Raw genomic sequence first — 57,671 nt, 5'->3', positions numbered from 1 at the left:
CGGGTCGGAGAAGGCCCGGACGACCTGGCAGATCGCCGAGGCGTCCCGGATGTTGGCCAGGAAGGCGTTGCCCCGGCCCTGCCCCTTCGACGCGCCACGGACCAGGCCGGCGATGTCGACGAACGACACCGGGGCCGGCAGCACCTTCTGCGAGGCGAAGATCTCGGCCAGCTTGTCCAGCCGCTCGTCGGGCAGCCCGACCACGCCGACGTTGGGCTCGATGGTGGCGAACGGGTAGTTCGCCGCCAGCACGTCGTTCTTGGTCAACGCGTTGAAAAGCGTGCTCTTGCCGACGTTGGGCAGGCCGACGATGCCGATGGTGAGACTCACGACGGGCCAGCTTACGCCGGTCCCGGCCGGGCCGGTCCAGGCGGCTCCGATTCGGGCGCCGCGCCGGCGACAGGCGGCCGGGAGGCGTGACGCTCAGCCGAGCAGGCGCGGGGCGATGACCGCCTCCCGGACGCTGCCGTCCGCGCCCCGGCTGACCTCGTACGCCGAGACGCCTTCGCGGTCCGCGATGGCCTCGACCAGTCGGGTGCCCCGGTAGACCAGGCCGACCCCGTCGTCGGTGCAGTGGCTGGTGGGGAGGGTGCCGTCGCCGACCAGTTGGTGCATGAGCGGGCGGCGCTGGGCCTCGCTGTCGTAGTGCACCCCGTTGCCGTACGGCAACCAGGCCAAGCCGTCGGTGAAGCCGCGCAGTTGGGGGCCGAAGCTGTCGGTGGCACCGCCGACGTGCCAACAGATCGAGCCGGCGGAGACGCCGGCCAGCACCACGCCGGCCTGCCAGCACTCGCGCAGGATCTCGTCGAGCCCGTGCACCCGCCACACCGCGACGAGGTTCGCCACGCTGCCGCCGCCGACCCAGAGCACGTCCTGGGCGAGCAGGTGAGCGCGGATGTCCTCGACGTTCGGCATGGGGAACAGGGCCAGGTGTGACAGCCGGAACCGGGTGTCGGCGAACGCGCCGTAGACGGCGGTCAGCGAGGTGGGCTGGTCGCCGACGGCCTGCCCGAGGTAGCAGACCCTCGGCTGCGGACCGGCCTCGGCCAGCTCGGCCGCCAGCTCGAAGACCGGGCTGGGACGCAGGTCGTAGGGCCCACGGTCGCCCCGGAGGAAACCCATGCTGGTAGCGATGATCGTCGGGTCGCTTGCGGGCATCGGAGCGTCCTTCCGTCGGGGGCGGTGCGGCGTCCATCCTGCCGCAGCCGGTCTCCCGCTGATCAGCCAGACGGGTCGGGCCGCCGTTGGCGGGGCACCTCGACCTCGGGCCAGTGGCCCAGCGCCGGACGGTCGGCCGGGGGCAGTTGCGCGGCGGCGGCGCGGGGCAGGGTGAACCGATCGGCGGCGGTCGGCCCGGCCGAGGCCGACTCGCGCAGCATCCAGCGCACCTCGTCGACCACCCAGCCCAGCCCTGGCCGCGAGGCGATCTCGCGGATCAACCGCCGGCCGACCGTGGTGTCGTCGTCGTAGAAGCGCATGCACCAGTGGTGCGTCCACATCCCGAGCGCCCGCAGGCCGGCGTCGTCGAGCGAGCCGGCCAACCGACCGCAGGCGGTGTCGGAGAAGCTCTGCCCGGGGTCGGCCGCCCGGTCCCGTTCGATGGCACCCACGGCGGCCGGCGCGACGGCTCGCATCCGGCGGTAGAAGGACTGCGCCACCGCGCGGGGCAACTGTGGGAACGCACCCGGTGTCGACGCCGCCGCCCAACCCGCCACGCTCGTCATCCCGCACCCCTTCTTCAGTTGGTGGCCGGACGCTACCCGGCACGACCGACACTTTCGGGCCGAAAAACCCCACCGATCGTGGACGGCGACGGGGGTTGGTGCCGTACCGCGAGCAGATCGGCTGGTGGCGGCGGCGGTGCCAGGGCGACGGCGATCCGGTACGTCGAGCGGAGATCCCGGTCACCTCCGCGCGGCGCTCCCCCGTGCCGACGAGCGTCGCGCGCCGCGCTGGCGAGCGGGCGTCGGTCCGCCGAGTTTGTCGACGCGGGCGTGCCCGCTCATCCTTGGGCCATGACCGATCCCGGACGCCTGGTGTGCGAGCTGCGGGGGCACCGATGAGCACCGCCATGGCCCGGGTGCCCGACTCCCTGCGGGGGCAGGTCGTCACACCCGGCGACCGCCGGTACGCGCACCTGCGCTCGACGTACACCAGGTCGGCGTCACCGGCGGCCGTCCTGCTGCCGAAGACCACCGCGCAGGTGGTCGACGCGCTCCGCTACGCGCGGGAGCAGCGGCTGCCCATCGCGGTCCGCAGCGGCGGGCACGGCCTCTCCGGAACCTCGTCGAACAACGGTGGGGTGGTCATCGACCTGTCCATGCTCAACCGGGTCCAGGTGATCGACGAGAGGGCCGGGCTGGTCCGGGTCGAGGCCGGTGCCCGTTGGGCGAACGTCGCGAAGATGCTGGCCCCGTACGGCCTGGTGATCAGCTCGGGTGACTACGGCGGCGTCGGAGTCGGCGGCCTGGCCACCGGCGGTGGTGTCGGTTGGCTGGTCCGCGCCCACGGCCTCACCATCGACCGCGTCCGCGCCGTCGAGGTGGTGCTCGCGGACGGAACGCTCGTACGCGCCGACGCCGAGCACGAACCGGAGCTGTTCTGGCTGGTCCGTGGGGCCGGGGCCGGCGCGGGGATCGTGGTGGCCTTCGAGATCGAGGCGGCCGAGCAGCGCAACGTCGGTGTCACCCAGCTGGTCGTCGAGGCGCACCCGGACGGCCGCACCGTGCGGGAGTGGACGAGCTACCTCGCGCAGGCGCCACGGGCGTTGTCCGCGGCCGCAGTGGTGTTCGCGGAGGGCCGATCGGTCCTCATGTCCATCACCGCCGTGGTCGCCGCCGAGAGCCTGCGTCGGGCCCGACCGGCGGTGGAACCACTGCTCGCCATCGGCACGGTGCTCGAACACCGGACCGACCTGCTGCCCTACCCGACGCTGGTACCGACCGCGCACCTCAACCCCAACGTCGGGCAGCAGCGGGGCACGACCACGAACGGACTGTTCACCGCGCTTGACGACGCCGGGGCGCGGGCCGTGACCCGGGCGGTCACCGGGCCGGGGCGGGCGGTGGTCCAGCTCCGCTCGTTGGGTGGGGCGGTCAACGACGTCGCCTCCGACGCGACCGCGTACCCGCATCGTCACCAGGACACGCTGATCGTGGCGTCGGTGTTCCCGCCGCAGGCCGACGCCGCGTTGAACTCCGCCTGGCGGGCCGCCGGGGCGCGCGCCGACGGCGCGTACGTCAACTTCGAGAGCCGGCCGGACCCGGCCGCGTTCGCCCGGATCTACCCGGGCGAGACCGGGGCCCGGGTCCGGCGGCTGTGGAAGCGGTACGACCCGGACGGCGTGTTCCGGTCGGCCCTGCTGACCGGCCAGCCGAACCGCACCGCCCTGCCGAATCGCGCCGGCCTATCCACCGGGGCCGGGCAGCCGCACCGATCCGCCCAGCCGACCGGGTCTGGTCAGCCGCACCGGCGGCGTCGACGCCCGCGTTGACCGGGTCTCCGCGCCGGCACGCCCAGGTCCGATTCCCGCCAGCCGATCGCACGTCGAGCGGGGCATCATCGGTGACATGGAGTTGGACTTCGAGCGGTGTTACCGGGCCGTGGACAGCCGTGACCAGCGGTTCGACGGCTGGTTCTACACCGGTGTGACGTCCACCGGCATCTACTGCCGGCCGTCCTGCCCGGCGATCACACCCAAGCGGAAGAACGTCAGGTTCTTCCCGTCCGCCGCCGCGGCGCAGGGTGCCGGGTTGCGTGCCTGCCGCCGCTGCCGGCCGGACGCCGCGCCCGGCTCACCGCTCTGGGACGTCCGTGCGGACGTGGTCGGTCGGGCGATGCGGCTGATCGCCGACGGGGTCGTCGACCGGGACGGCGTACCGGGGCTGGCCTCCCGACTCGGCTACACCGAGCGGCACCTGCACCGGATGGTGAGCGCCGAGATGGGCGCCGGGCCGCTCGCGCTGGCCCGGGCCCAGCGCGCCCAGACCGCCCGGATCCTGATCGAGACGACCGACCTCGCGATGGCCGAGATCGCGTTCGCCGCCGGCTTCGGCAGCGTGCGGCAGTTCAACGACACGCTTCGCGAGGTGTACGCGAGCGCCCCGTCGGACCTGCGCGCGGCCCGTGGCCGCCAACAGGCGCCGGTCGGGGCGGGCACCATCGCGCTCCGGCTGGCGTACCGCCCGCCGCTGCACTCCCGGGCGCTGCTGGACTTCCTCGCGGTGCGGGCGTTGCCAGGTGTGGAGGAGGTCCGCGACGGGACGTACCACCGGGGTCTGCGGTTGCCGCACGGCACCGCGCAGGTGGCGCTGACCCCGGCGGACGGGCACGTGGCGGCGACCTTGCGGCTCGCCGACCTGCGCGACCTGGCGCCGGCGGTGGCCCGCTGCCGCCGGTTGCTCGACCTGGACGCGGACCCGGCGGCCATCGACGCCACGCTCGCAGCCGACCCGGTGCTCGCCCCGGCGGTCGCCGCCGAACCCGGCATCCGCGTCCCCCGCGCGGTCGACGCCTTCGAGCTGGCCGTCCGCGCCATCATCGGCCAACAGGTCTCGGTCACCTCGGCACGAACAACCCTCACCCGCCTCCTGGCCGCTCAGAGTCGCGTTGATCATGAAGTTGTTGCCACCGACGACGGCGTGTCGGGACAACAGCTTCATGATCAACGGAGGGAAGGGGCGCTGCGGGGGTTTCTGGACGCGGAGGAACTTCTGTCCTTGCCGGACTCGGGGTTCGGGATGCCGGTGGCACGGCGGGAGGCTCTGCGCGGGTTGGCTCGGGCGGTGGCGGACGGATCTGTCGACCTCGCGGCCGGGGTGGATCGGGAGGAGGCCGTCCGACGGCTGCTCGCGCTGCCCGGCATCGGCCCGTGGACCGCCAACTACCTGGCCATGCGCGCCTTCGGCGACCCGGACATCCTGCTCAGCTCCGACCTCGCGGTCCGACGCGGCGCCGCCGCGCTCGGCCTGCCCGACACCCCGGCAACCCTCGACCGGTGCGCCGAGCGATGGCGTCCCTGGCGGTCCTACGCCACGATCAGACTCTGGAGAGCCGCATGAACATCGACAGCACCGTACTGGGCACACCCGCCGGCCCGCTGAGCATCCTCGCCGGCCCCGACGGTGACGTCCGGGCGGCCGGCTTCACCCCGGACCCGGCGGCGCTGCTGCCCCTGGTCCACCCGGCCCTGCGGGCGCCGCTGCGGGAGCGGGCCGACCTCGGCCCGGTCAGCGCGGCGGTCAACTCCTACCTGGACGGTGACCTCGCCGCCATCGACGCGGTGCCGGTCCGCCAACAGACCGGCGGTGCGTTCATGGCCCACGCCTGGCAGGTGCTGCGTGAGGTGCCGCCGGGCACCCCGGTCACCTACACCGGGTACGCCGCGCTGGCCGGTCGACCGCCTGCGGTGCGGGCCGCCGCGGCCGCCTGCGCCCGGAACGCGGCAGCCCTCTTCGTGCCCTGCCACCGGGTGCTCCGCACCGACGGGACGCTGGGCGGCTACCGCTGGGGGCTGGACGTGAAGAAGTGGCTCCTCGGTCATGAGCGGCGCTTGACAGCAAGCTGACAGGAGCATCGACGGCGGTAAGACGCTACCGTCTGGTAGTGCCTGTGGAGAGCGACGGCGACCCGGCCGCACGGGCCGCCGCGGGCACTCGCCCCGTGCACAACCTCTGGCGGCTGCGCCCCTACCTGCGCCCGTACGCCGCCGAGTTCGTCTGGCTGCTCGTCGCGGGGCTCGCCGGCACCGCAGCCGGGATCGCCGTCCCGCTCGTCGTGCAGCGGGTCGTGGACGGGCCGGTGGCCCGACACGAACCGGCCGGGCTGCTCCAGCTCGGTGGCCTCGCACTCTTGCTCGGTGTCGTCGAGGCGGTGCTCATCTTCATCCGCCGGTGGGTGCAGTCGTCCTCGGCGGTGGGCATGGAGGCGGCGCTGCGCGCCGACGTCTACGCCCACCTGCAACGGCTGCCGACGAGCTTCCACGACCGCTGGCAGTCCGGCCAGTTGCTCTCCCGGATCACCAGCGACCTCTCGGTGATCCGCCGGTTCCTCTCCTTCGGCGTGTTCTTCCTGGTGCTGAACCTGACCACGTACGTGGTCGTGGTGGTGCTGCTGATCAACCTGCACGCGGCGCTCGGGGTGCTCGTCGCGGCCAGCGCGGTGCCGCTGCTGCTGATCAGTCGCCGGTTCGGGCGGCACTACCACGCCGCGTCACGCCGCATGCAGGATCAGCAGGGCGACGTGGCGACCCTGGTCGAGGAGACCGCGCAGGGCCTGCGCACCATGAAGGCGTACGGGCGGGGGCCCGAACTGGCGGCCCGCTTCGCCGGCGCGGCCCGGCGGCTGCACGACACGGGCGTCGGCAAGGGACGGCTGCTGGCCAACACCTCGGCGCTGCTCGACCTGGTGCCAAACGTGACACTGGGCGTGGTGCTCGCGGCGGGGGCGGCCGCCGCCGCGCACGGCGCGCTCACCATCGGCGAGCTGGTCGCGTTCGTCAGCCTGCAACTGATGCTCATCTGGCCGGTGCAGTCACTGGGTTGGATCATCGCCAACGGTCAGGAGGCGGCCACCGCCGCCGACCGGATCCAGGAGGTGCTGGACACCCCACCCGAGATCGTGGATTCTCCCGGCGCGGTCGCCCTGCCCCGCGTCGCGGTGCACGGTCGACTGCGCTTCGAGCGGGTCGAGTTCAGCTACCCGGGCGCCACCACAGCGGTGCTGCGCGAGATCGACCTGAGCATCGAGCCGGGCGAGACGCTGGCCCTGGTCGGCGCCACCGGCTGCGGCAAGAGCACGCTGCTCTCCCTGGTGCCCCGGCTCAACGAGGTGACGGCGGGCCGGATCACCCTGGACGGGCACGACCTGCGGGAGCTGCGGTTGGCATCGCTGCGCCGGCTGGTCGGGGTGGCGTTCGAGGAGCCCACGCTCTTCTCCATGTCGGTGTGGGAGAACCTCACCCTGGGCCGCCCGGACGCCGATGACGACGAGGTCCGCGCGGCACTCGCGCTGGCCCAGGCCGACTTCGCGTACGACCTGCCCTGGGGGTTGGCCACCCGGGTGGGCGAGCAGGGGCTGTCCCTCTCCGGCGGGCAACGGCAACGACTCGCGCTGGCGCGGGCCGTGCTCGGCCGACCGGCCGTGCTGGTGCTCGACGACCCGCTCTCCGCGCTCGACGTGCACACCGAGGCGCTTGTCGAAGCGGCGTTGCGCCGGGTCCTGTGCGACAGCACCGCGCTGCTGGTGGTGCACCGGCCGTCGACGATCGCGCTCGCCGACCGGGTCGCCCTCCTCCAGGACGGGCGGATCACGGCGACCGGCCGGCACTCCGACCTGCTGGCCACCGTCCCGGCGTACCGGGCACTGCTCGCCGCCGAGCCGCCCGCCGGTCAGCCACCGGCGTCCGGCGCCAGCGGGCCGAGCCCGTCCCCTTCCGACGGGTGGGGGCTGGTGCGCTCGTGAGCGTGCCCAGGCAGGCCGACCCACCGCCCGAGGAGGAGCCCGAGCTCGCTCGATGGCGGGGCACCGCCACCGACCCGGAGGCCGACCGCAGTCGTGCCGAGGACACCAGCCCCGAAGCGGTGGCCCGGCTACGCCGGCTCAGCCGCGTCCTGCTCGGCGACCTGCTCCGCCCGCACCGGAGGCGACTCGCCACGGCGGTCGGCCTGCTGCTGACCCAGAACGCCGCAGCGATGGCCGGCCCGTATCTGGTCATGATCGGCATCGACCGGGCCATCCCGCCGTTGCGCGGGGGCGACGCCGGCCCGCTGATCACCGTCGCCGGGGCGTTCGCGGTGGCCTCGGTGACCGAGTACGCGGCTCGCCGCGCGTTCCTCACCCTGTCCGCCCGGATCGGCCAGGCCGTCCTGCTCGACCTGCGACAGCGGGTGTTCCGGCACTTCCTGCGACTGTCGGTGGGCTTCCACGAGCGGTACACGTCGGGCCGGATGGTCTCCCGGCTCACAAGCGACCTGGACTCGATCGCCGAGCTTGTCGACGGCGGGATCGACAGCCTGGTGCTGGCCGGGCTCTCGATCCTCTCGGTGGCCGCCATCCTGCTCTGGCTGGACCTGCCGCTCGCCGCCGTGACGCTGTTCGCCTTCCCGTTCCTGTTCTGGCTCTCCCGCTGGTTCGCCAGGTCGTCGGCGAGCGCGTACCGACGGACCAGGGACGCGGTGGCGCTTGTCATCGTGCACTTCGTCGAGTCGATGCGGGGCATCCGGGCGGTGCAGGCGTTCCGCCGGGAGCCCCGCAACCAACGGATCTTCGTGGCGCTCGGCGACGACTACCGACGGAGCAGCCTGCACGCGTTCCGGCTGATCGCCACGTATTCGCCCGCGATCAAGCTGATCGGCAACGTCACCGTGGCGGCGGTGCTCTGCTACGGCGGTTGGCGGGTGCTCGGCGGGCAGACCGAGATCGGTGTGCTCGCCGCGTTCCTGCTCTACCTGCGCCGCTTCTTCGAGCCGATGCAGGAGCTGAGCCAGTTCTACAACTCGTTGCAGTCGGCCACGGCGGCGCTGGAGAAGCTGGCCGGGGTCCTCGACGAACGGCCGACTGTCGCCGAACCGGCCCGGCCCACACCGCTGCCGACCGGGCCGGGCCGGGGCGAGTTGGTCTTCCGGGCCGTCGGCTTCGGCTACCGGTCCGACACCCCGATCCTGCGCGGGCTGGAGTTGACGGTGCCGGCCGGGCAGACGGTGGCACTGATCGGGCCGACCGGGGCGGGCAAGTCGACGATCGCCAAGCTGGTGGCCCGGTTCCACGACCCCGACACCGGCACCATCCGGTTGGACGGGGTCGACCTGCGCGACGTACGCGACGCCGACCTGCGTCGTGCGGTGGTGCTCGTGACACAGGAGAACCACCTGTTCAGTGGCACAGTCGCGGAGAACATCCGGTTCGGCCGCCCGGGGGCCGACGACACCGCCGTGCAGGCCGCCGCACGGGCGATCGGCGCTGACGACTTCATCACCGCACTGCCCGAGGGGTACGCCACCCAGGTGCACCGACGCGGCGGCCGGCTCTCCGCCGGGCAGCGGCAGCTTGTCGCGTTCGCCCGCGCGTTCCTGGCCGACCCGACGGTGCTCATCCTCGACGAGGCGACGTCGTCGCTCGACGTACCGACCGAACGTCTCGTGCAGCGGGCACTCGGCACCATCCTGCGCGACCGCACCGCACTTGTCATCGCGCATCGTCTCTCCACGGTGGAGACGGCCGACCGGGTGCTCGTCCTCGACGGCGGAGAGGTCGTCGAGGACGGCCCGCCCGCCGAGCTTGCCGAGGCCGACGGCCGGTACGCCGCCCTGCACCGCCAGTGGCGCGACTCGCTGATCTAGGGCCGGCGTCGACGGCCCCGCCGCCGGTGTGTTCGGCAGCAACTACGTCGCCCCGCACCGGGGAGGTGCCTACGATCGCAGCATGACCGATACGGCGAGGACGGCCCGTGCCGGCGTTCCCGAGCGTCCGACCCTGGACGGGCTCGAGGAGAGCTGGGCACGCCGCTGGCAGGAGGAAGGCACGTACGCGTTCGACCGCTCGAAGGAGCGCAAGGACGTGTACGCGATCGACACCCCGCCGCCGACCGTATCGGGCGAGTTGCACATGGGGCACGTCTTCTCGTACACCCACACCGACACCACCGCGCGGTACCAGCGGATGCGCGGAAAGGCCGTCTTCTACCCGATGGGCTGGGACGACAACGGCCTGCCCACCGAGCGTCGGGCGCAGAACGTGTACGGGGTGCGCTGCGATCCGGCACTGCCGTACGACCCGGTGTGGCGGCCACCGGCTGCGCCTGTCGACGACTCGGCCCGCCGCGACCCCACCCCGATCTCCCGGCGCAACTTCATCGAGCTGTGCGAACGACTGACGGTCACCGACGAGCAGGTCTTCGAGGCCCTGTGGCGGCGGCTCGGGCTCTCGGTGGACTGGTCCCTGACGTACACGACGATCGGCCGGTTCGCGCGGACCACGAGCCAACGGGCGTTCGTCCGCAACCTGCGCCGCGGTGAGGCGTACCAGTCGGAGGCCCCGACGCTCTGGGACGTCGGCTTCGCCACCGCTGTCGCCCAGGCGGAGTTGGAGGACCGGGAGCGCCCCGGCGCGTACCACCGGCTGCGGTTCACCGCGGCCGACGGTCGTGAGGTGCTCATCGACACCACCCGGCCCGAGCTGCTGCCGGCCTGCGTGGCGCTTGTCTGCCACCCCGACGACGAGCGGTACGCCGATCTGGTGGGCGGCACGGTGCGCAGCCCGCTGTTCGACGTCGAGGTGCCGGTGTACGCCCACCCACTCGCCGAACCGGGCAAGGGCACCGGCGTCGCGATGGTCTGCACGTTCGGTGACCTGACCGACGTGACGTGGTGGCGTGAGCTGGGGTTGGACACCCGGGTGGTGATCGGCCGGGACGGTCGGCTGCTGCCCGAGCCGCCGCACGGGGTGCCGGCGCAGCCGTACGCGGCGCTGGCCGGGCAGAGCGTCAACGGCGCCCGGCGGGAGATCGTCGGGATGCTTGCCGACGCCGGTGACCTCATCGGCGAGCCGCGTCCGATCACCCACCCGGTGAAGTTCTACGAACGCGGCGACCGGCCACTGGAGATCGTCTCGACTCGACAGTGGTATCTGCGCAACGGCGGCCGGGACGAGGCGCTGCGGGCCACGCTGCTGGCCCGGGGCGCAGAGCTGCACTGGGTGCCGGCGCACATGAAACACCGCTACGACAACTGGGTGGGCGGCCTGAACGGGGACTGGCTGGTCAGCCGCCAACGGTTCTTCGGGGTGCCGGTGCCGGTGTGGTACCGGCTCGACGACACTGGCGAGCCGGACTGGTCCCACCCTCTCACGCCGGACGAGTCCGCGCTGCCGGTCGACCCATCAAGTGACCCGGCGCCCGGTTACGACGAGTCGCAGCGCGGCCAGCCGGGCGGTTTCAGCGGTGACCCGGACGTGCTGGACACCTGGGCCACGTCCTCGCTGACCCCACAGATCGTCGGTGGCTGGGAGACCGACCCGGACCTGTTCGCCCGGGTCTTCCCGATGGACCTCCGGCCGCAGGGCCAGGAGATCATCCGGACCTGGCTCTTCGACAGCGTGGTCCGTTCGCACTTCGAGCACGGGGTGCTGCCCTGGCGGGACACCGTGCTCTCGGGCTGGATCCTCGACCCCGACCACAAGAAGATGGCCAAGTCCAAGGGGAACGTCGTCACCCCACTGGCCCTGCTGGAGCAGCACGGCTCGGACGCCGTGCGGTACTGGGCGGCCAGCGGCAAGCCCGGCATGGACCTGGCCTTCGACCCGGCGCAGATCAAGGTCGGCCGGCGACTGGCCACCAAGCTGCTCAACGCGTCCAAGTTCGCGCTCGGGTTGGGCGCGGCGGACGCCCTGCGCGCCCCGACGACCACACCACTGGACCGGGCCATGCTCGCCGAGCTGGCCACCGTGGTCACCGCGGCGAGCACCGCCTTCGACTCGTACGACCACACGGCGGCGTTGCAGGTGACCGAGGCGTTCTTCTGGCGGTTCTGCGACGACTACATCGAGCTGGTCAAGGAGCGGGCGTACGGCACTGGCCCGGGAGCCGACTCGGCACGGGCGGCGCTGGCCTCGGCGCTCTCGGTGCAGCTGCGGTTGTTCGCCCCGGTGCTGCCGTACGTGACCGAGGAGGTCTGGTCGTGGTGGCGGTACGGCTCGGTGCACCGGGCGCCGTGGCCGACCACCTACGAGGTGGCCCGGACGATCGAGGGGTCGGGTGAGCCGGCGTTGCTGCGGCTCGCCGGTGACGCGTTGAGCCAGGTGCGACGGGCCAAGTCGGAGCGGAAGCTGTCGATGAAGGCGGAGGTGCCGTTGGCGGAGGCGCTCGGCCCGGCGGCGTTGTTGGAGCAGCTCAGCCTGATCGCCGACGACCTACGGGCGGCAGGGCGGATCAGCAAACTCGACCTGCTTCCGGACCGTACCCCGGAGCTCGTCATCGCCTGCGCCTTCTGACCGGTGTCCGCCGCCGCCCGCTCGGGCGGCGGCGGCCCGGCGGGCTCACCAGCCGCGCAGGAAGCGCAGCCCGAGCAGGAACGCGACCACGGCGGGCCCCACCAGCAGGGTGATCGCCTGGAGGCGGTACGGCATCCGGTGTCGGGTCAGCTCCCCCGCGTTGCCGAGCACGATGGCCCCGGCCAGCATCAGGAACGCGCCCCACCACCCGGTCTTCGGGTCGATCAGGCCCACCCGGATCAGTTGCAGGGTCACACCCAGCAGCGCACCGGTCAGCGCGAGCAGCGCCACCGCCCGGTGCAGGCCGCGCGCCAGTGGGTGGGCCGCCCGCCAGCCGTAGGTGCCGGCGACCGCCAGGCAGGGCAGCACCACCATGAGTGGCCAACCCCGCCCCATCACGCCGAACATCAGCAGCGCCCCGACCGCGAAGACGATCGTGCCGACACAGGCGAGCATGTACCCGGCGAAGGCCCGGCCACCGCCACGGATCAGCAACGGCCCGCCGCTGGCCGCGATCAACGCGGCCGGGATCAGGATGAACACCGCCCACCAGTGGAACTGGCCGCTGCCCTGGGCCGCGGTGGCGACCGTGGCACAGGCCAGCCCGGCGACGGCCAGGCTGGTCAGCCAGGGCCGGCTGCTCCGGGAGTACGGCTCAGCCAACGACGTCAGCTCCGCTTCGACGCTCACGCCCACAAGCCTGGCCCGGGGTGGCCGGCCCGGTCCATCCGGCCAGCCCTACCGCAGCGCGGGGGCTGGCCGGAAGAGCAGCTCGCACCGCTGTCAGCTCGTCTCGCCGGCCACGCTGAACGAGCGCAGGCGGTCGATGGCGAGCACGGTGAAGCCGACGCTCACCAGCGCGGTCATCACCGACGCCACCGGCACCGACACGCTGGTCTCCAGCAGCCCGGTGGGGGCGATCCGGTCGGCGAGGGCGATCACGTACTGCTGGATGGAGAGCACCTTGGTGCCGCTGACGAAGTTGCCGAGCAGCCCCTCCCAGATCAGCACGTAGACCAGGCCGAGCAGCACCGGCCGCCTGGTGACCAGGCTGAGCGCGAGGAACAACGCCGAGTACGCGAGCGCGCCGAGCGCCCCCGCGACGGCCAGGCCCAGACCGAGGCGTACCGAGTCGGCGAGCACGCCCGCGACGTAGAGCGGCACCGCGACGGTGGCCGCGGTGACCCCGGCGGACACCCCGAGTTTCGGCAGCACGATCTGCCAGCGCGGTAGGGGCTTGGTCAGGATGTGCACCACGGTGCCGTCGTCGATCTCGGCGCCAAGCACGCCGGTGCCGATGATCAGTGCGACCACCGGAAGCACGACCGCCAGCCCGAGGCCGACAAGCACCGGCGGCCCCCACTCGCCCGGGTCCACCCCCAGCGACCGGCAGAGCACGGCCAGCCCGAGCAGCACCAACGGCAGCGGTAGCAGCAGCAGGAACCGACGTCGGCCGAACAACCCGCGCGCGGTGATCCAGGTAATCGTCGACATTTATGCCTCCACCAGGTAGGAGAAGACGCTCTCCAGGGACTCGTCGGACGGCACCAGCTGGCGCACCCGGATGCCCTTGTCCAGCGCGATCCGGGGTAGCGCCCGGGTGAACGCGCCGTAGTCGCCGGCCCGGACGGTCAGGCCGGTCGGGTCCAGCTCGACCCCGCTCACCGACGCCTCGGCGATCAGCGCGACGGCCAGTGCCCGGTCGTCGGTGGAGCGCACCGCGAAGACGTGCGGTCGGTTCGTCATCAACCGGCGGATGGTCCGGAAGTCGCCGGAGGCGGCCAGCCGGCCCGCCACCATCACCTGCACCGTCCCGGAGACCTGCTCGACCTCCTCCAGGATGTGCGAGCTGAACAGGATGGTCCGGCCGGCGTCACCAAGGCTGTGCAGCAGATCCATCATGTGCAGCCGCTGGCGCGGGTCCATGCCGTTGAACGGCTCGTCGAGCAGCAGCACCTGCGGGTCGTGCACCAACGCCGCGGCCACCCGGGCGCGCTGGCGCATGCCCTTGGAGTACGTGCCGATCCGTCGGTCCTGCGCCGACTCCAACTCCACCAGGTCGATCGCCCGTCGGGCCGCGGCTGCCGGATCGGGCAGCCGGTGCAGCTTCGCGCTGGCGAGCACGAACTCGTACGCGGTCAGGAAGCCCTGCACCGCCTCCCGTTCGCTGACCAGGCCCAGCCGCCGGTAGACGTCGGGGTTGCGCCAGGTCGGCTCGTCGTCGAGGGTGACCGTGCCCCGCGACGGGGCGAGGAACCCGGCCATCATGTGCAGCAGCGTGGTCTTGCCGGCGCCGTTCGGGCCGAGCAACCCGGTCACGCCCGGCCCCAGGCCCATGCTGATGTCGTTGACCGCGACCACGTTGCCGTACCACCGGGACACTCCGGTCAGGCTCAGCGTGCTCATCAGGAGGCGACCTTCCGGTAACGGGCCAGCAGGAGGGCGGTCGCGCCGGCGACCAACAGCACCGCGGCCACGGCGTAGACCGGGCCGAACCCGCCGATCATCATCTCGCCCGGATCGCCCTCGACCAGCAGGTCACCAAGCGACCAGATGCCCACCCCCTGCACCAGCGTGGAGGGTGAGGCGAGCCCGGCCAACTCGTTTGCGGAGCGCGACGGCAGGATGCTCAACACACCCACGATCGGGGTGGTCATCAGGAACACCGCGACCACCCCACCGGCGGCGAAGGCGCGCTTGCCGGTCAGCGACGCGACGAGCAGGCCGACCGAGGCGAAGACCACCGCCCAGAGCCCGGCGTAGAGCAGGCCGGGCAGCAGGTCGAGCAGTTCGTTCCACACCCCGCGCATGCCCTGCTTGGTGGTGAACGCCGCGCCCAGGAACATCAACAGCTGGGGCCCGCCGAGCAGCAGCCAGAGCGCGGTGACCAGAGCCAGCAGCTTGGCCAACGCGTAGTCGGAGCGCGGCAGCGGCCGGGAGAAGTACAGCGGAAGCACGCCGCTGCGCAGGTCCCGGGAGACCAGCTCCGGGGCGACGACCGCGACGAAGAAGATGACCAACCAGCTCATCGCGTCGGCGAACTGGGCGTACGTGGCGACCGGCTCGCCGATCTGGCTGCGTATCGCGGCCAGGGCGACCGCGACCAGGCTGACGATGCCGACCACCAGCCACGGGAAGATCTTGGCTTTGGCGCTGCGCCCGAACCCGAACGCGGTGCGCAGACCATGGCCGTAGAGCGCGCCGAAGACCTGCCGACGACCCAGCCTGGGCCCCTCGTAGCGCTGGTAGCCGATGTCGTGGATGACGCCTGTCGGCGTGGGGCGCACAGCGGCGGTGGACGACTCAGGCATGGGTGAGCTCCCTCGTGGCGAAGAGTTCGGCCACCCGGTGCCGGCGCTGGTCCAGTCGGTGCAGTGGCAGGTCCAGTTCGGCGACCGCGCCGAGGATCAGGTCGTACGTGCCGTCGTCGGCGAGCGGCACGAGGAGCAGTCGTCCGTCCCGGGCCACCGGCAGGTTCAGCTCGGCGAGTCGGGCGGCGAGTTCCTCGGTGCCCTCGCTGACCTCCACGGCGAGCACGTCGGTGGCCGTGGTCATCGCGGAGATGTTGTCGGCGCGCAGCAACCGGCCGCCGTCGATGGCGATCAGCGTGTCGCAGATCCGCTCGACCTCGCCGAGCAGGTGCGAGCAGACCAGCACGGAGATGCCGAACTCGGTGCCGATCCGGTGTACGAGGGCCAGCATGGCGTCGCGGCCCGCCGGGTCCAGGCCGTTCGTCGGCTCGTCCAGCAGCAGCAGGTCGGGGTCGTGCACGAGCGCCTGAGCCAGCTTCACGCGCTGCTTCATGCCCGTCGAGTAGCCGCCGACCGGGCGATAGCGCTCCTCGTAGAGCCCGACGTGTCGCAGGGCCTCCGAGGCCCGCTCCCGAGCCGCGGTGCGGGGCAGGCCGCTCATCCGGCCGAGGTGGGTGACCAGCTCGGCGGCGGACAGGTCCGGCGGGAGACAGTCGTGCTCCGGCATGTAGCCGACCCGGGCACGGACGGCAGCCGGGTCCGTGGTCGGGTCGATGCCGAGCACCGAGACCTGGCCACTTGTCGGTGCGATCAGGCCGAGCAGGATCTTGATCAACGTGGATTTGCCGGCGCCGTTCGCGCCCACCAGGCCGATGATCCCGGGCTCGACGGCGACGGTGAGGTCGGCCAACGCGGTGACCCGACCTCCGTACGTCTTGGTGAGCGACTGGGTCGCGATCAGTGTCACGCGCCAAGCGTAGGGAGTCGATGCCCAGCATGGACACCGGCGCGCCCCCGGCGCTCCCCTGATCCTTTCGCAGGCGGACCCCTAAGGTCCCGACGGGGAGGCTCGCGACGTTTCCGCCGGTCCCGCGTTCGGCCGGACCCCGCCTTGGAAAAGAGGTATCCGGGGTGACACCATTCACCTCCCGTTCACCGGGCATCGACAGCCCGGTGGCCGACCGACGACGTGGGAGGGGTCCTGATAGCCAAGGTGAGCGTCCCCAAGGTCAGCGTCGTGGTGCCGGCGTACAACTGCGGCACGCACATCGAGAAGCTCATCGACTCGTTGCTGCGCCAGTCACTGCCTGCGGACGAGTTCGAAGCGATCTTCGTCGACGACGGTTCGACCGACGACACGGCCGAGCGACTGGACCGGTTGGCCGCCGAGCACCCGCACATCAGGGTGCTGCACATCGAGAACTCGGGCTGGCCGTCGCGCCCACGTAACCTCGGCATCGAGCACGCCCACGGCGAGTACGTCTTCTTCGCCGACGACGACGACTGGTTCGCCGTCGAGGCGCTGGAGCGGCTGTACGACTGCGCGAAGGCGAACGACGCGGACATCGTGGTCGGGAAGATGGCCGGTTACGGGCGCCCCGTGCCGCGCGAGCTGTTCCGGAAGAACCGCTTCGACGCCACCCTGGGCAACTCCCCCCTGATCGACAGCCTGACCTGTCACAAGCTGTTCCGGCGGTCCTTCCTGAACGAGCACGGCCTGCGGTTCCCGGAGGGCGGCAAGCGGCGTCTGGAGGACCACTCGCTCGTCGTGCGGGCCTACTTCCTGTCCCGGCGCACCTCCGTGTTGTCCGACTACACCTGCTACCACCACGTCCACCGGGGCGACGCGCGCAACGTCACCGCGGGCCAACTGGACCCGGCGAGCTACTTCGCCAGCGTGCGGGAGGCGCTGGACGTCGTTGACGCCAACACCGAGCCGGGTCCACTGCGGGACCGGCTGCACCGGCGCTGGCTGCGCAACGAGATGCTCAGCCGGCTGCGGGGCAAGCGGCTGCTTGACGCACCCGAGCCGTGGCTGGACCAGGTCGCACTGGAGACCCAGAAGATCATCCAGGACCGCTTCGCCCCCGGTGTCGCCGGCGGTCTGCCGCCCCTGCTCCGAGCCGTGGCGTACCTGGCGGAGCGGGGTCGCGTCGCCGACCTGCGCAGGCTCGCCCGCTGGGAGGCGGGCATCGCCGCACACGGCACTGTCGACGATCTCCGGCGCGCCGACCACGCCGTCACGGTGACCGTCGCCGCCGAGCTGCGCTCCGCGAACGAGCCGGTCGGCTTCCGCGCCGACGGTGACCGCGACGTGCTGATGCTCCCGATGGAGGAGATCGCCCCCGAGGTGCTTGACGCCACCGCGCAGGTGCGCAAGGCCCGGCTGGACCTGGTCGCCCGGCACCGGGAGACCGGCGACGAGATCTTCCTGCCGATGACCTTCCAGACCGAGCGGATCACCGGTACGACCGGAGCGGAGACCGTGCACCTGGTGCACCGGACCACCGCCACGATCGACTTCGCCGCCCTCAACGGCGGCCGGACCAGGGGCAGTTGGCTGCTCAAGGCCCGGATCACAAACGTGGGTTGGACCGAGGACGCGCGACTGCCGCTGGTGTTCATCTGCCGGGCGGACGGCTCACGACCTCGGATCCGCGACGAGCGGAAGGTGTGGAACCGGGTGCGGTCGGCGGTAGGCCGGCGGATCAAGCGCTGATCCGCCCGCGTGGGTCGTGGAGTGGCGCCCTCGACCGATCGGCGGTCGGCTGCGAAACTGTGTGCCGGTCAGCGAGTGGGGGGTGTGGATGAGCAACGGCTGGGTGCTGCCCGACGAGGTGCTGCGGGACGCACCGGCGTACACGCCACGTCCTGGTGAGCTCGCTGATCTCGAGCTGCTGCTGACCGGTGCGTACGCCCCACTGACCGGTTTCATGACCCGGGCCGACCTGGTCTCGGTGAGCCGCCGCGGCCGGCTGGCCGACGGCACACCGTGGCAGGTCGCGGTCGTCCTGCAGGTGCCGGCATCGCTGGCGCAGAGCTTCGATCCGCGCGATCCGGCCCGCCGGGCGCTCGTGCTGACCGACGGGGAGGGCGCGCCGGCGGCCGCCCTGGACGTGGCCGACGTCTGGCCGGTGCGCGAGGGCGTGGCCGGGGTGGGCGGCCAGGTCCGCCGACTTGGCGACGGTGGGCACGGTCCGTTCCAGCGACTGCGCCGTAACCCGGAGGAGGTTCGCGCGCTGCTGCCCCCGGGCCGGGTGCTCGGCGTGATCGCCGATCGTCCGCTGCATCGTCCGCAGCTCGCCCAGATCGCCCATGCCGCCCGCACCCTGGCCGCACACCTACTCGTGATGATCCCGGTCGGTGAGGGCGGCGCCGACGGGCTTCCGCCGGAGGCGCTGGTCCGTACGATCTTCGCCGCACGGGACCGGATGCCGCCCGCCACCCTCGTCGCGGTGCCGCTGTCGCACCGACGCGAGGAGATCAGTGACGCGCTGCTGCGCGCCCGGGTCTCCGCCGCGTACGGGGTCACCCACCTGCTCTCCACCGGGGAGATGCTCTCCGGCGCCGGGCTGCGGGTGCTGGTGCCCCGGGAGCTCGCGTACGACAACCGGGACGGGCAGTGGCGTTGGCGGGAGGACATCCCACCGCGCAACCGCCGCCTCGCACTGACCCAGCCGGAGATCGACGACCTGCTCGACCGGGGCTTCCCGCTGCCGGAGTGGCACACCCCGCCCGCCGTGGCGCGGGAGCTGGCCCGGGCCCGGCCGCCGCGTCGCCAGCGCGGGCTGGTGGTCTTCCTGACCGGCCTCTCCGGCTCCGGCAAGTCGACGATCGCCAGGGGGCTTGCGGACGCCTTACGGGAGAGCGGCGACCGCACGGTGACCCTGCTCGACGGCGACGTGGTGCGTCGGGAGCTCTCCGCCGGGCTGGGCTTCAGCAAGGCCGACCGGGATCTCAACGTCCGGCGGATCGGCTGGGTGGCCGCCGAGATCGCCCGGCACCGGGGGGTGGGCATCTGCTGCCCGATCGCCCCGTACGCGGCGGCCCGCGCCACCGCGCGGGAGATGGCCCTCGCCGCCGGGGCGGGTTTCGTGCTCGTGCACGTGGCCACCCCGCTCGAGGTGTGCGAGCAGCGGGACCGCAAGGGCCTGTACGCGCGGGCGCGGGCTGGCCTGCTCACCGGGATGACCGGCATCGACGACCCGTACGAGGAGCCGACCGACGCCGATCTGGTGCTGGACACCACCGACCTGAGCGTGGCGGACGCGGTGCAGGCCGTGCTGCACCAGCTGACCGAGACCGGCTGGGTGGAGTTGAAGATCGCGTCCGCCTGAGGCGTCGCCGTACCCGTTCCTTTCACCGCTGACGGCTACGCGATAGTGTTCGTCTTTGTTGGAACACGTTTGACCGCGTGAGGGTACGTGGACCCCGGGGAGGCATGGCGGATGCTCGCTCAGCAGCGGCAGGCGGCCATCCTGGCGCGGGTCCGCTCGGCCGGCGGCGTCCGGGTCAGCGAGTTGGCCGGCGAGTTCGGCGTGTCCGACATGACCATCCGGCGCGACCTGGATGCCCTGCACGAGCGCGGCCTGCTGGCCAAGGTGCACGGCGGTGCCACCACCACCGGGCCGAGTTCGACCGACGAGCCGGGCTTCCACGCCAAGTCGGTCCGCCAACTGCCGGAGAAGGCCGCCATCGCCGACCGGGCGGCCCAGCTGGTCCGGCCGGGAGCGGCCGTCGCGCTCTCCGCCGGCACCACCACGGCCGAGCTGGCCCGCCGGCTTGTCGACGTGCCCGAGCTGACCGTCGTGACCAACTCGCTGCCGGTCGCCGAGATCTTGCACTCCGCCGGCCGCCCGGACCAGACGGTGGTGCTCACCGGTGGCGTACGCACACCGTCGGACGCGCTTGTCGGGCCACTCGCGGTCGGGGCCGTCCGGTCACTGCACCTGGACCTGCTCTTCCTGGGCGTCCACGGCATCACCGAGCGGGCCGGCTTCACCACCCCCAACCTCATGGAGGCGGAGACCGACCGCGCGCTCGTCGCCGCGGCGGACCAACTGGTGGTGCTCGCCGACCACACCAAGTGGGGCACGGTCGGCATCTCCTCGATCGTCGAGTTGACGGCGGCCCACGTACTGGTCAGCGACGACCTGTTGCCCCCGCCCGCACGACGGGTACTCGGCGAGCAGGTGGGCGAACTGATCATGGTGAAGGCGACAAGGGGCGGGCCGCGTGACGCGCACGCCGACAACTGAGGGGACGGCGCCGTGAAGCGCACCGCGATCGACCTGTCCGACGGCCGGGAGCTGATCTACTTCGACGAGCGCGACGACGCGGTCCGCGACCAGCCGGACCGACGGACCCTGCCACCACCTCCCCCCGCATCCCAACTGCGCTACGACCCGCTGACCGACGAGTGGGTGGCGGTCGCCGTGCACCGGCAGACCCGCACCTTCCTCCCGCCGGCGAACGAGTGCCCGCTCGACCCGTCGGTGGGCGACCGGCTGACCGAGATCCCGGCGCCCGACTACGACGTGGTGGTCTTCGAGAACCGATTTCCGTCGCTGAGCGGTCGGGTGGCCGAGGAGCCCGGGGAGATCACCCCGTTCACGCCGGTCCGGCCGGGCGTCGGCCGCTGCGAGGTGGTCTGCTTCACGTCCGATCACAACGCCTCCTTCGCCAGCCTGCCTCCGCGCCGGGTCCGCACCGTGCTGGACGCGCTCGCCGACCGCACCGAGGTGCTCGGCGCGCTGCCCGGCGTCGAGCAGATCTTCTGCTTCGAGAACCGGGGCGTCGAGATCGGTGTCACGCTGCACCACCCGCACGGGCAGATCTACGCGTACCCCTTCGTGACGCCGCGCACCCGCGCGCTGCTGGCCGCGGCGCGCCGGCACGCCGAGCGGACCGGCGGGGGCAACCTGTACGCGGACGTGCTGGCCGCCGAGCGCAGTGCCGGTGCGCGGGTGGTCACCGAGAACGAACACTGGACGGCGTTCGTGCCGGCGGCCGCGCGCTGGCCGTTCGAGGTGCACGTCGCGCCGCGCCGCGTGGTGCCGGACATCCCGGCGCTCGGCGACAGCGAACGGGACGCCTTCGGCCCGCTCTACCTGGACCTGCTGCGCCGCTTCGACGGCCTCTTCGACATGCCGATGCCGTACATCTCGGCCTGGCACCAAGCCCCCGTGCGGGTCGACCGCGAGTTGGGCCACCTGCACCTGCAGCTGTTCAGCATCCGGCGGGCCGCCGACAAGTTGAAGTACCTTGCGGGCTCCGAGTCCGGGATGGGCGTCTTCATCAACGACATCGCCCCGGAACGTGCCGCCGAGCTGCTCCGCGCCGCCTGAGCGGCCCCGCATCGTCCGGGGAACAGGGCGCGGGGGGCCCGGGACAGGGCCCCCCGCAGGGAAGGGACGGCTGGCTGTGCACGGCACAGCCGGGAAGGCTGGCTGATCGGCGCACGGGTGCCGCTGGTCGACCGTGGTCAACCTTCCTGGACGCGACTGACATCTCGTCCATCCTGGTCAACGAGGCGCGCCGGGCGCAGTGACGCCGACCGGCGCGGCGCAGCCGGACACGCCGAAGCCCGCCGGCAGGGTGGCCGGCGGGCTCCGATGATGTGGTACGCCTGGATCAGGCGGCGAGCTTACGGGCCAGGTTCTCGTCGAGCGCGTTCATGAACTCGTCGGTGCTCAGCCACGGGGCGTCGCGCGAGATGAGCAGCGCCAGGTCCTTGGTCATCTGGCCACCCTCGACGGTGTCGACGATGACCCGCTCCAGGGTGTTGGCGAACTCGGTGACCGCCGGGGTGCCGTCCAGCTTGCCCCGGTGGGCCAGGCCCCGGGTCCAGGCGTAGATCGACGCGATCGGGTTGGTCGAGGTCTTCTCGCCCTTCTGGTACTGCCGGTAGTGCCGGGTGACGGTGCCGTGCGCGGCCTCGGCCTCGACGGTCCGGCCGTCCGGGGAGAGCAGCACCGAGGTCATCAGACCCAGCGAGCCGAAGCCCTGCGCGACAGTGTCGGACTGCACGTCACCGTCGTAGTTCTTGCAGGCCCAGACGTAGCCACCCTCCCACTTGAGCGCGGCGGCGACCATGTCGTCGATGAGCCGGTGCTCGTAGGTGAGACCCGCGGCGTCGAACTCGGCCTTGAACTCCGCCTCGAACACCTCGGCGAAGATGTCCTTGAACCGGCCGTCGTACGCCTTGAGGATGGTGTTCTTGGTCGACATGTAGACCGGGTAGTTGCGGTCCAGGCCGTACCGGAACGACGCCCGGGCGAAGTCCCGGATCGACTCGTCGTAGTTGTACATGCCCATGGCGATGCCGCCGCCGGGGAAGTTGGCGACCTCCATCTCCATCGGCGCGCCGCCGTCGGCCGGGGTGTAGGTGATGGTCACCGTGCCCGGGCCGGGGACGACGAAGTCGGTGGCCTTGTACTGGTCACCGTGGGCGTGCCGGCCGATGATGATCGGCTTGGTCCAGCCGGGGACCAGCCGCGGCACGTTGGACATGATGATCGGCTCACGGAAGACGACGCCGCCGAGGATGTTGCGGATGGTGCCGTTCGGCGACCGCCACATCTTCTTCAGGCCGAACTCCTCGACCCGGGCCTCGTCCGGGGTGATGGTCGCGCACTTGACGCCGACGCCGTGCTCCTTGATGGCGTTTGCGGCGTCGATGGTGACCTGGTCGTCGGTCTCGTCGCGGTACTGGATCGACAGGTCGTAGTAGTGCAGGTCGACGTCGAGGTAGGGCAGGATCAGCTGCTCCCGGATCTGCTTCCAGATGATCCGGGTCATCTCGTCGCCGTCGAGTTCTACGACCGGGTTGTTTACCTTGATCTTCGCCATCGGCCGGCGCTCCTCTCGGGGGACACGTGCTCAAGCAGTACGAGCGTACTGCAATTGGCCCGGCAGCCCCCAGCCGGCCTCGACCAGCCGGCAGAACTGGGCTGCGCGGAACAGGAATGCCCTGGAATCATCGTCCGATGCCACTGAACCGCACCCTCGGGTCTATCACGATCACCGCGCTCACCGACGGTGAGGGTGCCTTCTTCCAGCCCCGCGCGGAGGCGTTTCCGCAGGCCACAGCGTTCCAATGGGCCGAGGCCGACAGGCGCGACCCCGACTCGGTGACCGCCGACGGGCAGTGGTGGCTACCCTTCCGCAGCTTCGCGATCCGCGCGGGCGACGGGCCGGTCACCCTCGTCGACGCCGGGATCGGCCCAACCGACGCCCCCGCCGCCAGTTGGGCGCCGGTCCCCGGCCGGCTGCCCGCCGAGTTGGCCGCCGCCGGCATCGACCCGGCCGACGTCGACACCGTCGTCCTGACGCACCTGCACAGCGACCACATCGGCTGGGCGGTCACCGGCACACCCGGGCAGCCGTACTTCCCGAACGCGAGCTACCTGATCCAGCGCACCGAACTCGACGCGGCGGAGACGCTCAACCCCGGGCTACCGGCCGGCCTCGTCGCACCCTTGCGCGCCGCCGGCCAGCTCCGGGCGGTCGACGGCGAGACCACCCTCACCCCGGCGGTACGTCTGCTGCCCACTCCCGGCCACACCCCCGGTCACCAGTCGGTGCTCCTGACCTCTGCCGACGAACGGGTGCTCTTCACCGGGGACCTGCTGGTGCACATGGTGCAGCTGGTCGACCCCGACCTGGCGTACGCCCACGAGGAAGACCCGGACGAAGCCCGCCGCTCCCGCCTGACCACCCTCCACACCCACACCCCCACCCCCTACCCTTTGACCCCACCGGGCGCCCCCGTACCGCCAGCACCGGGTGATCAAGAGGTTTGCGTCACCGAGGCCGCGATTCCTGACGCAAACCTCTTGATCACCGGGGACGGGCGCCCGGGGACGGGCGCCCGGGGGTGGGGTGGGGGTGGGGACGGCGAAGGGCCCGCCGGGTTGGTTGGCGGGCCCTTCGGGTGGTCTGGTTCGGGGAACTACATGCTGGAGATGTCGCCCTGCTTGGCGCGGACGGCTTCGGCAGCCTCCAGGAGGCTGGCGCGCTCGTCGGCGTCCAGGTCGGTCTCGACGACCCGCTTGACGCCCTCGGCGCCGATCTCGGCCTCGACACCCAGGTAGACACCGGAGATGCCGTACTCACCGTCGACCCAGGCGCAGACCGGCATGACGTCGCCGGAGTCCTCCGCGACGGCCTTCGCCATCCGGGCTGCGGCTGCCGACGGGGCGTAGTACGCCGAGCCGGTCTTGAGCAGCGCGACCACCTCGGCGCCACCGTTGCGGGTCTTGACGACCAGCTCCTCGATCTGCTCGGCCGGCATCGCGTCGCGCAGGGGCTTGCCGTTGACGGTGCTCTTCGACGGCACCGGGACCATGGTGTCGCCGTGCGAGCCGAGGGTCAGCGTGCGTACGGAGGCCACCGGCACGTTCAGCGCCTCGGCGACGAAGTTGCTGAACCGGGCGGTGTCGAGCATGCCGGCCTGACCTAGCACCCGGTTCTTCGGGAACTGGGTGGCGAGCTGGGCCAGCGCGGTCATCTCGTCGAGCGGGTTGGAGACCACGATGACGACGGCGTTGGGGGCGTACTTGGCGACGTTCTCGGCGACCTGACGGACGATCTTGGCGTTGGTCTCCAGCAGGTCCATCCGGCTCATGCCGGGCTTCCGCGGCAGACCAGCGGTGATCACGACGACGTCGGAGCCCTCGATGCTCTCGTAGCCCTCACCGTTGGGGCCGGTCGTCACGCCGACGACCTTGGTCTCGAAGCCCTCGATGGCCCGGGACTGGTTGAGGTCGAGCGCGAGGCCCGCGGGCTTGCCCTCCACGATGTCGGTGATCACTACGGTGTCGAAGACGTCGTACTCGGCCAGGCGCTGTGCGGTGGTGGAGCCGTAGAAGCCAGCCCCGACGACAGTGACCTTCTTACCCATGGTCGTCCCACTCCCTGATACCAGTCGGTTTTCCGGACCGTATCAGTCATCCTGGCACCGAACAGGCCAGGGGCGGCGGGGATCGCCGGGATGGGGCGAACGTCACCGGCGTCACCGGCGGGCGGATCAGCCGCGCTCGGCGCGCTCCACGACGTTGCTGAGCAGCATGGCCCGGGTCATCGGGCCGACACCTCCGGGCATGGGGACCAGCGCGCCGGCAGTCTCGGCCACCTCCGGGTCCACGTCGCCGGTGTAGCGACCCTTGCCGTCCGCGCCGATCACGCGGGTGATGCCGACGTCCACCACCACCGCGCCAGGGTTGATCATGTCGGCGGTGAGCAGACCCGGTACGCCGGCAGCGACGATCACGATGTCGGCGGCACGGGTGTGCGAGGCGAGGTCGAGGGTGCCGGTGTGGCACAGGGTGACAGTGGCGTTCTCGCTGCGCCTGGTGAGCAGCAGGCCGAGCGGTCGGCCGACGGTGTTGCCTCGACCGACCACCGCGACGGTAGCGCCGCGCAGCGCCACGTCGTGCCGGCGGAGCAGCTCGACGATGCCGCGCGGGGTGCAGGGCAGCGGGCCGTCGTAGCCGAGCACGAGCCGACCCAGGTTGACCGGGTGCAGGCCGTCGGCGTCCTTGTCCGGGTCGATCAACTCCAGCACCCGCTGGGTGTCGAGGTGGGCCGGCAGCGGGAGTTGGACGATGTAGCCGTGGCACGCCGGGTCGGCGTTCAGCTCGGCCAGCACGTCGTCGACCTGCTGCTGGGTGGCGTCGGCGGGCAGTTCGCGGCGGATCGAGGCGATGCCCACCTCGGCGCAGTCGCGGTGCTTGCCGTTGACGTACGCCTGGCTGCCCGGATCTGCCCCGACCAGGACGGTGCCGAGCCCCGGGGTGATGCCGCGTTCCGCGAGTGCCTTCACCCGGATGCGCAGCTCGTCCTTGATCTCCGCCGCGGTTGCCTTGCCGTCCAGAAGCGTCGCCGTCACGACCAGATCGTCTCACGGCCACCACGCACGATTCAGACGACCTCGCTCGGGTCGTCTGCCGTCACCCTCGATCACCATCAGCAAATGTGACCATCCGTGACGTGTTTCTAGTCACTCTCGGTGAACAGATGTTCATTCGGTCACCATCGAACCAGACATCGCGGTCTCGGCCGGCCAAGACCGGATGGACGCCACGGCGGGTGTCAGCGCGATCCAGACCGTCACGACCGGACTCGAAAGCAGCCGCTTATTCGCAGACAGACGACGTTTGTACGGTTTGGCGTAGCAGATGCACCCGGTCCCGACAAGGGAGGCAACCCCAGACCGTTACCCAGCCGCAACCGCGTCGTTGTCGAAGGCCCGCCTCCGACCTACCGTTACCGCTTGTTGCGCAGCGTAACCCAGCGTCGGGCCTGACTGCGCAGCGTGAGGAGATGAGGAGGCTCAATGCGAGTTCGTAGACTCGCCGCCTGGACCGCCCTCCCGCTCGCGGTGACGCTGGGCCTCGCGGCCTGCGGCAGCGGCGGCGACGGTGGATCCGGTGGCAGCGACAGTTCGGCGGTCAGCATCCAGATCGGCGAGCCGAAGCACCTGGTTCCCACGAACACCACCGAGACGTCCGGGTCACAGGTGCTCGCCGGCCTGTTCAGCCCGCTCGTCGACTACGACGCCCAGAACAAGCCGTACGAGGTCGCCGCCCAGTCGATCACCTCGTCCGACAACAAGGTCTGGACGATCAAGCTCAAGGACGGCTTCACCTTCCACAACGGTGAGAAGGTCACGGCCGAGGACTACATCAACGCGTGGAACTACGGCGCGTACGCCCCCAACGGTCAGGACAGCAACTACTTCTTCGAGAAGATCGCTGGCTACGCGGACCTGCAGGGCAAGGCGCCGAAGGCCAAGGAGATGTCCGGCCTGAAGAAGGTCGACGACCTCACCTTCACCGCGACGCTGTCCGAGCCGTACATCGACTTCAAGACGACGCTTGGCTACAACGCGTTCTACCCGATGCCGGACGCCGCGTTCTCGGCTCCCGGCGTGCTCAAGGACTCCTACGAGCAGGCGCCGATCGGGCAGGGCCCCTTCAAGATGAAGGGCACCTGGCAGCACGACAGCAAGATCGAGGTCGAGCGCTACGACGCGTACCCGGGTGAGAAGCCCAAGGTCAAGGACGTCGAGTTCCGGATCTACCAGCAGCTGACCGCGGCCTACGCGGACGTCCTGGCGGACAACCTGGACGTGCTGCCCACGATCCCGACCGAGAGCCTGAGCACCGCGCCGAGCGACCTTGGCGACCGGTACAAGACCAGCCCGATGTCGTCGTTCCAGTTCCTCGCGTTCCCGACGTTCGACAAGGACTACAGCAACCCGGACGTCCGCAAGGCCATCTCGATGGCGATCGACCGTGACGAGATCACCAAGTCGGTCTTCAAGGGCTCGCAGACGTCTGCCCGCTCCTTCGTCTCGCCGGTCCTGCCGGGCTACCGGGAGAACACCGCGGGCAAGGCCGGCGAGTTCAACCCGACCGAGGCCAAGAAGCTCTACCAGGCCGCCGGTGGTCCTGCGAAGATCGTCATCTCGTACAACGGCGACGGCGGGCACAAGGACTGGGTCGACGCCACCGTCAACCAGCTCAAGGCCAACCTGGGCGTGGACGCCGTGGGCTCGGCCGAGCCGAAGTTCGCCGACCTGCTCACCAAGGTCGAGAAGAAGACGCCGGTGGGCGCGTTCCGGATGGGTTGGGTCATGGACTACCCGACCATGGAGGACTACCTCGGCCCGCTGTACAGCACGAACGGCTCGTCGAACTACTACGGCTACAGCAACCCGGAGTTCGACAAGCTGGTCAAGGAGGGTTCCGCCGCCAAGACGCAGGACGAGGCGATCGCCAAGTACCAGCAGGCGGAGGACATCCTGGCCAAGGACATGCCGGTGATCCCGCTCCGCTTCGGCGAGAACGTGTTCGGCCACTCGTCCAAGGTCAAGAACGTCGAGATGGACCTGTTCCAGCGGGTCAACCTCGTCAAGATCGAAGCAGCCAGCTGAGCTGACCATGGTGCGGGCCACCCGGGCGACGAAGCCCGGGTGGCCCGGACCGCACCACCGGGGGCCGGACCGCAGCGGCGGGTCCGGCCCGGTGGTGCCGGCTCCCCCGGGTCGGACGGAACGTCTCGGATATTGGGGTACGACCAGAGATGCCGTCCTGCGACCCTTTCGCACATTTCCGGAGAGACTGCTAAGCATGTTCCGCTACATCCTGCGGCGCCTACTCCAGATGGTCCTGGCGTTCTTCGGGACCACCCTGATCGTCTACGCGCTGACATTCGCCGGGCAGGGCGACCCGATCCAGGCGCTCGCCGGCGAACGACCGGTGACGCCAGCGCAACGGGCCTACCTGACCGAGAAGTACCACCTGGACGCCACAGGCGTCGGGGGCTTCTTCTACCGCTACTTCGACTACGTGAAGAACCTGCTCCAGGGCAACCTGGGCGAGTCACTCACCGGTCGGAACATCGGTGACATCCTCCAGCAGGCCTGGCCGGTCACCGTGCGGCTCGCGCTCATCGCGCTCGCTGTGGCGATCATCTTCGGCGTCACCGCCGGTGTCCTCGCCGGCATCCGCCGGGCCAGCATCTTCGACAACTCGACGCTGGTGCTGACCCTGCTGGTGCTGGGCATCCCCACCATCGTGCTGGCGCCGTTGGCGCAGTACTTCCTGGGCGTCAAGTGGCAGCTCTTCCCACCCACCGCCGGGTCCGACCCGACGTTCTACGCGCTCCTGCTGCCGGGCATCGTGCTCGGCTCGCTGTCGCTTGCCACCGCCCTACGACTCACCCGGGCCTCGGTGGCGGAGAACCTGCGCGCCGACTACGTCCGGACCGCCCGCTCCAAGGGCCTGGTCAAGCGGCGCATCGTCATCGTCCACGTGCTGCGCAACTCGCTGATCCCGGTGGTCACCTTCCTCGGGGTGGAACTGGGCAACCTGATGAGCGGCGCGATCATCACCGAGGGCGTCTTCAACATCCCGGGTGTGGGCTTCAACCTCTTCCGCGGCATCCGCACCGAGGACGGCCCCCTGGTGGTGGGCATCGTCAGCGTGCTCGTCGTGGTCTACCTGGTCTCGAACCTGGTGGTGGACGTCCTGTACGCCGTACTCGACCCGAGGATCCGCTATGAGTGAGCAGGCATGAGCGACTTTGAGACTGTGGCGTCCACCGAGAACCAGGCCGCGCGACGCGGCCCTTCCGGGGAGCCCGGCACACCCAACCAGATCGGCGCCGCGCAGAAGCCCCGCAGCCTGGCCGGGGACGCCTGGCGCGACCTGCGCCGCAACCCGATCTTCTGGATCTCGTTGGCGTTGGTCGTCATCTTCACCCTGATGGCCCTGCTCCCCGGGGTCTTCACCGCCAACAACCCGAACGACTGCCTACTCTCCCGGCAGCACGCCGGGCCGTCCGGCGGGGCCATCTTCGGGTACGACTTCCAGGGCTGCGACACGTACTCCCGGGCGGTCTACGGCACCCGGGCATCGCTGCTTGTCGGCGCGCTCGCCGCCCTCGGCACCGGCATCATCGCGCTCGTGGTCGGCATGTTGGCCGGTTACTTCGGCCGCTGGGTCGACGCGGTGCTCTCCCGGGTGATCGACGTGGTGCTCGGTATCCCGCTGCTGCTGGCCGCGATCGTGCTGCTCAAGCGGGTGTCCAGTGACAGCCAGACGGCCCGGATCGGCGCGGTCGTCTTCGTCCTGGCCCTCCTCGGGTGGACCACCGCCGCCCGCGTGGTCCGGTCCTCGGTGATCACCGCCAAGGAGCAGGACTACGTCGCGGCGGCCCGGATGCTCGGCGCCGGCAACAGCCGGATCATGTGGCGGCACATCCTGCCGAACTCGCTGGCCCCGGCGATCGTCGTGTTGACCATCGCGCTGGGCTCGTTCATCGCGGCCGAGGCGACGCTCTCGTTCCTGGGCATCGGCCTGAAGGCTCCCACCATCTCGTGGGGCCAGGACATCGACACCGGCCGGATCCACATGCGGGAGGCGGCCACCCCGCTGATCGTCCCGTCGGCCTTCCTGGCGCTGACCGTGCTGGCGTTCATCATGCTCGGCGACGCGATCCGTGACGCCTTCGACCCGAAGCTGCGGTGAGACCCTCATGACCCACTCCACAGTCCAACCCACGCCCGCCTCCGCCACGCCCGAGGGCGGTCACCTGCTGGAGTTGCGGGACCTGCACGTCGAGTTCCGCACCAACGAGGGTGTGGCCCGGGTGATCAACGGTGTGTCGTACCACCTGGATGCCGGCGAGACCCTCGCGGTGCTCGGTGAATCCGGCTCGGGCAAGTCGGTCACCGCGCAGGCGATCATGGGCATCCTGGACACGCCGCCCGCGTTCGTCCGCTCCGGCCAGATCCTCTACCAGGGTGAGGACCTGCTCACCCGCTCCGAGGAGCAGCGTCGGCAGGTACGCGGCAAGGAGATCGCGATGATCTTCCAGGACGCGCTCTCCGCCCTAAACCCGGTCTTCCCGGTCGGTTGGCAGATCGGTGAGACGCTGCGCCAGCGCGCCGGCATGTCCCGAGCCGACGCTCGACGTCGCGCCATCGAGCTGATGGATCTGGTCAAGATCCCGGGTGCCGCGAAGCGGATCGGCGACTACCCGCACCAGTTCTCCGGTGGTATGCGGCAGCGCGTCATGATCGCCATGGCGTTGGCGCTGGACCCGAAGGTGTTGATCGCCGACGAGCCCACCACCGCACTCGACGTGACGGTGCAGGCCCAGATCATGGACCTGCTCGCCGACCTGCGCCGGGACCTCAACATGGCGATGATCCTGATCACCCACGACCTGGGCGTGGTCGCCGGTGTCGCGGACCGCATCGCGGTCATGTACGCCGGCCGGATCGTCGAGCACGCCGACGTCCGCTCGCTCTACAGGGCGCCCGCCCACCCGTACACCAAGGGGTTGTTGGAGTCGATCCCGCGCCTGGACGTCCGCGGCCAGGAACTGTCGACGATCAAGGGGTTGCCGCCGAACCTGATGCGCATCCCGTCCGGCTGCCCGTTCCACCCCCGGTGCCCGTACGTCCAGCAGGTCTGCGTGGACGAGGTGCCGCACGACCTGGTCCTCGGCGACGGCCGGACCAGCGCTTGCCACTTCGCGCAGGAGGTCCGTGATGACAGCGTCGCCCGCTAACCCGACGAAGGTCCGCGGCGAGACGATCCTCTCCGTCGACAATCTGGTGAAGCACTTCCCGATCACCCAGGGCGTGCTGTTCCAGCGGCAGATCGGGGCGGTGAAGGCCGTCGACGGGGTGAGCTTCGAGCTGCGTCGGGGCGAGACCCTCGGCGTGGTCGGCGAGTCCGGCTGCGGCAAGTCCACCCTCGCCCGGCTGCTGATGCGGTTGGAGACGCCCACCTCCGGACGCGCCACCCTGGAGGGCAGGGACCTGTTCAAGGCGTCCGGGGGTGAGCTGCGCCGGCTGCGTCGCAACATGCAGATGGTGATGCAGGACCCGTACACCTCGCTGAACCCGCGGATGACCGTCGGCGACATCATCGGCGAGCCGTTCGAGATCCACCCGGACGCCGCACCGAAGGGCAGCAAGGCCAAGCGGGTCCAGGAACTGTTGGACCTGGTCGGGCTCAACCCCGAGCACATCAACAGGTACCCGCACCAGTTCTCCGGCGGTCAGCGTCAGCGCATCGGCATCGCCCGCGCCCTCGCGCTGAAGCCCGAGGTCATCGTCTGCGACGAGCCGGTGTCGGCGCTCGACGTCTCCATCCAGGCCCAGGTGATCAACCTGCTCAAGCAGCTACAGGGCGAGCTGGGTCTCTCGTATATCTTCATCGCCCACGACCTGTCCGTGGTGCGGCACATCGCCGACCGCGTCGCGGTGATGTACCTCGGCCGGATCGTCGAGATCGGCACCGAGGACGAGATCTACGAGCGGGCGACCCACCCGTACACCCAGGCTCTGCTCTCCGCCGTGCCGGTGCCGGACCCGGAGGCCCGCGACCAGCGCAACATGATCCGGCTGGTCGGCGACGTGCCGAGCCCGGCCGATCCGCCGAGCGGGTGCCACTTCCGGACCCGCTGCTGGAAGGCCCAGGAGATCTGCGCGGTGGAGGACCCGGCAACGGTCCCGAGGGCTGCGGACCCGCACCCCTCCGCCTGCCACTTCGCCGAACTCCGCCCCGCCACCTGACACCATCCCCGCCGTCCCGCCGTCCCCGCCGTCCCCCGCCGTCCCCGCCGTCCCCGCCGTCCCCGCCGTCCCCGCCGGGGATCATGGAGTTGTGGTGGCCGTTCTATCAGCCGACGCCCCTTTTGCGGGGCACCACAACTCCATGATCGACGGGGGCGGGGGGCGGGGGCGGCGGCCGGCGGGCGGGTTAGTGGAAGAAGTGGCGGGTTTTGGTTAGGTACATCGTTACGTTGGCCTTCTTGGCTGCTTCGATGACCTCTTCGTCGCGGATGGAGCCGCCGGGCTGCACGATGGCGCGGACGCCGGCGTCGATGAGGATCTGCGGGCCGTCGGCGAACGGGAAGAATGCGTCCGAGGCGGCGACCGAGCCCCGGGCCCGGTCGGCGCCGGCTCGGGTGACGGCAAGCTGCGCCGAGTCGACCCGGTTGACCTGACCCATGCCGACCCCGACGGTGGCGCCGCCCTTGGCCAGCAGGATCGCGTTGCTCTTCACCGCGCGGACCGCCCGCCACGCGAACGCGAGGTCCCGCAGCAGGTCCTCGTCGGCGGCCTCACCTGTCGCCAACTGCCAGTTGGCCGGGTCGTCGCCGGGGGCGTTCACCCGGTCGGCGACCTGAGCCAGCACGCCGCCGGTCACCTGCCGCAACTCGACGAGCGCCGGCGTCCAGGCGGGCGCCCGCAGCAGCCGGATGTTCTTCTTGCCCTGCAACACCTCCACCGCGCCCTCGTCGAAGCCGGGGGCGACCACCACCTCGGTGAAGATCTCGGCGACCTGCTGGGCCAGCTCGACCGAGACCGGCCGGTTGACCGCGATGACGCCGCCGAACGCCGACACCGGGTCGCAGGCGTGCGCCAGACGGTGCGCCTCGGCGACGTCCGCGCCGACCGCGATGCCGCACGGGTTGGCGTGCTTGATGATCGCCACCGCCGGCTGGTCGGCGAAGTCGTTGGCGGCCCGCCAGGCGGCGTCGGCGTCGACGTAGTTGTTGTACGACATCTCCTTGCCGTGCAGCTGCTCGGCCTGGGCCAGTCCCGCCGGGGCGTCCGGGTCGGTGTAGAGCGCGGCGGGCTGGTGCGGGTTCTCGCCGTAACGCAGCGCTGCCGACTTGCGCAGTGCCAGCCCGGCGAACTGCGGCCACCAGTCGTCGGCAGGGGCCAACTCCCGGGCGCACCACTGGGCCACCGCGACGTCGTACTCGGCGATGTCGGCGAACGCCCGCGCGGCCAGCGCCCGACGCTGGGCCAGTGTGAAGCCACCCTCGCCGAGCGCGCCGATCAACGCCGGGTAACCGGCCGGGTCGGTGAGCACGGCGACCGAGGCGTGGTTCTTGGCGGCGGCGCGCACCATGGCCGGACCGCCGATGTCGATCTGCTCCACGCACTCCTCGACGTCGGCGCCGGAGGCGACGGTCGCCTGGAACGGGTAGAGGTTGGAGACCAGCAGGTCGAACGCCGAGACGCCCAGCTCGTCGAGCTGCGTGACGTGGGTGTCCTTGCGCAGGTCCGCGAGGAGACCCGCGTGCACCTTCGGGTGCAGGGTCTTCACCCGGCCGTCGAGCACCTCGGGGAACCCGGTCACCGTCTCCACCGGCGTCACCGGCACGCCGGCGGCGGCGATGGTGCCCGCCGTGCTGCCGGTGGAGACGATCTCCACACCGGCAGCGTGCAGGGCCTGAGCCAGCTCGACCAGCCCGGACTTGTCGTAGACGCTGACAAGCGCCCGCCTGATCGGGCGGCGCCCGTCCTGAGTGGGACTCACGGAACCGTGACCTTCCTTCCGGTGATGGTCCAGCCTTCGCGGACCAGCCGACCGACCTGCTCGACGAGCTGGCGACGCTCGGCTTCCTTGATGCGCTCGGTGAGCGTGTCGACGTCGTCGTCGTCGAGCACCGGCACCGCGACCTGCGCGACGATCGGCCCGGTGTCCATGCCGGCGTCGACGAAGAAGAGGGTGGCTCCGGTGAGCTTCACGCCGTAGGCGAGGGCGTCACGCGGGCCATGGATGCCGGGGAACGCCGGCAGCAGCGTGTTGTGGGTGTTCAGGTAGCGGTCGCCGAAGGCGGCGAGGAAGTGCGGGCCGACCAGCTTCAGGAAACCGGCGGAGATGACGAGGTCGGGTTGGTGCTTCGCGACGTGCGCGGTGAGCGCCAGGTCCCAGTCCTCCCGGGTGTCGTGGTCGCGGACCCGCTCGACGAAGGTCGGCACCCCCGCGGCGTCGGCCCGGTCCAGGCCCGCGATGCCGTCGCGGTCCGCGCCGACCGCGACGACCTGTGCGCCGTATGCGGGGTCGGCGGCGGCATCAAGCAACGACTGGAGGTTGCTTCCGGAGCCGGAGACGAGGACGACGATGCGGGCGACAGACGCGGGCTCGGTCACCGGGCCACCCTATCGGGCAGGTCAGCGACGCCCTCCGGCCGGGCGGCGCGCCGATCTTCGGCAGTTCCGACGTGCGTCCACCCGGTACGCTGCCGCTCGCTCGGGCCGAACGCCGCGCCGGCCCACACACCACCCCTGATCCGGCACACGAAGCGGTCGACAAGGGCAACTTTGCCTGCTTTGGGAGACATGTCGTCCTGTTGCTGTACTGGGCTTTGGGAGGACTGACCGCGATCATGGATGGAAATAAGAGCACCAACTGACGGAACCAGTCCAAGGAGCTTCTCGAATGCAGCCCGGTAACCCCGGTCAGGACCCGTACGGCCAGCAGCCCAACCAGGACCCGACCGCTCCCCAGCCGCCGGCCTCCCCGTACGGCCAGCAGCCGCAGGACCCGTACGCCGCACCGCAGGCCCCGTACGGTCAGCAGCCCACCTCGGGGCAGCCGTACGGCCAGCAGCCGCCGTACCAGGACCCGTACGCCCAGCAGCAGCCCCAGTACGGCGGCGGTCCGACGTACCCGAACGCCGGGTACCCGCAGGCGCAGGGGCAGAACAACACCCTCGGCCTGGTGTCGATGATCCTCGGTATCGCGTCGATCCCGCTGGTCTGCTGCCTGTACCTGGGCATCCCGGTCGGCATCGCCGGCATCGTGACCGGCTATCTCGCCAAGCAGAAGGTGGCCCAGGGTCAGGCCAACAACGCCGGCCAGGCCAAGGCCGGTCTGATCTGCGGCGCGGTCGGCGTCGGGCTGGGCATCCTGCTGCTCATCCTGAGCGTCGTGGCGCAGGTGAACCTGCCCACCCAGCCCTGACGGGCTCGGCTTCGACGGGGCGTTCCGGGTCCGCCCGGGGCGCCCCGCGCTCGTCTAGGTGTTCTGCCCAGAGAGGTTGGGGACGCGGGTCAGCGCCCGGGTGGCGGCGGCGCCGAGGAGCGCGCCGGCCGCGATGACACCTGCCGCCACCGCCCCGACCTGCCAACCCACCGGCCCGACCTGGGCCAGCCGACCCGCGCCGAGCGGCCCGCCGGAGATCGCGGCGGCGACACCGAGCAGGACTCCGGCCACCGGCCCGGCCAGCACCGCCGGTGCCAGCAACTCGGCCCACCGCTGTGCAGCCCGCTCCGGGCCGGCGAGTCGCGCCACCCGACGGGCGAGCAGCCAGCCGGCGACCATCCCGGCCAGCACGGGCACCGCGAGCAGCAGGCTGCCGAGACCGTCCACCGGGCCGCGTGGCAGCCCAGCGAGCAGGGGCACGGCCGGAAGCGCGCCGACCGACACCTCGCTGGTGCGGACCGCGGTGTCGGTCCCGACCGCGAAGCCCGGCCCGAGCAGGTAACTCGTCGACCAGACCGCCGCGTTCGGCGCGTACGCGACGCTGACCAGGGTGATGCCGGCCTGCCCGGCGACTCCGGTGCGGTACGCCCCGATCATGTCGGCCGCGTCGCCGCCGCCGGTGGCCACCGCCAGACCGGCCCCGCCCGCGCCCGCGCCGAGCAGCAGCAGCCCGGCCACCAGGCCGGTGCGCACCCCGTCGCGGACCGGGCCCGGCATCCGGCCGACGAGCAACCGGGTCACCGCGGTGATCCGAACCGCGCCGACCAACGCGGCGAGGGTGCCGACCACCGCGAACGTGACACCCGCCCGGACCAGGGACACGTCCGGCCCGCCGGTGCCGACGAGCACGGCCGAGAGCGTGCCGAGCAGCGCGTAGGCGACACCGACCGCACTCGCGGCGAGCAGCGCCCGGCGCGGAGAGCGGGTGTCGCGGGCGCCGATCGCGCGGCTGACGTGCACCCCGGCCCGGGTCAGCCGCCAGAGCGCGAGCACGGTAAGCGCGAGCGGGGCGAGCCCGAGCGGACCGGACTCGGTGTGCAGTGGAACGCCGTGCCCGAGCAGCCAGCCCGCAAGCGCGGTGCGCAGCGTGCCGGTCAGGGTGGTGGAGTCCGCGCCGAGCTGCGCCAGGCCGAGCACGATGGCGACCGGCAGGTACGAGGTGAGAGCGGCCCAGCAGGCGGCCACCCCGGCGGCGACGGGCAACGGCGCACGCCCGCGCGGCGACCCACCCGCGCGGGGCGCGGGCACCCGCCGGGCGGGTGCGGCACGGTCGACCGGCCGGTCGTCGGCGCTCACACCGCCGGGACGGCTGGGACGGTCAGGGGTGACGGGGGACATCCGCTCTACTCTGGCACGTCGCGCGGGCTGTGGCAGTCCGTTAACCCCTCCTGAGGACGGCGAGTTCACCGAACCGGCGTCCTGCCCACCCGGGCCGGTCTAGCCTCGGCCCAGAGGGGGCCCGAGTCGTCACCACCCACGACGGGCCGGCCGGTCGCGGTCCGGACCGGCACGTCGCCCATGAGCGTTCGGAGGAAGCTGTGACGACGCCATACCCGCCTCCCCCGCCACCACCGGCCCGGGGACGCGACCGAACCACCCTGTGGGGCGTGCTGGGCATCGTGCTGGGGCTCATCTGCTGCGGAATCTTCGGCATCGTCTTCGGCTACCTGTCCATCCGTGACGCCCGCCGGTACGGGCAGTCGCCGCTGCTCGGTTACCTCGCCATCGCCTTCGGCGTGATCAACATCATCGGCGGGGCGATCCTGCGGGCGACCGGCAACTACCCGTTCTGGAACAACGACTGACGCGTACGCCGAAGGGGGCCGACCGCAACCGGTCGACCCCCTTCGTGTTGCCTGACCGGCTCAGCTGCCGGACATGATCTCCCGCATCAGGTTCGCGGTCTCGGTCGGCGTCTTGCCGACCTTGACGCCGACCGCCTCGAGCGCCGCCTGCTTCGCGTCGGCGGTGCCGGCCGAGCCGGAGATGATCGCCCCGGCGTGACCCATGGTCTTACCGGGGGGAGCGGTGAAGCCGGCGATGTAGCCGACCACCGGCTTGGTGACGTTGGCCTTGATGAACTCGGCGGCCCGCTCCTCGGCGTCGCCACCGATCTCACCGATCATGACGATGGCGTCGGTCTCCGGGTCGGCCTCGAACGCGGCGAGGGCGTCGATGTGGGTGGTCCCGATGATCGGGTCACCGCCGATGCCGACACAGGTGGAGAAGCCGATGTCGCGCAGCTCGTACATCATCTGGTAGGTCAGCGTGCCGCTCTTGCTGACCAGGCCGATGCGGCCGGAGCCGGTGATGTCGGCCGGGATGATGCCGGCGTTGGACGCGCCCGGCGAGGCGATGCCCGGGCAGTTCGGCCCGATAATCCTGGTCCGCTCGCCCTGCGCGACGTTGTACGCCCAGAACGACGCGGTGTCGTGCACCGGGACGCCCTCGGTGATCACCACGGCCAGGCCGATCGCGGCGTCGATCGCCTCGACCACGGCGGCCTTGGTGAACTGCGGCGGCACGAAGATGACCGTGACGTCGGCCCCGGTCTCGGCCATCGCGTCCGCGACGGACGCGAAGACCGGCAGCTCGGTGCCGTCGAAGTCGACCTTCTGGCCCGCCTTGCGCGGGTTGACGCCACCCACCACGTTGGTGCCGGCGGCAAGCATCCGCCGGGTGTGCTTGGAACCCTCGGAACCGGTCATCCCCTGGACGATGACCTTCGAGTCCTTGGTCAGCCAGATAGCCATGATCAGACCCCCGCAGCTGCCAGCTCGGCGGCCCGCTCGGCCGCACCGTCCATGGTGTCCACCCGCTGCACGAGCGGGTTGTTCGCGCCGTCCAGGATCGCCCGGCCAGCCTCGGCGTTGTTGCCGTCGAGACGGACGACGAGCGGCTTGGTGACCTGCTCGCCTCGCTGCTCCAGCAGGGCCAGCGCCTGGATGATGCCGTTGGCGACCTCGTCGCAGGCGGTGATGCCGCCGAAGACGTTGACGAAGACGCTCTTCACGGCCGGGTCGGAGAGCACGATCTCCAGCCCGTTCGCCATCACCGCGGCGCTCGCGCCACCGCCGATGTCGAGGAAGTTGGCCGGCTTGACGTTGCCGTGCCGCTCACCGGCGTACGCGACCACGTCGAGGGTCGACATGACCAGACCCGCGCCGTTGCCGATGATGCCGACCTCACCGTCGAGCTTGACGTAGTTGAGGTCCTTGGCCTTGGCGGCCTGCTCCAGCGGGTCCACCGCGGCCTGGTCGACAAGGGCCTCGTGGTCCGGGTGCCGGAACGCCGCGTTCTCGTCCAGGCTGATCTTGGCGTCGAGCAGCAGCATCGTGCCGTCGCCGTTCTTGGCGAGCGGGTTGACCTCGACCAGGGTGGCGTCCTCGGCGACGAACGCCTGCCACAGGCCGACGGCGATCTCGACCACCTGGTCGGCGACCTCGGCCGGGAAGCCGGCAGCGGTCACGATCTCGCGGGCCTTGGCCTCGTCCACGCCCTTGACAGCGTCGATCGGGGCCTTCACGACCTTGTCGGGGGTGTCGGCGGCCACCTGCTCGATGTCCATGCCGCCGGCGACGCTGGCGATGCAGAGGAAGGTGCGGTTCGCCCGGTCGAGCAGGTACGAGAAGTAGTACTCCTCGGCCACGTCCGCGGTCACCGTGATCATGACCTTGTGGACGGTGTGACCCTTGATGTCCATGCCGAGGATGTCGGTGGACCGAGCCACCGCCTCATCCGGGCCCTCGGCCAGCTTGACGCCGCCGGCCTTACCTCGGCCGCCGACCTTTACCTGCGCCTTGACGACCACACGGCCGCCGAGGCGTTCGGCGATCGCGCGGGCCTCTTCCGGGGTAGTGGCGACGCCGCCGGCGAGCACGGGCAAGCCGTGCCGCTCGAACAGGTCCCGCCCCTGGTACTCGTACAGGTCCACGATTGCGCGTCCCGTCCCGTCTCCGCGGCGCGCCGTCGCGCCGCCACCAGCGTTCAGAAAACAGTTTGACGCCTGTCATCAGTTGAAACAGGCCATTGGCCGCAGCCTAGCGAGGTCGGCACCAGCGGCAACCGAGCGGGTGCACGGTGTGCGGTAATGCACAACCGGACATCAGGCGTGGCCGGTTTCCGGCCACGACCGGGTCGACGTCCACCGTCCGGGCGATGTTGGCGGGGTTGCGTAACCCTGCCGTGGGGGCGTCGTTGAGTCAGGTGTCGGAGCGCTGAACAGCGCAACGACGGGATACGGCCGATGCCCTGTCGGTCGAGGGGTGGCGGCGGGGCATCGTGCATAGAGGGGCCGGACGTGTGAGGGGTGCGTCCGGCCCCTCCCCCGTGCCCTCGTCCGGTCGCCGCAGTGGACCGGAGTGTCTCAGGAGACCGGCTGGGCCACGTTCTCCCGGACCCACTCGACGATCGACTGGGTGGTGGCGCCCGGCGTGAAGATCTTCGCGACGCCCAGCTTCTCCAACTCGGGAATGTCGCCGTTCGGAATGATGCCGCCGCCGAACACGACGATGTCGCGGGCGTCCCGCTCACCGAGCAGTTCGAGCACCCGCCGGAAGAGCGTCATGTGCGCGCCGGAGAGGACGGACAGGCCGACCGCGTCGGCGTCCTCCTGGATGGCGGTCTCCACGATCTGCTCGGGGGTCTGGTGCAGGCCGGTGTAGACGACCTCCATCCCGGCATCCCGCAGGGCGCGCGCAACGACCTTCGCGCCCCGGTCGTGGCCGTCCAGGCCAGGCTTGGCGACGACGACCCGGATACGAGAGCTCATCAGCGCACACCTTCCACCGGCTTGACGACCTTCACCCTTAACGAACGGTAACCCGGCGGACCCGGCCCGGGGAAATCCGGGTTCCGCCACCGGCCGCCATCCGACGCGTCCACCCGTCGACCCGGCGGGGTCCGGCCTGGCACGGCCGCCGCCGCGCTCCTGGTCGGCCGGTCGAGACCGTCCCGGCGCTGTCCGGAGTCAAGCCGGACGAGTCCGCCGGAACGGTCACGCTCGGCGACGAACGGGCAGCGACGGGGGCACCGTTCGGCGACGCGATGCATGACAATCACGGACGCAAACGGACAGATCGACACGCCAATTTTTCGCTCTAGCTTGTGACTCGCCTGGTGGTTGGCTAACGTGTCCACGGTTGTCATCAGGTCCATGGACGGGTGACGACGCGGTCAGCGGACATCCCACTGGAGCTTCAGGGGGCGCCCACCGGCCGCTTCGGAACCCCGACAACGGAGGGTGTGCGTGCGCCAGCGCCTGTCGTCTGAGCCCGATCGATATCGCGGTCGCCGCCGCGTACCCACCCCACCCCGCAGCCGTTACGCCGCTGTCGTCACCACCGCGTTCGTCGGGGCCGGCATCGTGGCCCTCGGCGCGAGCGCCCTGCCGGACGCCAAGGACGTCAGCCCGACGGTCCTCGACGAGCTCAAGCAGGCGTCGGTCACCAGTCAGGACGCCGCGGCCCGTGCGGACAACGCCGACCGCGCCTCCCGCGACAGCCGCAGCGAGGACAGCGCCGAGCGCGAAGTCTGGCTGCTGCCGCTGCAGGGCTACGACTTCAACTCCCCGTACGGGGTGCGCTGGGGCAAGATGCACACCGGCGTGGATCTGGTCGCCGGCGAGGGCACTCCCTACGTCGCGATCCACGACGGGCTGGTCACCAAGGCCGGCTGGTTCGGCGGGTACGGCAACGCGGTGATCGTGCAGCACGCCGACGGCAGCGAGGCCATCTACGGCCACTCCTCCGCGGTGAGCGTCAAGGAAGGCCAGCAGATCAAGGCGGGCGACCAGCTCGGCCTCGTGGGTCAGACCGGCCACGCGTACGGCACGCACCTGCACCTGGAGATCCATGTCAAGGGGCAGCCGGTCGACCCGGTGCCGTACCTCCAGGAACGCGGAGTGGACATCAAGCTGCAAGTCGAGGCAATTTACAGCGAGGCAGCCGCCTCCTGACGCTGCGTGACGACCGTTGACCGCCCGGATCTGTCGATCCGGGCGGTTCTGCGTTGTCCGGTCCGAGGCCGATGTGTCCCGGACCACAGCGGCGACTGTGGCCGACACCATACCCCAACATGATCACTTTTACCGATTTACCGCCGCAGATCGGGTCATATCCGGGCACTGGTGGCCCGCCCTCCGTCCGGGTGTTCGGTCCCCGCGGCTGCCCCACCTCGGCCCGACACCAGTATTTCGAGGTCAAGTGCCCCTCGACTGTGAAGGTCCGCCGTGCAGGAAGACAGCCCCGTCCAGAACGAGAACACCCCCGACACCAGCCAGACCGGGCATCCGCAGCGCACCGGCCGGCGGAACCGGCTCATCGTGCTCGGGGCCGCCGCCCTGGTAGCGCTCGGCCTCGGCGGTGTCGCCGTCGCCACCAGTGGCACCGACCACCCGACACCCGCCGCCGTCTCCCTCGACGCGCAGTCCCGCGCCGAGGCCGCGAGCCGGGCCGACCGCTCCGTCCGTGAGTCGAGCACCCCGGCCACGCCCTCGCTCAGCCCGACGCCGAGCCCGTCCCCGGTCACCACCAGCCCGGCCCCCACGAAGACCGCCGCCAAGGCCAAGCCGAAGCCGAAGAAGACCACCAAGCCCACGCCCGCCTGGGTCGACCCGATGCCGGGCGCAGCCGTCACGTCCTGCTACGGGCAGCGCTGGGGCACCCTGCACGCCGGTATCGACCTGGCGCTGCCCTCCGGCACGCCGATCCACGCGGCGGCCGCCGGCACCGTGACCCAGGCCGGCGACGCCTCCGACGGGTACGGCAACTCCGTCTTCATCGACCACGGCAACGGCTACCTGACCCACTACGCCCACCAGAGCCGCATCGCGGTCACCGTCGGCCAGGCGGTCAAGGCCGGCCAGGTCATCGGGTACGAGGGCGCCACCGGCGATGCCACCGGCCCGCACCTGCACTTCGAGGTGCACCAGGGCATGTGGAACCAGATCGACCCGGCTCCGTTCATGCGGGCACGCGGCGTCGACCTCGGCTGCTGACCGCACACCCCCACCCGGCCCGGCGCGGTCCGGGCGCGCAAAATCATGGAAAGAGTGGCCTCAGCGGTGCCTGAGGCCACTCCTTTCCATGATTTGCTGCGATCTTGCGGGGCCAACTGCGGCGGTAGTGGTCAGAGCTTGTCGACCGGGGCGTGCCGGAGCACCAGCCACATGGTCTGGTCGCCGAAGTCGATCTGCGCACGGGCACCCGGGCCGTGCCCCTCGACGGCGAGCACCCGACCCAACCCGTACCGCTGATGGTTGACGCGGTCACCCGCAGACACCTTCGGCCCCTGCGGCAGCTCGCTCGCCGTGGTCAGCCGGCTGGCGTCCACGCCGAGCCGCTGGGCCAGCTGGGCCGCCTTCGGCGTGCCCCCGGTGAAGGTGCCACGGCCGCCGGGCGCGCGGTCCGCCCGGCCGCCGACGCCACCGCCCCCGCCAGCCCACGAGGTGTACGACCCTTCGGTGCGCTCCCAGTGCACCAACTCGGTCGGCAGCTCCTCCAGGAAGCGCGACGGCGGGTTGTAGGACGGCTGCCCCCAGGCCGAGCGGGTCACCGCCCGGGAGAGGTAGAGCCGCTGTCGGGCGCGGGTGATGCCCACGTACGCCAGTCGGCGCTCCTCTTCCAGCTCGCGGGTGTCGCCGAGCGAGCGAAGGTGCGGGAAGACGCCGTCCTCCAGCCCGGTCAGGAAGACCACCGGGAATTCGAGCCCCTTGGCGGTGTGCAGGGTCATCAGGGTGACGACGCCTTGGTGAGGCACGGCGTCGTCTGCCTCGGTGCAGTCAGGCGACGAGCCGGGCTGCGCAGGAATCTGGTCGGCGTCGGCCACCAGCGCCACCTGCTCCAGGAAGCCGGCCAGGGTGGCCCGCTCGCCCTCCTCGCCGAGCGCCTCGATCCGCTCGGTGTACTCCCGGGCGACGCTCACCAACTCCTGGAGGTTGTCCACCCGGCCGGCGTCCTGCGGGTCCAGGCTCTCCTCCAGCTCGGTGAGGTAGCCGGAGCGGGTCAGCAACGCCTCCAACACCTCCTCCGGGGTGCCGGTCTCGGCCAGCTCGCGGGCGCCGTCGAGCAGCGCCACGAAGTCGGCGATGCCGTTGGCCGCCCGACTGGAGATGCCCGGTGCCTCCCGGGCCCGCCGCAACGCCGCCCCGAACGAGATCCGGTCGCGGCTGGAGAGCGCCTCGACGCACGCCTCGGCGCGGTCGCCGATCCCTCGGCGCGGGGTGTTGAGCACTCGCCGCAGGCTCACCGTGTCGTCGTCGTTGACCACCGAACGCAGGTACGCCAGAGCGTCGCGGACCTCCTTGCGCTCGTAGAAGCGCACCCCGCCGACCACCTTGTACGGCAGGCCGACGCGGATGAACACCTCTTCGAAGACGCGGGACTGGGCGTTGGTGCGGTAGAACACCGCGACGTCACCGGGGCGGGTCTCGTCGGCGTCAACCAGCCGGTCGATCTCCCGCGCGGCCCAGTCGGCCTCGGCGTGCTCGGTGTCGGCCACATAGCCGACGATCTGCTCACCGGCGCCGGCCTCGCTCCACAGCCGCTTGGGTTTGCGGGAGGTGTTGCGGTCGATCACCGCGTTGGCCGCGTTGAGGATGGTCTGGGTGGAGCGGTAGTTCTGCTCCAGCAGGATCGTCCGGGCGTCGGTGAAGTCCCGTTCGAACTCCAGGATGTTGCGGATTGTCGCACCCCGGAACGCGTAGATCGACTGGTCGGCGTCGCCGACGACACACAGCTCGGCGGGCTCCAGCCCGTCGGTGCCGGAGACCAGCTCCTTGATCAGGACGTACTGGGCGTGGTTGGTGTCCTGGTACTCGTCCACGAGCACGTGCCGGAACCGCCGGCGGTAGCTCTCGGCGACGTGCGGGTGGGACTGGAGCAGGTGCACCGTGGTCATGATCAGGTCATCGAAGTCCAGGGCGTGGGCCTCACGCAGCCGGCGCTGGTAGAGCGTGTACGCCTCGGCGAGGGCCCGCTCGTTGGGCCCGGTGGCCCGGGCCGCGAACTGCTCCGGGTCGACCAGCTCGTTCTTGAGGTTGGAGACCTGGGCCGCGAGCCCACGTGCCGGGTAGCGCTTGGGGTCGAGATCCAGCTCGCGGGTCACCAACTGCATGAGCCGGCGGGAGTCGTCCGCGTCGTAGATCGAGAACGTCGACTTGAGGCCGGCGTGCTCGTGCTCGGCACGCAGGATCCGCACGCAGGCCGAGTGGAACGTCGACACCCACATCAGGCGGGCTCGGGGGCCAACAAGGGCGGCGACGCGCTCCTTCATCTCGCCGGCGGCCTTGTTGGTGAAGGTGATCGCGATGATCTCACCGGGATGCACGTCCCGGGCGGCGAGCAGGTAGGCGATCCGGTGCGTGAGCACCCGGGTCTTGCCGGACCCGGCGCCCGCCACGATCAGCAGGGGCGAGCCGGCGTGGCTGACGGCGTCGCGTTGCGGCCCGTTCAGCCCGTCGAGCAACTGCTGCGGATCGAGGCGCGCGGCGGCCGCCCCGGGTCGGTGCGGGCGGGCCGGCGCGGACTCCGGCGCAGGCGGGGACGCGGGGATGTCGAAGAGAGGATGCATCGCCCGACAAGTCTATGCCGCCGGCCGGACACTGTGCCTCCGGCGCTCAGCAGCTCGTGCCCGACGGCGCGCACCACCGCCCGGTACGCCAGCAGGTGAGAAAGGTGCCCGTCGCGCCGCGGAATGCTTGCGTACGCGGCGACGACGTGGGCATACTCGACGGCGTGATCGCTGAGCGCTACTACTTTTACTATGGCACCGGGAGTCCCGCTGCCGTAGGTCGCGCCTGATCGATTCAGACCTGCTAAAGCCCCGGGCTCCTGGAGTCCGGGGCTTTTTCCGTCCCAGGTTCCGGGCACCGGGCACCACACTGCGAGAGGTACCCGATGATGACAGACGTGATGGAGCAGAGCGGCAGCCCGACCCGACCGGGTCAGCCTGCGGCGCAGGAGGCTGAGCCGGCGGTGGCCACCCCGCCCACGGGTGGGGACGCCGAGCCGGCCGAGCAGCAGACCGGCACCCAGGAGCCGTCCGCCGCCGCGCGGATCGTGCAGATCAGGGAACGGATCGACGAGATCGACCACGCGTTGATCACGCTCTGGCAGGAGCGCGCCGCGTTGTCCCAGGAGGTCGGGGTGACCCGGATGGCGTCCGGTGGGACCCGGCTGGTGCTCTCCCGGGAACGGGAGATCCTGGAGCGGTTCCGGGTCGCGCTCGGTGCCGACGGCACCCAGTTGGCCCTGCTGCTGCTCCGCGCCGGCCGCGGCCCGCTGTGAGCCGTACCGGCAGGCGTTGAGGCGACCTGGAGCCCACCCTGCGCGACGCACGGCCCGCCGACGCCGCGTTGGCTGGCGGAGGGCCGCCGCGCGGCAGATGAAGGCTCGGCCAGACGAAACCGCCTGCCGTCGTCGTGGTGACGGCGGCAGGCGGTTTCGGTGACTCACACCTCGTGAGTGGCGACGATCTCGCGCTTCTCCGCGAAGTGGCAGGCGCTCGGGTGGTCCGAGCCCCGCCGGATCTCCAGCAACGGAACCTGCTCGGCGCAGACGTCCTGCGCCTTCCAGCAGCGGGTCCGGAACCGGCAGCCCGAGGGCGGGCTGATCGGCGACGGCACGTCACCCGTGAGCCGGATGATCGTCTTGTTGTTCCGCTGCGTCGGGTCCGGCACCGGCACCGCGGAGAGCAGAGCCTGGGTGTACGGGTGGGTCGGCCGCTCGTAGATCTCGTCCTCGGTGCCGATCTCGACGATCTTGCCGAGGTACATGACCGCGACCCGGTCCGACAGGTGGCGAACCACCGACAGGTCGTGCGCGATGAAGACGTAGGAGAGCCCGAACTCGCCCTGCAACTGCTCCAGCAGGTTCATCACCTGGGCCTGGATGGAGACGTCGAGCGCCGACACCGGCTCGTCGCAGACGATGATCTCGGGGCGCAGCGCGAGGGCACGGGCGATGCCGATGCGCTGACGCTGACCGCCGGAGAACTGGTGCGGGTACCTGTTGATGTGCTCCGGGTTGAGCCCGACCAGGTCGAGCAGTTCGCGGACCTTGGCCCGGCGGCTGCCCTTCGGCGCCACCTCCGGGTGGATCTCGAACGGCTCACCGAGCAAATCACCGACGGTCATCCGCGGGTTCAGCGAGGTGTACGGGTCCTGCATGACCAGCTGAATCTGCCGGCGCAGGCGTCGCAGCGCCCCACCGGAGAGCGAGGAGATGTCCTGACCCTTGTAGACCACGTTGCCAGCGGTCGGCTTCTCCAGGTTCATCAGCACCCGGGCGAGCGTCGACTTGCCGCAGCCGGACTCGCCGACCACACCGAGCGTCTCACCGGCGCGCAGATTGAACGAGACCCCGTCCACGGCCTTGACCTGACCGACGGTCTTCTTGAACACCACACCCTGCGTGACGGGGTAGTGCTTGACCAGGTCGTTGACCTCGAGGATGTTCTCAGACACGGTTCACCAGCTCCTCGGCGAAGTGGCAGGCGCTGGCCCGGGAGGCGCCGACCTGCAGCAGCGGCGGGACCTTCTCCCGGCACACCGGCTGAGCCATCGGGCACCGCGGGTTGAACGGGCAGCCCGGCGGGATGTTCATCAGGTTCGGCGGGAGGCCCTTGATCGTCCGGAGCTGCTGCCCCTTCTCGTCGAGGCGCGGGATGGAGTCGATCAGACCGATCGTGTACGGGTGCGCCGGCTTGGCGTACAGGTCGTACACGTCGGCTTCCTCGACGATCCGGCCCGCGTACATGACCGCGATCCGGTCCGCGACGTCGGCGACCACGCCGAGGTCGTGGGTGATCAGGATCATGCCCATCTGGCGCTCACGCTGAAGCTCCGCGAGCAGGTCCATGATCTGGGCCTGCACGGTCACGTCGAGCGCCGTGGTGGGCTCGTCCGCGATCAGCACCTCCGGGTCGAGCGCCAGTGACATCGCGATCATCGCGCGCTGCCGCATACCGCCGGAGAACTGGTGCGGGTAGTTGTTGAACCGACCCTTGGCATTCGGGATCTTGACCTGGTCGAGCATGTCGATCGCGCGCTTCTTGGCCTCCGCGCGACCCATGCCCCGCCGGACCCGGAACTGCTCGGCGATCTGGAACCCGACGGTGAAGACGGGGTTCAGAGCGGAGAGCGCGTCCTGGAAGATCATCGCGATGCCCTCGCCGCGGATGCGGCGGCGCTCCTCGGCGGACATGCGCAGCATGTCCTTGCCGTGGAAGCGGACCTGCCCACCGGTCACGAAGCCGGGCGGCGTGTCGAGGATGCCCATGATGGTCTGCGCCGTGACGCTCTTACCGGAGCCGGACTCGCCGAGCACGGCGAGGGTCTCCCCCGCGTCGACGTGGTACGTGACCCCGTTGATGACCTTTGCGACGCCGTCCCGGGTACGGAACTCCACCCGCAGGTCGTCGACCTCGAGCAGCCGGCCGGAGGGACGCCCGGACCTGCCGGGCCCCGACGCGGACTGCTCGGACACGAGAATGTCGGACACTGGATATCCCCTAGCGGAGTTTCGGATCGAGGGCCTCGCGGACCGCCTCACCGAGCATCACGAAGCTCAGCACTGCGGTGACGAGGAACGCGGCGGGGAAGAACACCAGCCCCGGCGCGACCCGGACGAACTGCTGCCCATCGCTGATCATGATGCCCCAGGACACCACCGGCGACTTCAGACCGACGCCCAGGAACGACAGGGTGGCCTCGGCGCCGATGAAGGAGCCGACCATGATCGTGCCGTAGACCAGCAGCGGGGCCAGACAGTTCGGCAGCAGGTGCTTGAGGATGATCCGGCCGGTGCCGGCACCCAGCGCGCGGGCCGCGACGATGTAGTCGGCCTCCTTGGTGGCAAGCACCGAGGAGCGCATCAGTCGCATCACGACCGGCCAGCTCAGCACGATCAGGGACGCGGTCACCAGGCCCATGATCTGGTTCTTGCTGTTGCCGGAGCCCGACCCGTTGAAGGTGGTCAGGATGACGATCGCGCCGAGCACGAAGGGCAGGCCGAAGAAGACGTCGGCGATCCGGCTGAGCAGCGCGTCCACCCAGCCACCGCGGTAGCCGGAGATGATGCCCATCGTTCCGCCGATGAGCAGGGTGCCCACCACGGAGAGCACGGCGACCTGGATGGACGCACGCGCGCCGTAGATGACCCGGGCGTAGACGTCGCGGCCCTGCACGTCGTAGCCGAACCAGCCGTCGGCGCCCGCCTTGTTGAGGCTGCGGGACAACGCGCCGGTCTCCGGGTCGCCGCCCGGAGCGAACAGCGCCGGGAAGGCCGCCATCAGCAGGAAGAGCACGATCAGCGTGGCCGAGATCCAGAACAGCGGCTTGCGTCGCAGGTCCCGCCAGGCGTCACCGAGCAGACCGCGCGGCTTGTCGTTGCTCTGCGGCTGGCCCGCGGTGGCGGGGGCGGCAGAGTCGGTCGGGTGTGCGCCAGGGGTGCTGACGATCGATGCGGTACTCGGGTCACTCATAACGGATCCTCGGGTCCAGGGCGGCGTAGAGCAGGTCAACCAGCAGGTTCATCACGAGATAGACCAGCACCAGGACGACCACGATGCCTACCACCGTGGCGCTCTCCTTGGTGATGATCGCTCGGAACACCTGGCGGCCGATTCCGTTGATGCCGAAGATTCCCTCGGTGACGATCGCGCCACCCATCAGGGCACCGAGGTCGGTGCCGAGCAGGGTCACCACCGGGATGAGCGAGTTGCGCAGCAGGTGCACGCCCACCACGCGGCGCATCGGCAGGCCCTTGGCGATGGCGGTGCGCACGTAGTCCGCGCGACGGTTCTCCGCGATGCTCGTTCGTGCCACCCGGGCGATGTACGCGACTGACGCGCTGCCCAGCACGAAGCCCGGCACGATCAGCTCGGACCACCGCATCTCCGAGGAGACGGTCGGCTTGATGATGCCCCACTGCACACCCAGCAGCCACTGCAGCACGAAGCCGACCACGAAGACCGGCAGCGCGATCAGGAAGAGGGTGGAGACCAGGACCAGGTTGTCCAGGAAGCCGTTACGCCGCAGACCGGTGAGCACGCCGGCGCCGAGGCCGATGACCGCTTCGATGGCAAGCGCCACGAGAGCCAGCTTCAGGGTGTTCGGGTACGACGTCAGGATGATGTCGCTGATCTCGCGCTGCGAGAACGTCTGACCGAAGTCGCCCTGGAGCAGGTTCTTCATGTAACTGCCGTACTGCACGAAGACGTTCTGGTCGAGGTTGTACTTCTCGGTCATGAAGGCGATGTACTGGTCCGGGCAGCGACGCTCGCCGCACTTGCCGGCGAACGGATCGCCCGGAACGGCCCAGACGAGCCAGTAGATCAGGAACGTCGTACCGATGAAGACCGGCACGAGTTGGAGCAGCCGTCTCAACAGATAACGGCCCATGGGGTGGTCCTCCAGACAGGGGGCGCGTCGGACGGCCGACACGGTGGTGACAACGTGCGAGTGGAGTGTTGTAACACCCAGTCGCGGAACGGCCCCGGGTCGGGCTCACCGGATGTGGCGAGCCCGACCCGGGGTCAGACCGTTCGGATCAGAGCTCGACCGAGGTGATGTCGATCTCGCCGACGTTGTTCAGCTCGAGCTTCTTGATCTTCTCCGAATGGCCGGACTGCTGGCCGTAGAAGTAGACCGGGATGCTCGGGACGTCCGCGTCGACCTTCTCGACCGCCTTGGCGAACGCCTCGTGCGAAGCCTCCAGGCTCGGAGCGCCGCTGGCCTGCTTGGCGAGCGCGTCGACCTCGGGGTTGCTGTAGAGGCCGTCGTTCGAGGACCCGTTGGTGACGAAGAGCGGGTTGACCCAGTTCTCCACGTCCGGGTAGTCCTGCTGCCAGGCAGCGCGGTACGGGCCCTTCATCTTGTGGGCGTTGATGTTCTGGCGGAACACCGCGAAGGTGGGCACACCCTCGGCCCGGGCGTTGATGTTGAGGTTGGTCTTGATCTGCTGCGCGACGGCGTCCATCCAGTCCTTGTGGGCGGAGTCCGCGTTGTAGTAGAAGACCATCTCACCGGTGAAGCCACCGGCCTCGGCGAGCAGCGTCTTGGCCGTCTCCGGGTCGAACTTGCAGGCGGTGCAGTTGCCCGGCTTGGCGCCCGGGGTCAGCGGGTTCGCCCAGCTGTCGGCCGGCTTGCGGGTGCCGAAGAAGATCTTGTCCGAGATCTCCTGCCGGTTGACCGCAAGCGACACCGCACGACGCAGCTTCGGGTTGGCGAAGCGCTTGTCGTAGATCGGGAACGCGATGAACGCGGTCGACGGCGTGACGGTCGAGCGGCCCCGGTCACCGAGGTCGGTCTTCCACTTGTCACCGGCGAGCGCCGAGGTGGGGACAACCTCCATGAAGTCGAGGTTGTTGGCCAGCAGGTCGGCGTAGGCGGCGTTGTCGTCCTGGTACAGCTTGACGTCGACGTCCTTGACCTTCATCTTGTCGCGAAGGTTGTAGTCGTCGAAGCGCGTCAGCTTGATGAGGGCGTTGTCGTCCCACGACACGAACTTCACCGGGCCGTTACCGATCGGCTTGCGACCGAACTCCTCGGGCTTCATGGTGAAGAAGGCGTCCGGCAGCGGCATGAAGGCGCTGTAGCCGAGCTTGGTCGGGAAGACAGCGGTCGGGGCCGCCAGGGTGACCTCGAAGGTCTGCTCGTCGATGACCTTCAGGCCGGACAGCTCCTTGGCCGTCGGCTCGGGGGCCTTCTGCGGGCCGTCCGCGCCGTCCGGGTCCGAGGTGTAGGTCTTGTCGAAGCCCGCGATGTCCGCGAAGAAGGTGCCGTTCTGCGCGCCGTTCGGCGAGTAGGCGGCCCAGTTCCAGGCGTCGACGAAGTTCTTCGCCTTGACCTCGGTACCGTCGTGGAACTTGGTACCGGCCTTGATCTTGATCGTGAAGACCTTGGAGTCCGTGGTGTTGATGGACTCCGCAAGCGCGTTACGCGGGGCCCCACCGTCGTTCGGGTACTCGACCAGGCCGGTCCACATCCAGTCGATGATCTTGCCGCCGCCGGTCTCCGTGGTGTTCGACGGGACCAGCGGGTTCTCCGGCTGGACGCCGTGAACAACGATCGCGCCGTCCGCGCTGGCGGCAGTGTCGCCGTCACCGCCGCTCGAGCAACCGCTCGCGACAAGCGCGGCAGCCGCGCTGAGCGCGATAGCGCCCGTCGCCCGCTTCGAGACTCTCATTCCGAGGGGCCTCCTCTTTCTAACCAGGTTCCGTCGTGGGTTTCACGCACGTTTTTGGGGGTGACACCGCCCGACCACCCCGGGGCGCGGGTCGCCGGGACCACAGGGAAGTTGGGGACACCCCTGATGTTCCGATCCGCCGGGCTCCCCACCAACGAGGCGTGACACGACGCAATCGACACAGCCACGGGCCGCCGTTACCGGCGGAAAACGTGGTCGTGGGGCGTACGGAGTGCCACACACCGATGGTGAGGTGCTGCCACTGTGACACCCACTGGCCGCTTCCGTGAAGGTGCCGTTATCAAGCCGTTAGTTGCCCGCCACGTTGCCGATACTTGAAAAATGATCATAAAACGGTCGCCGCAGACGTCACTGAGCAGGAAATACGTTGCGCCACCCGTGCAGCAGGCCTCGACGGGTACACGAGCCCCGGGCCCATCCGGACCCGGTGGGACGTCCGTCACCACTCATGTTTCGACCCGTCCGGATGAGGGCGCGTAGGGCTACCCGGGCACGATCACCGGCTGGGTGTACGAGGGTGCGCCGGACGTTTCTCTGATCCTCGCCGACACCGACCCACGGTCAGACGAGCCGGCGGTCCGCCGCCCAACGGGAAAGCTCGTAGCGGTTGGACATCTGAAGCTTGCGCAACACGTTCGACACGTGCGTCTCCACCGTCTTGATGGAGATGAACAGCTCCTTGGCGATCTCCTTGTACGCGTACCCCCGGGCCAGCAGCCGCAGCACCTCCCGCTCACGGTTGGTGAGCTGGTCCAGCTCCGGGTCGGCCACCGGTGCGTCCGGTCGGGCCGCGAAGGCGTCGAGCACGAACCCGGCCAGCCGTGGGCTGAACACGGCGTCCCCGTCGGCCACCCGACGGATCGCGGCGGCCAGCTCGTCCGGGGAGATGGTCTTGGTGACGTAGCCGCGGGCACCGGCACGGATCAGCCCGATCACGTCCTCCGCCGCGTCGGAGACGCTCAACGCGAGGAACTTGACCTGCGGGTGCGTACGCCGCATCGCCTCCAACACCGCGCGACCGCCACCGTCGGGCATGTGCACGTCGAGCAGCACCACGTCCGGGCCGACGGCGGCGATCCGGGTGACCGCCTCGGCCACCGTGCTCGCCTCGCCCACCACCTCGACGTGGGCGCCCAACTCCGCGCGCACCCCGGCTCGGAACATGGCGTGGTCGTCCACCAGGAACACCCGCAGCCGCTCGGGGCGGGCACCCGCCGGGTCGAGGTGCTCGGTCGACTGCTCGGCCATGGTCATCTGTTCCTCTCCGCTGCGGACGAGTCCCGGGAGATCGGCAGGATCAACCGGACCTCGGTCCCCTCCCCCGGGCCGGACCGGATCTCGGCCCGTCCGCCGTGCCGCTTCATCCGCCCGATGATCGAGCCGCTCACGCCGTGCCGGTGGTCCTCCACGGTATCCGGATCGAAGCCCTTGCCCCGGTCCCGGACGAAGACGCTTACCTGATCCGGCTCCACCTCGGCGTAGAGCGACACGGTCTGCACGCCGGCGTGCCGGGCGGCGTTCACCAACGCCTCCCGCGCGGCCGCGACGAGCGCGCCGACCTTCTCGTCGGTCTCCCGGTCCCCCACCACCACCGTCTCCACGCTGATCGCGAAGGTGTCCTCGACCTCGGCGGCGGCCTGTTCCAGGGCGGCGGCGAAGCGCTCGCTCGGCGAGGCGGTCGGCTTGTAGAGCCAGTTGCGCAGGGACCGCTCCTGCCCCCGGGCCAGCCGCTGCACCGTCTTGACGTCGCCGGCGTTGCGCTGGATCAGGGCCAACGTGTGCAGCACCTGGTCGTGCACCATCGCCGCCAGCTCGGCCCGCTCCTGCTCGCGGATGCGCCCCTCGCGCTCCGAGCGGAGCTGGTTGTACGTCCGCCAGAGCACCGGCGCGGCGACCACACCGACACCCGCCAGCCCGACCAGTGCGAAGATCACGCCGTTGATCACCGCGTCGAAGTTCTGTGCCGGCGAGTAGACGGCCGCGACGCCGATGATGCCGACCGCGACCAGGATCCCCCCGCCGATGAACCGGAGCACGAAGGCCCGCCGGTCGCTCTCCTCGACGACCGCGCCGAGCCAGGGCACCGGCATCGTGTCGCCCCACTGTCGGCGGCGCTCGGGCGCGGACTGGTGCCAGATGACCCCCGCGCCGACCGCGATGATCGCCACCAACCAACCTGCGGTGCCCGCCGCGCCCACCGAGTCGAAGACCATCACCTGGATCAACAGGACACCGAGCCCGATCCCCACGAACGGGAGGAGTTGGGCCACATCCCGCCGGGGCGGCACCGCGGTGTCGCCGGGCCGCAGCGGCACCACCGCCCAGAAGGCCGCGTAGAGCAGCAGGCCGAGCCCGCTCAGCCCGAGCAGGACCATGAACGCGACGCGTACCCGCAACACCGAGATGCCGAGATGGTCGGCGATGCCGGCGGCGACGCCGGCGGCCATCCGGTGCTCCGGGGCGCGGTAGAGGCGCGGGGGCGAGGTCACGGTGCTGATCGGAGGCTCCCTGGTGACAGGTCGAGGTGGGTGACTCGATCGTCACACGCTGCGGCGTCCCCGACCACGGGGACGCCCCCGACATTCCGGCCGCCGGATCTCAGGGTGGGGTCAGGGTCGGGTCCTGAGGTCGTTCGGGTTGACCGGGCAGCAGGATCGAAGCATGACCGAGGAAGCTGCCCCGCCGCCCCGACCGGGGTCGGCACAGCCGGGCGGTTCAGCACCGCCCCCGCCCACCACCACGCCCACCGACCGGACCGACCCCGGCACGTTCGGGCCGCACGCTGGCACCGACGCGACCGCCGGCACCGCACCCGGCGGTCCGGAGGACCGCTACGGGCCACCCGCGGCGGGCTACGGCCCAGGCCCCGGGTTCGCGGCGGGCACCGGTTACGGCCCGGGTGGTCCCGGTCCGTCCGCGCCGCCACCGCCGCTTGGCGGCACCGGCTTCACCTCACGGTACGGACTGGTCCGGCCGCGCGAGGGGCGGTACCTGGCCGGCGTCTGCGCGGCGATCGGTCGCGCCACCAACACCGATCCGGTGCTCTGGCGGGTGCTGCTCGCGGTGCTCGGGTTCTTCGGGGGCATCGGCATCCTGGTGTACGTCGCCGCCTGGCTGATCATCCCGAACGAGGGCGACACCGCGTCCCCCGTCGAGTCCATGCTCGGGCGCGGTCGCTCAAGCATGTCGCCGGTGACCGTGATCATCCTGGGCATCCTGGTCGCGGCCAGCTTCGCGTACATCGTCACCGACGCCTTCCGCGCGGTGCTGCTCGGCGCGGCCATCCTGGTCGCCGGCGCGCTCCTGCTCAATCGGGACAGCCGCTTCCCACGGCCCGGCACCCCGGGTGGCCCCCCACCCACCGTGCCACCCGGTAACCCGGCCGGCCCGGTCGTCCCGCCGGTGGCCTGGCCCGCACCGTCATATGGCGCCGCGCCGTCCACCGGCCCGGCGGTGACACCGCCGATGTTCAGCACCAACCCGGCGTACCCCGCAGCCACACCCGGGGCGGCACCCACCGTCACCATTCCGGCGTACGACACGCCACCGGCAGGTGGTCCGCTGCCGGCCGCCGCGACGCAGCCGGTGACCGGGGCGGGTGGGGTGACCGGGGTGGGCCTGGCCTCCGGGCAACCCGCCGACACGACCGCTGCCCAACCCGACTGGCCGAGCACCGCCATGCCCAGCGCCGGCTGGCCGTCGGCACCGGTGAGCGGCACACCCACCGCCCCGGCCGGCTACCCGACCGCCCCGCCGCCCTCCGGCTACCGTCCCCCGTTCGCGCCGCACGGCCCGTACGCTTCGCCGACCGCGGCCGCGCCTCCGCCCCGCAAACCGCCCAAGCCGCCGAAGCGCCCCAAGGAGCGCTCGCCGCTCGGCGCGGTGACCTTCTCACTGATCTTCCTGGTGCTCGGTCTGGTGGCCCTGCTCGACCTGCTCGACGTCTTCGCGGTCAGCGCCTCGGCATACTTCGCGGCCGCGTTGGCCACGATCGCACTGGGGCTGCTTGTCGGCACGTGGTTCGGTCGGGCGCGCTGGCTCATCGCGCTCGGTCTGGTCACCGCGGCGGCGCTGGCTACGGCGACAGTCGCCGAGTCCTACGACCGGGTGCGCGGCGTCGACGGCGCGGTGACCTGGGCGCCCACCGACTACCGCGACCTGGCGGACCGCTACGAGAACAGCTTCGGCGACGCCGTTCTCGACCTGCGCGGGATCGACTTCGCGAAACGGGACAGCCAGGTGACGGTGGCCGTGAACTTCGGCCAGGCGACAGTTGTCGTACCGCCGAACGTGGACGTCACCACCGTGGCCGACGTCAACGCCGGTGACGCCACCATCTTCGGCAACCGCTCCGGCGGGCTGGACGGCCGCCTCCGGGAGTTCACCGACGTCGGCGCGGACGGGCCCGGCGGCGGCACGCTGCGCCTCTACATCCATGTCAATGCCGGCAACCTGGAGGTGACCCGGTGAAGGCTCACCGCACAGATCTGGTGTCGTTCGCCTTCGGGCTCGTGTTCCTGGCGCTGTCCGCCTGGTGGTTACTCGCCCAACTGCTCGGGCTCTCGCTACCGCCGGTCGGCTGGTTCCTGGCCGGCGCGCTCATCCTGATCGGGGTCTTCGGGCTGGTCGGCGCGCTGCGCTCGGGTCGGCCGAACCAGCCGGACCCGGCCGCCGAGGCCGCCGCGCCCGTCTCCGGCCCGCCCGTCTCCGGCCCGCCCACGTCCGGTGCGCCCGTGCCGGTCTCCGGTGCCGCCACGTCGACCTCCGGCGTGGCCCTGCCGGCCTGGGAAGCCGAACGGTCCACCTGGGACGCTCCCTCCAGCGACCCGACGCTCGTCTCGCACCCGACGCTCGTATCGGACCCGGCGCTCTCCTCGGACCGGGCGGTGGAGACGCCGACCTCCGACGTGATCCACCCGGCCTGGTTGGCACACCCGCCCTCGGAACCGCCGACCGAGCCCATCACCGGGCCACCTGCCAAGGGCGACGAGGAGCCGACCGTCGGGATCGGCACCCCTCCGTCCGAGGGCGACGAGCCGACCCGGCCCAACCACCCGGTCGGGGCCGCCGACGACCAGCCGGGCGACGAGCGGGACAGGCCGGGTAGGGAAGCCTGACCTCGGGCGCCTGGCCGCGTCGGCCCACCGCATCCCCACGGCGGTGCGGCCGACGCGGACGGACGCATATGCTGGTCGGTGGAGATCTCGCCTCCGCCGGCCGGCCCGTCCCGCCCATGGCGGTCCCGCCGCGATTCCCGTCTCTACCCCCGTCAGGAGCCCGCCCGACATGACCCAGTCCCCCGCCGTGCGTACCACCGGCCGGTCCGGTCCGGTCCGCATCGGCGAGCGCGCCGCCCGTACCCTCGTCGCCGAGCTGGCCCGCATCAACGACGCGAAGGCCGCCCTGCTGGTCGGGGCGAACCCGGACTCCGCGGTGCTGGCCGCGGCGATCGAGGCGCTGCTCCCCGGTGACCGGCTCACCGTGGTGCCCACCGAGCCGTTCGGCGCTGCGGCGCTCCGCGAGCACGTCAACGCCCAGGGCCGTTGGGTCGCCGACCGGGTCAACGTCGTCGACTCGCTTGCCGAAGCCGAGGCCGCCGCGGTCGTCATCGCCGGTGAGGCGTTCACCGGCACCGCCGAGGCGACCCGCAGCGGCATCGAGGGGTTGGCCAAGTACCTGACCGACGGCGCGGTGTTGAGCGTCGCGACCGTCACCACGCCCGGCCGGACCGAGGGCGCCGCGGCCGAGTTGGCCCGACAGGACGCCCTCTACGGGGTCGGCGCGGATCTGGTGCTGCGCAACTCGCCGCCGGTGCGGGTCTACCGACTGCGGTTCACCCCGGCCAGCCCGGCCGCAGCCGACAGCCTGGCCCCCGCGTACCGGCCGTCGAGTGTGCCGCTGACCCGGGGCATGCACAT

General features: G+C 70.9%; 45 protein-coding genes and 5 pseudogenes (1 of these 50 running past the window's edge). 25 read left to right on the top strand and 25 right to left on the bottom strand.

Annotated features, from left to right (window positions below; translation table 11 throughout):
• The 3 genes from ychF to ACWER9_RS19405 form a co-directional block, all read right to left on the bottom strand.
• Positions 1 to 330, bottom strand: partial view of a redox-regulated ATPase YchF gene (gene ychF, locus ACWER9_RS19415; RefSeq protein WP_452303139.1) — the beginning only. It extends 756 nt beyond the left edge of the window; only the first 330 of its 1,086 coding nucleotides appear in the window; the start codon lies at positions 328 to 330; its stop codon lies off the left edge, out of view.
• Positions 331 to 423: 93 nt separating this feature from the next.
• Positions 424 to 1,158, bottom strand: coding sequence for a Type 1 glutamine amidotransferase-like domain-containing protein (locus tag ACWER9_RS19410; protein ID WP_452303138.1), 735 nt, complete (start codon positions 1,156 to 1,158; stop codon positions 424 to 426).
• 62 nt (positions 1,159 to 1,220) lie between these two features.
• Positions 1,221 to 1,724, bottom strand: a complete 504-nt coding sequence (locus ACWER9_RS19405) for a hypothetical protein (protein WP_452303137.1) — start codon at positions 1,722 to 1,724, stop codon at positions 1,221 to 1,223.
• A gap of 335 nt (positions 1,725 to 2,059) precedes the next feature.
• On the opposite strand from ACWER9_RS19405, the gene ACWER9_RS19400 reads away from it, so the two are divergent.
• The 7 genes and pseudogenes from ACWER9_RS19400 (at position 2,060) to valS (ending at position 11,985) form a co-directional block, all read left to right on the top strand.
• Entirely contained in the window at positions 2,060 to 3,493 is a 1,434-nt protein-coding gene (locus tag ACWER9_RS19400; protein WP_452303136.1) for an FAD-binding oxidoreductase, read from the top strand.
• 76 nt (positions 3,494 to 3,569) lie between these two features.
• Positions 3,570 to 4,593: pseudogene (locus ACWER9_RS19395) on the top strand (bifunctional transcriptional activator/DNA repair enzyme AdaA); the annotation flags it as partial.
• Between the two features lie 98 nt (positions 4,594 to 4,691).
• Positions 4,692 to 5,060 (top strand): annotated as a pseudogene (locus ACWER9_RS19390) (DNA-3-methyladenine glycosylase family protein); the annotation flags it as partial.
• Positions 5,057 to 5,566, top strand: a complete 510-nt coding sequence (locus tag ACWER9_RS19385; RefSeq protein ID WP_452303135.1) for a methylated-DNA--[protein]-cysteine S-methyltransferase — start codon at positions 5,057 to 5,059, stop codon at positions 5,564 to 5,566. The pseudogene ACWER9_RS19390 and the gene ACWER9_RS19385, both read left to right, overlap by 4 nt.
• A 38-nt stretch (positions 5,567 to 5,604) precedes the next feature.
• On the top strand, positions 5,605 to 7,461 hold the full coding sequence (locus tag ACWER9_RS19380; RefSeq protein ID WP_452303134.1) for an ABC transporter ATP-binding protein: 1,857 nt from the start codon (positions 5,605 to 5,607) through the stop codon (positions 7,459 to 7,461).
• Positions 7,458 to 9,338, top strand: coding sequence for an ABC transporter ATP-binding protein (locus ACWER9_RS19375; protein WP_452303133.1), 1,881 nt, complete (start codon positions 7,458 to 7,460; stop codon positions 9,336 to 9,338). The genes ACWER9_RS19380 and ACWER9_RS19375 overlap by 4 nt, the downstream gene beginning before the upstream one ends.
• A gap of 82 nt (positions 9,339 to 9,420) precedes the next feature.
• Positions 9,421 to 11,985, top strand: a complete 2,565-nt coding sequence (gene valS / locus ACWER9_RS19370) for a valine--tRNA ligase (protein WP_452303132.1) — start codon at positions 9,421 to 9,423, stop codon at positions 11,983 to 11,985.
• Positions 11,986 to 12,030: 45 nt separating this feature from the next.
• Here the strand turns inward: valS and ACWER9_RS19365 are convergent, their stop codons facing one another.
• From ACWER9_RS19365 to ACWER9_RS19345, 5 genes are all read right to left on the bottom strand, one after another.
• Positions 12,031 to 12,675, bottom strand: coding sequence for a hypothetical protein (locus ACWER9_RS19365; protein ID WP_452303131.1), 645 nt, complete (start codon positions 12,673 to 12,675; stop codon positions 12,031 to 12,033).
• Positions 12,676 to 12,768: 93 nt separating this feature from the next.
• Entirely contained in the window at positions 12,769 to 13,479 is a 711-nt protein-coding gene (locus ACWER9_RS19360) for an ABC transporter permease subunit (protein WP_452303130.1), read from the bottom strand.
• On the bottom strand, positions 13,480 to 14,391 hold the full coding sequence (locus ACWER9_RS19355) for an ABC transporter ATP-binding protein (protein WP_452303129.1): 912 nt from the start codon (positions 14,389 to 14,391) through the stop codon (positions 13,480 to 13,482).
• Positions 14,391 to 15,296: an ABC transporter permease gene (locus tag ACWER9_RS19350; protein WP_452303128.1), complete on the bottom strand. Its 906-nt coding sequence runs from the start codon at positions 15,294 to 15,296 to the stop codon at positions 14,391 to 14,393. The genes ACWER9_RS19355 and ACWER9_RS19350 overlap by 1 nt, the downstream gene beginning before the upstream one ends.
• Positions 15,289 to 16,203, bottom strand: a complete 915-nt coding sequence (locus tag ACWER9_RS19345; RefSeq protein WP_452303127.1) for an ABC transporter ATP-binding protein — start codon at positions 16,201 to 16,203, stop codon at positions 15,289 to 15,291. Before ACWER9_RS19345 ends, ACWER9_RS19350 begins: the two co-directional genes overlap by 8 nt.
• Before the next feature lie 246 nt (positions 16,204 to 16,449).
• Between ACWER9_RS19345 and ACWER9_RS19340 the strand changes: the two genes are divergently transcribed.
• From ACWER9_RS19340 to galT, 4 genes are all read left to right on the top strand, one after another.
• A complete protein-coding gene (locus tag ACWER9_RS19340) occupies positions 16,450 to 17,955 on the top strand; it encodes a glycosyltransferase family 2 protein (RefSeq protein WP_452303126.1) in 1,506 nt (501 codons plus the stop codon).
• A gap of 88 nt (positions 17,956 to 18,043) precedes the next feature.
• Positions 18,044 to 19,573, top strand: a complete 1,530-nt coding sequence (gene cysC / locus ACWER9_RS19335; protein ID WP_452303125.1) for an adenylyl-sulfate kinase — start codon at positions 18,044 to 18,046, stop codon at positions 19,571 to 19,573.
• A gap of 111 nt (positions 19,574 to 19,684) precedes the next feature.
• On the top strand, positions 19,685 to 20,494 hold the full coding sequence (locus ACWER9_RS19330; RefSeq protein WP_452303124.1) for a DeoR/GlpR family DNA-binding transcription regulator: 810 nt from the start codon (positions 19,685 to 19,687) through the stop codon (positions 20,492 to 20,494).
• 12 nt (positions 20,495 to 20,506) lie between these two features.
• Positions 20,507 to 21,583 (top strand): galactose-1-phosphate uridylyltransferase, encoded by a 1,077-nt coding sequence (galT, locus tag ACWER9_RS19325; protein ID WP_452303123.1) that lies wholly within the window; start codon positions 20,507 to 20,509, stop codon positions 21,581 to 21,583.
• A 286-nt stretch (positions 21,584 to 21,869) separates the two neighbouring features.
• Here the strand turns inward: galT and ACWER9_RS19320 are convergent, their stop codons facing one another.
• The gene (locus tag ACWER9_RS19320; RefSeq protein WP_452303122.1) at positions 21,870 to 23,087 is read right to left on the bottom strand and encodes an NADP-dependent isocitrate dehydrogenase; all 1,218 of its coding nucleotides are present in this window, start codon (positions 23,085 to 23,087) and stop codon (positions 21,870 to 21,872) included.
• Between the two features lie 116 nt (positions 23,088 to 23,203).
• On the opposite strand from ACWER9_RS19320, the pseudogene ACWER9_RS19315 reads away from it, so the two are divergent.
• A pseudogene (locus tag ACWER9_RS19315) lies at positions 23,204 to 23,926 on the top strand (MBL fold metallo-hydrolase); the annotation flags it as partial.
• Positions 23,927 to 24,189: 263 nt separating this feature from the next.
• Here ACWER9_RS19315 and ACWER9_RS19310 read toward each other — a convergent pair.
• Both ACWER9_RS19310 and ACWER9_RS19305 read right to left on the bottom strand, forming a co-directional pair.
• Entirely contained in the window at positions 24,190 to 25,140 is a 951-nt protein-coding gene (locus ACWER9_RS19310; RefSeq protein ID WP_357764224.1) for a malate dehydrogenase, read from the bottom strand.
• A gap of 126 nt (positions 25,141 to 25,266) precedes the next feature.
• On the bottom strand, positions 25,267 to 26,127 hold the full coding sequence (locus ACWER9_RS19305; RefSeq protein ID WP_354972629.1) for a bifunctional methylenetetrahydrofolate dehydrogenase/methenyltetrahydrofolate cyclohydrolase: 861 nt from the start codon (positions 26,125 to 26,127) through the stop codon (positions 25,267 to 25,269).
• A 447-nt stretch (positions 26,128 to 26,574) separates the two neighbouring features.
• Here ACWER9_RS19305 and ACWER9_RS19300 point away from each other — a divergent pair, with 447 nt between their 5' ends.
• The 5 genes from ACWER9_RS19300 to ACWER9_RS19280 all read left to right on the top strand — a co-directional run bounded on the left by ACWER9_RS19300 (position 26,575) and on the right by ACWER9_RS19280 (position 32,334).
• Entirely contained in the window at positions 26,575 to 28,176 is a 1,602-nt protein-coding gene (locus ACWER9_RS19300; RefSeq protein ID WP_452303121.1) for a peptide ABC transporter substrate-binding protein, read from the top strand.
• Positions 28,177 to 28,372: 196 nt separating this feature from the next.
• The gene (locus ACWER9_RS19295; RefSeq protein ID WP_124778296.1) at positions 28,373 to 29,311 is read left to right on the top strand and encodes an ABC transporter permease; all 939 of its coding nucleotides are present in this window, start codon (positions 28,373 to 28,375) and stop codon (positions 29,309 to 29,311) included.
• Between the two features lie 6 nt (positions 29,312 to 29,317).
• The gene (locus tag ACWER9_RS19290; protein WP_452303120.1) at positions 29,318 to 30,274 is read left to right on the top strand and encodes an ABC transporter permease; all 957 of its coding nucleotides are present in this window, start codon (positions 29,318 to 29,320) and stop codon (positions 30,272 to 30,274) included.
• Between the two features lie 7 nt (positions 30,275 to 30,281).
• Positions 30,282 to 31,322 carry an ABC transporter ATP-binding protein gene (locus ACWER9_RS19285; protein WP_452303119.1) on the top strand — a complete coding sequence of 347 codons (1,041 nt, stop codon included), beginning with the start codon at positions 30,282 to 30,284 and terminating at the stop codon, positions 31,320 to 31,322.
• Positions 31,303 to 32,334 (top strand): ABC transporter ATP-binding protein, encoded by a 1,032-nt coding sequence (locus ACWER9_RS19280; RefSeq protein WP_452303118.1) that lies wholly within the window; start codon positions 31,303 to 31,305, stop codon positions 32,332 to 32,334. The genes ACWER9_RS19285 and ACWER9_RS19280 overlap by 20 nt, the downstream gene beginning before the upstream one ends.
• 187 nt (positions 32,335 to 32,521) lie before the next feature.
• Here ACWER9_RS19280 and purH read toward each other — a convergent pair whose 3' ends face one another.
• Both purH and purN read right to left on the bottom strand, forming a co-directional pair.
• On the bottom strand, positions 32,522 to 34,093 hold the full coding sequence (gene purH, locus ACWER9_RS19275) for a bifunctional phosphoribosylaminoimidazolecarboxamide formyltransferase/IMP cyclohydrolase (protein ID WP_452303117.1): 1,572 nt from the start codon (positions 34,091 to 34,093) through the stop codon (positions 32,522 to 32,524).
• Positions 34,090 to 34,710 carry a phosphoribosylglycinamide formyltransferase gene (purN, locus tag ACWER9_RS19270; RefSeq protein ID WP_452303116.1) on the bottom strand — a complete coding sequence of 207 codons (621 nt, stop codon included), beginning with the start codon at positions 34,708 to 34,710 and terminating at the stop codon, positions 34,090 to 34,092. Before purN ends, purH begins: the two co-directional genes overlap by 4 nt.
• A gap of 289 nt (positions 34,711 to 34,999) precedes the next feature.
• Here purN and ACWER9_RS19265 point away from each other — a divergent pair, with 289 nt between their 5' ends.
• Complete coding sequence (locus ACWER9_RS19265) at positions 35,000 to 35,524, top strand: DUF4190 domain-containing protein (protein ID WP_452303115.1); 525 nt, start codon at positions 35,000 to 35,002, stop codon at positions 35,522 to 35,524.
• Positions 35,525 to 35,578: 54 nt separating this feature from the next.
• Here the strand turns inward: ACWER9_RS19265 and ACWER9_RS19260 are convergent, their stop codons facing one another.
• Positions 35,579 to 36,883 (bottom strand): cell division protein PerM, encoded by a 1,305-nt coding sequence (locus ACWER9_RS19260; protein ID WP_452303114.1) that lies wholly within the window; start codon positions 36,881 to 36,883, stop codon positions 35,579 to 35,581.
• 200 nt (positions 36,884 to 37,083) lie between these two features.
• Between ACWER9_RS19260 and ACWER9_RS19255 the strand changes: the two genes are divergently transcribed.
• Positions 37,084 to 37,350: a DUF4190 domain-containing protein gene (locus ACWER9_RS19255; protein WP_357764197.1), complete on the top strand. Its 267-nt coding sequence runs from the start codon at positions 37,084 to 37,086 to the stop codon at positions 37,348 to 37,350.
• 60 nt (positions 37,351 to 37,410) lie between these two features.
• Here the strand turns inward: ACWER9_RS19255 and sucD are convergent, their stop codons facing one another.
• The 3 genes from sucD to ACWER9_RS19240 form a co-directional block, all read right to left on the bottom strand.
• A complete protein-coding gene (sucD, locus tag ACWER9_RS19250) occupies positions 37,411 to 38,298 on the bottom strand; it encodes a succinate--CoA ligase subunit alpha (protein WP_452303113.1) in 888 nt (295 codons plus the stop codon).
• A gap of 2 nt (positions 38,299 to 38,300) precedes the next feature.
• The gene (gene sucC / locus ACWER9_RS19245; protein ID WP_452303112.1) at positions 38,301 to 39,479 is read right to left on the bottom strand and encodes an ADP-forming succinate--CoA ligase subunit beta; all 1,179 of its coding nucleotides are present in this window, start codon (positions 39,477 to 39,479) and stop codon (positions 38,301 to 38,303) included.
• 432 nt (positions 39,480 to 39,911) lie between these two features.
• Positions 39,912 to 40,316 (bottom strand): cobalamin B12-binding domain-containing protein, encoded by a 405-nt coding sequence (locus tag ACWER9_RS19240; RefSeq protein ID WP_357348740.1) that lies wholly within the window; start codon positions 40,314 to 40,316, stop codon positions 39,912 to 39,914.
• A 477-nt stretch (positions 40,317 to 40,793) separates the two neighbouring features.
• Between ACWER9_RS19240 and ACWER9_RS19235 the strand changes: the two genes are divergently transcribed.
• Together ACWER9_RS19235 and ACWER9_RS19230 are read left to right on the top strand one after the other, a co-directional pair.
• Positions 40,794 to 41,501: a M23 family metallopeptidase gene (locus ACWER9_RS19235; protein ID WP_357348738.1), complete on the top strand. Its 708-nt coding sequence runs from the start codon at positions 40,794 to 40,796 to the stop codon at positions 41,499 to 41,501.
• Between the two features lie 273 nt (positions 41,502 to 41,774).
• On the top strand, positions 41,775 to 42,542 hold the full coding sequence (locus ACWER9_RS19230; RefSeq protein WP_452303111.1) for a M23 family metallopeptidase: 768 nt from the start codon (positions 41,775 to 41,777) through the stop codon (positions 42,540 to 42,542).
• A 131-nt stretch (positions 42,543 to 42,673) separates the two neighbouring features.
• Here the strand turns inward: ACWER9_RS19230 and pcrA are convergent, their stop codons facing one another.
• The gene (gene pcrA, locus ACWER9_RS19225; RefSeq protein ID WP_452303110.1) at positions 42,674 to 45,115 is read right to left on the bottom strand and encodes a DNA helicase PcrA; all 2,442 of its coding nucleotides are present in this window, start codon (positions 45,113 to 45,115) and stop codon (positions 42,674 to 42,676) included.
• Between the two features lie 326 nt (positions 45,116 to 45,441).
• Between pcrA and ACWER9_RS19220 the strand changes: the two genes are divergently transcribed.
• Positions 45,442 to 45,831 (top strand): chorismate mutase, encoded by a 390-nt coding sequence (locus ACWER9_RS19220; RefSeq protein ID WP_452303109.1) that lies wholly within the window; start codon positions 45,442 to 45,444, stop codon positions 45,829 to 45,831.
• Between the two features lie 164 nt (positions 45,832 to 45,995).
• On the opposite strand, the gene ACWER9_RS19215 is transcribed toward ACWER9_RS19220, so the two are convergent.
• The 7 genes from ACWER9_RS19215 to ACWER9_RS19185 all read right to left on the bottom strand — a co-directional run bounded on the left by ACWER9_RS19215 (position 45,996) and on the right by ACWER9_RS19185 (position 54,200).
• Positions 45,996 to 47,009: an ABC transporter ATP-binding protein gene (locus ACWER9_RS19215; protein ID WP_452303108.1), complete on the bottom strand. Its 1,014-nt coding sequence runs from the start codon at positions 47,007 to 47,009 to the stop codon at positions 45,996 to 45,998.
• Positions 47,002 to 48,030 carry an ABC transporter ATP-binding protein gene (locus ACWER9_RS19210; protein ID WP_452303157.1) on the bottom strand — a complete coding sequence of 343 codons (1,029 nt, stop codon included), beginning with the start codon at positions 48,028 to 48,030 and terminating at the stop codon, positions 47,002 to 47,004. Before ACWER9_RS19210 ends, ACWER9_RS19215 begins: the two co-directional genes overlap by 8 nt.
• 25 nt (positions 48,031 to 48,055) lie before the next feature.
• On the bottom strand, positions 48,056 to 49,027 hold the full coding sequence (locus ACWER9_RS19205; protein ID WP_452303107.1) for an ABC transporter permease: 972 nt from the start codon (positions 49,025 to 49,027) through the stop codon (positions 48,056 to 48,058).
• Positions 49,020 to 49,946, bottom strand: coding sequence for an ABC transporter permease (locus ACWER9_RS19200; RefSeq protein ID WP_452303106.1), 927 nt, complete (start codon positions 49,944 to 49,946; stop codon positions 49,020 to 49,022). Before ACWER9_RS19200 ends, ACWER9_RS19205 begins: the two co-directional genes overlap by 8 nt.
• A 148-nt stretch (positions 49,947 to 50,094) precedes the next feature.
• Positions 50,095 to 51,732, bottom strand: coding sequence for a peptide ABC transporter substrate-binding protein (locus ACWER9_RS19195; protein WP_452303105.1), 1,638 nt, complete (start codon positions 51,730 to 51,732; stop codon positions 50,095 to 50,097).
• 582 nt (positions 51,733 to 52,314) lie between these two features.
• Positions 52,315 to 53,001, bottom strand: a complete 687-nt coding sequence (locus ACWER9_RS19190) for a response regulator transcription factor (protein ID WP_357349311.1) — start codon at positions 52,999 to 53,001, stop codon at positions 52,315 to 52,317.
• A 2-nt stretch (positions 53,002 to 53,003) separates the two neighbouring features.
• Positions 53,004 to 54,200 carry a PspC domain-containing protein gene (locus ACWER9_RS19185; protein WP_452303156.1) on the bottom strand — a complete coding sequence of 399 codons (1,197 nt, stop codon included), beginning with the start codon at positions 54,198 to 54,200 and terminating at the stop codon, positions 53,004 to 53,006.
• A gap of 214 nt (positions 54,201 to 54,414) precedes the next feature.
• Between ACWER9_RS19185 and ACWER9_RS19180 the strand changes: the two genes are divergently transcribed.
• The 3 genes and pseudogenes from ACWER9_RS19180 to ACWER9_RS19170 form a co-directional block, all read left to right on the top strand.
• Positions 54,415 to 56,223: a PspC domain-containing protein gene (locus ACWER9_RS19180; RefSeq protein WP_452303104.1), complete on the top strand. Its 1,809-nt coding sequence runs from the start codon at positions 54,415 to 54,417 to the stop codon at positions 56,221 to 56,223.
• A pseudogene (locus ACWER9_RS19175) lies at positions 56,220 to 56,450 on the top strand (hypothetical protein); the annotation flags it as partial. The gene ACWER9_RS19180 and the pseudogene ACWER9_RS19175, both read left to right, overlap by 4 nt.
• 589 nt (positions 56,451 to 57,039) lie before the next feature.
• A pseudogene (locus ACWER9_RS19170) lies at positions 57,040 to 57,671 on the top strand (phosphatidylserine decarboxylase); the annotation flags it as partial.

Source organism: Micromonospora sp. NPDC003944, assembly GCF_053605225.1.
The sequence above is the reverse complement of the archived record's forward strand: the minus strand, read 5'-3'. Positions and strand labels throughout refer to the sequence as shown.

Excerpts from the sequence above, each read along its gene's own strand:
- valS (WP_452303132.1), top strand. The coding sequence starts at position 9,421 with ATGACCGATACGGCGAGGACGGCCCGTGCCGGCGTTCCCGAGCGTCCG.
- ACWER9_RS19295 (WP_124778296.1), top strand. The coding sequence starts at position 28,373 with ATGTTCCGCTACATCCTGCGGCGCCTACTCCAGATGGTCCTGGCGTTC.
- ACWER9_RS19190 (WP_357349311.1), bottom strand. The coding sequence starts at position 53,001 with ATGGCCGAGCAGTCGACCGAGCACCTCGACCCGGCGGGTGCCCGCCCC.
- sucD (WP_452303113.1), bottom strand. The coding sequence starts at position 38,298 with ATGGCTATCTGGCTGACCAAGGACTCGAAGGTCATCGTCCAGGGGATG.
- ACWER9_RS19285 (WP_452303119.1), top strand. The coding sequence starts at position 30,282 with ATGACCCACTCCACAGTCCAACCCACGCCCGCCTCCGCCACGCCCGAG.
- pcrA (WP_452303110.1), bottom strand. The coding sequence starts at position 45,115 with ATGCATCCTCTCTTCGACATCCCCGCGTCCCCGCCTGCGCCGGAGTCC.
- ACWER9_RS19185 (WP_452303156.1), bottom strand. The coding sequence starts at position 54,200 with ATGGCCGCCGGCGTCGCCGCCGGCATCGCCGACCATCTCGGCATCTCG.
- ACWER9_RS19205 (WP_452303107.1), bottom strand. The coding sequence starts at position 49,027 with ATGAGTGACCCGAGTACCGCATCGATCGTCAGCACCCCTGGCGCACAC.
- ACWER9_RS19290 (WP_452303120.1), top strand. The coding sequence starts at position 29,318 with ATGAGCGACTTTGAGACTGTGGCGTCCACCGAGAACCAGGCCGCGCGA.
- ACWER9_RS19220 (WP_452303109.1), top strand. The coding sequence starts at position 45,442 with ATGATGACAGACGTGATGGAGCAGAGCGGCAGCCCGACCCGACCGGGT.
- ACWER9_RS19200 (WP_452303106.1), bottom strand. The coding sequence starts at position 49,946 with ATGGGCCGTTATCTGTTGAGACGGCTGCTCCAACTCGTGCCGGTCTTC.
- ACWER9_RS19405 (WP_452303137.1), bottom strand. The coding sequence starts at position 1,724 with ATGACGAGCGTGGCGGGTTGGGCGGCGGCGTCGACACCGGGTGCGTTC.
- ACWER9_RS19280 (WP_452303118.1), top strand. The coding sequence starts at position 31,303 with ATGACAGCGTCGCCCGCTAACCCGACGAAGGTCCGCGGCGAGACGATC.
- ACWER9_RS19300 (WP_452303121.1), top strand. The coding sequence starts at position 26,575 with ATGCGAGTTCGTAGACTCGCCGCCTGGACCGCCCTCCCGCTCGCGGTG.
- ACWER9_RS19350 (WP_452303128.1), bottom strand. The coding sequence starts at position 15,296 with ATGCCTGAGTCGTCCACCGCCGCTGTGCGCCCCACGCCGACAGGCGTC.
- ACWER9_RS19240 (WP_357348740.1), bottom strand. The coding sequence starts at position 40,316 with ATGAGCTCTCGTATCCGGGTCGTCGTCGCCAAGCCTGGCCTGGACGGC.
- ACWER9_RS19355 (WP_452303129.1), bottom strand. The coding sequence starts at position 14,391 with ATGAGCACGCTGAGCCTGACCGGAGTGTCCCGGTGGTACGGCAACGTG.
- ACWER9_RS19385 (WP_452303135.1), top strand. The coding sequence starts at position 5,057 with ATGAACATCGACAGCACCGTACTGGGCACACCCGCCGGCCCGCTGAGC.
- ACWER9_RS19410 (WP_452303138.1), bottom strand. The coding sequence starts at position 1,158 with ATGCCCGCAAGCGACCCGACGATCATCGCTACCAGCATGGGTTTCCTC.
- ACWER9_RS19360 (WP_452303130.1), bottom strand. The coding sequence starts at position 13,479 with ATGTCGACGATTACCTGGATCACCGCGCGCGGGTTGTTCGGCCGACGT.
- ACWER9_RS19195 (WP_452303105.1), bottom strand. The coding sequence starts at position 51,732 with ATGAGAGTCTCGAAGCGGGCGACGGGCGCTATCGCGCTCAGCGCGGCT.
- ACWER9_RS19400 (WP_452303136.1), top strand. The coding sequence starts at position 2,060 with ATGAGCACCGCCATGGCCCGGGTGCCCGACTCCCTGCGGGGGCAGGTC.
- cysC (WP_452303125.1), top strand. The coding sequence starts at position 18,044 with ATGAGCAACGGCTGGGTGCTGCCCGACGAGGTGCTGCGGGACGCACCG.
- ACWER9_RS19265 (WP_452303115.1), top strand. The coding sequence starts at position 35,000 with ATGCAGCCCGGTAACCCCGGTCAGGACCCGTACGGCCAGCAGCCCAAC.
- ACWER9_RS19180 (WP_452303104.1), top strand. The coding sequence starts at position 54,415 with ATGACCGAGGAAGCTGCCCCGCCGCCCCGACCGGGGTCGGCACAGCCG.
- ACWER9_RS19260 (WP_452303114.1), bottom strand. The coding sequence starts at position 36,883 with ATGTCCCCCGTCACCCCTGACCGTCCCAGCCGTCCCGGCGGTGTGAGC.
- ACWER9_RS19310 (WP_357764224.1), bottom strand. The coding sequence starts at position 25,140 with ATGGGTAAGAAGGTCACTGTCGTCGGGGCTGGCTTCTACGGCTCCACC.
- ACWER9_RS19320 (WP_452303122.1), bottom strand. The coding sequence starts at position 23,087 with ATGGCGAAGATCAAGGTAAACAACCCGGTCGTAGAACTCGACGGCGAC.
- ACWER9_RS19330 (WP_452303124.1), top strand. The coding sequence starts at position 19,685 with ATGCTCGCTCAGCAGCGGCAGGCGGCCATCCTGGCGCGGGTCCGCTCG.